At 72.7% G+C, this 54,698-nt stretch carries 56 protein-coding genes and 2 pseudogenes (1 of these 58 running past the window's edge); 31 read left to right on the top strand and 27 right to left on the bottom strand.

The window, feature by feature from the left end:
- From purH to htpX, 4 genes are all read right to left on the bottom strand, one after another.
- Positions 1-1,375 carry the 5' portion of a bifunctional phosphoribosylaminoimidazolecarboxamide formyltransferase/IMP cyclohydrolase gene (gene purH, locus GE300_RS17445; protein ID WP_154448427.1) on the bottom strand. The gene continues 239 nt to the left of window position 1, outside the view, so the window shows 1,375 of its 1,614 coding nt (coding positions 1-1,375); its start codon is at positions 1,373-1,375; its stop codon lies beyond the left edge, outside the window.
- A gap of 215 nt (positions 1,376-1,590) precedes the next feature.
- Entirely contained in the window at positions 1,591-3,333 is a 1,743-nt protein-coding gene (locus GE300_RS23615) for a heparinase II/III family protein (protein WP_154448425.1), read from the bottom strand.
- Between the two features lie 64 nt (positions 3,334-3,397).
- Positions 3,398-4,750: an RsmB/NOP family class I SAM-dependent RNA methyltransferase gene (locus GE300_RS17435; RefSeq protein ID WP_325063297.1), complete on the bottom strand. Its 1,353-nt coding sequence runs from the start codon at positions 4,748-4,750 to the stop codon at positions 3,398-3,400.
- Positions 4,747-5,664 (bottom strand): zinc metalloprotease HtpX, encoded by a 918-nt coding sequence (gene htpX / locus GE300_RS17430; RefSeq protein WP_233417140.1) that lies wholly within the window; start codon positions 5,662-5,664, stop codon positions 4,747-4,749. Before htpX ends, GE300_RS17435 begins: the two co-directional genes overlap by 4 nt.
- Positions 5,665-5,808: 144 nt before the next feature.
- Between htpX and GE300_RS23215 the strand changes: the two genes are divergently transcribed.
- The 3 genes from GE300_RS23215 to GE300_RS17415 are packed head-to-tail and all read left to right on the top strand — an operon-like array spanning position 5,809 to position 7,190.
- A complete protein-coding gene (locus GE300_RS23215; RefSeq protein WP_325063301.1) occupies positions 5,809-5,964 on the top strand; it encodes a DUF1674 domain-containing protein in 156 nt (51 codons plus the stop codon).
- Between the two features lie 36 nt (positions 5,965-6,000).
- The gene (locus GE300_RS17420; protein WP_154448417.1) at positions 6,001-6,705 is read left to right on the top strand and encodes a TetR/AcrR family transcriptional regulator; all 705 of its coding nucleotides are present in this window, start codon (positions 6,001-6,003) and stop codon (positions 6,703-6,705) included.
- A gap of 47 nt (positions 6,706-6,752) precedes the next feature.
- Positions 6,753-7,190, top strand: coding sequence for a PAS domain-containing protein (locus GE300_RS17415; RefSeq protein ID WP_154448415.1), 438 nt, complete (start codon positions 6,753-6,755; stop codon positions 7,188-7,190).
- A gap of 108 nt (positions 7,191-7,298) precedes the next feature.
- Here GE300_RS17415 and GE300_RS23210 read toward each other — a convergent pair whose 3' ends face one another.
- The 4 genes and pseudogenes from GE300_RS23210 to GE300_RS17400 form a co-directional block, all read right to left on the bottom strand.
- Positions 7,299-7,589 (bottom strand): RNA-dependent RNA polymerase family protein, encoded by a 291-nt coding sequence (locus GE300_RS23210; protein WP_233417139.1) that lies wholly within the window; start codon positions 7,587-7,589, stop codon positions 7,299-7,301.
- Positions 7,590-7,791: 202 nt separating this feature from the next.
- Positions 7,792-8,295, bottom strand: a pseudogene (locus GE300_RS23925) (reverse transcriptase domain-containing protein); the annotation flags it as partial.
- 525 nt (positions 8,296-8,820) lie between these two features.
- On the bottom strand, positions 8,821-11,637 hold the full coding sequence (gene polA, locus GE300_RS17405; protein WP_154448410.1) for a DNA polymerase I: 2,817 nt from the start codon (positions 11,635-11,637) through the stop codon (positions 8,821-8,823).
- Positions 11,634-11,873, bottom strand: coding sequence for a zinc-finger domain-containing protein (locus GE300_RS17400; RefSeq protein ID WP_154448408.1), 240 nt, complete (start codon positions 11,871-11,873; stop codon positions 11,634-11,636). Before GE300_RS17400 ends, polA begins: the two co-directional genes overlap by 4 nt.
- A 117-nt stretch (positions 11,874-11,990) precedes the next feature.
- Between GE300_RS17400 and GE300_RS17395 the strand changes: the two genes are divergently transcribed.
- Together GE300_RS17395 and GE300_RS17390 are read left to right on the top strand one after the other, a co-directional pair.
- The gene (locus GE300_RS17395; RefSeq protein WP_154448406.1) at positions 11,991-12,935 is read left to right on the top strand and encodes an ABC transporter ATP-binding protein; all 945 of its coding nucleotides are present in this window, start codon (positions 11,991-11,993) and stop codon (positions 12,933-12,935) included.
- A gap of 131 nt (positions 12,936-13,066) precedes the next feature.
- Positions 13,067-13,918, top strand: a complete 852-nt coding sequence (locus GE300_RS17390) for a zinc metalloprotease (protein ID WP_233417137.1) — start codon at positions 13,067-13,069, stop codon at positions 13,916-13,918.
- A 233-nt stretch (positions 13,919-14,151) separates the two neighbouring features.
- Here the strand turns inward: GE300_RS17390 and GE300_RS17385 are convergent, their stop codons facing one another.
- From GE300_RS17385 to GE300_RS17370, 4 genes are all read right to left on the bottom strand, one after another.
- Positions 14,152-14,529, bottom strand: a complete 378-nt coding sequence (locus tag GE300_RS17385; protein ID WP_154448403.1) for an HIT domain-containing protein — start codon at positions 14,527-14,529, stop codon at positions 14,152-14,154.
- An 80-nt stretch (positions 14,530-14,609) separates the two neighbouring features.
- Positions 14,610-15,602, bottom strand: a complete 993-nt coding sequence (locus GE300_RS17380) for an adenosine kinase (protein WP_325063296.1) — start codon at positions 15,600-15,602, stop codon at positions 14,610-14,612.
- On the bottom strand, positions 15,599-16,243 hold the full coding sequence (gene nth / locus GE300_RS17375) for an endonuclease III (RefSeq protein WP_154448401.1): 645 nt from the start codon (positions 16,241-16,243) through the stop codon (positions 15,599-15,601). Before nth ends, GE300_RS17380 begins: the two co-directional genes overlap by 4 nt.
- Positions 16,244-16,281: 38 nt before the next feature.
- Positions 16,282-17,490 carry a type III PLP-dependent enzyme gene (locus tag GE300_RS17370; protein ID WP_154448399.1) on the bottom strand — a complete coding sequence of 403 codons (1,209 nt, stop codon included), beginning with the start codon at positions 17,488-17,490 and terminating at the stop codon, positions 16,282-16,284.
- A gap of 258 nt (positions 17,491-17,748) precedes the next feature.
- Between GE300_RS17370 and GE300_RS17365 the strand changes: the two genes are divergently transcribed.
- On the top strand, positions 17,749-18,678 hold the full coding sequence (locus GE300_RS17365) for a methylated-DNA--[protein]-cysteine S-methyltransferase (RefSeq protein ID WP_154448397.1): 930 nt from the start codon (positions 17,749-17,751) through the stop codon (positions 18,676-18,678).
- A gap of 157 nt (positions 18,679-18,835) precedes the next feature.
- Positions 18,836-19,474 (top strand): OmpA family protein, encoded by a 639-nt coding sequence (locus tag GE300_RS17360; RefSeq protein ID WP_154448395.1) that lies wholly within the window; start codon positions 18,836-18,838, stop codon positions 19,472-19,474.
- 306 nt (positions 19,475-19,780) lie between these two features.
- Here the strand turns inward: GE300_RS17360 and GE300_RS17355 are convergent, their stop codons facing one another.
- From GE300_RS17355 to GE300_RS17335, 5 genes are all read right to left on the bottom strand, one after another.
- A complete protein-coding gene (locus GE300_RS17355; RefSeq protein ID WP_154448393.1) occupies positions 19,781-20,305 on the bottom strand; it encodes a F0F1 ATP synthase subunit B family protein in 525 nt (174 codons plus the stop codon).
- A 4-nt stretch (positions 20,306-20,309) separates the two neighbouring features.
- Positions 20,310-20,846 carry a F0F1 ATP synthase subunit B' gene (locus GE300_RS17350; RefSeq protein ID WP_154448391.1) on the bottom strand — a complete coding sequence of 179 codons (537 nt, stop codon included), beginning with the start codon at positions 20,844-20,846 and terminating at the stop codon, positions 20,310-20,312.
- 89 nt (positions 20,847-20,935) lie between these two features.
- On the bottom strand, positions 20,936-21,172 hold the full coding sequence (locus tag GE300_RS17345) for a F0F1 ATP synthase subunit C (RefSeq protein ID WP_154448389.1): 237 nt from the start codon (positions 21,170-21,172) through the stop codon (positions 20,936-20,938).
- 43 nt (positions 21,173-21,215) lie between these two features.
- Positions 21,216-21,974: a F0F1 ATP synthase subunit A gene (locus tag GE300_RS17340; RefSeq protein WP_154448387.1), complete on the bottom strand. Its 759-nt coding sequence runs from the start codon at positions 21,972-21,974 to the stop codon at positions 21,216-21,218.
- Positions 21,975-21,977: 3 nt separating this feature from the next.
- A complete protein-coding gene (locus GE300_RS17335; protein ID WP_154448385.1) occupies positions 21,978-22,319 on the bottom strand; it encodes an AtpZ/AtpI family protein in 342 nt (113 codons plus the stop codon).
- A gap of 272 nt (positions 22,320-22,591) precedes the next feature.
- Between GE300_RS17335 and GE300_RS17330 the strand changes: the two genes are divergently transcribed.
- A complete protein-coding gene (locus GE300_RS17330; protein ID WP_154448383.1) occupies positions 22,592-23,035 on the top strand; it encodes an ArsR/SmtB family transcription factor in 444 nt (147 codons plus the stop codon).
- Positions 23,036-23,059: 24 nt separating this feature from the next.
- Here GE300_RS17330 and GE300_RS17325 read toward each other — a convergent pair whose 3' ends face one another.
- On the bottom strand, positions 23,060-24,088 hold the full coding sequence (locus GE300_RS17325; protein ID WP_154448475.1) for a sodium:calcium antiporter: 1,029 nt from the start codon (positions 24,086-24,088) through the stop codon (positions 23,060-23,062).
- 204 nt (positions 24,089-24,292) lie between these two features.
- On the opposite strand from GE300_RS17325, the gene GE300_RS17320 reads away from it, so the two are divergent.
- From GE300_RS17320 to GE300_RS17300, 5 genes are all read left to right on the top strand, one after another.
- Complete coding sequence (locus GE300_RS17320; protein ID WP_154448380.1) at positions 24,293-24,481, top strand: hypothetical protein; 189 nt, start codon at positions 24,293-24,295, stop codon at positions 24,479-24,481.
- A gap of 270 nt (positions 24,482-24,751) precedes the next feature.
- Entirely contained in the window at positions 24,752-25,663 is a 912-nt protein-coding gene (locus GE300_RS17315) for a formate/nitrite transporter family protein (RefSeq protein ID WP_154448378.1), read from the top strand.
- Between the two features lie 58 nt (positions 25,664-25,721).
- Positions 25,722-26,573 carry an SDR family oxidoreductase gene (locus tag GE300_RS17310; RefSeq protein WP_154448376.1) on the top strand — a complete coding sequence of 284 codons (852 nt, stop codon included), beginning with the start codon at positions 25,722-25,724 and terminating at the stop codon, positions 26,571-26,573.
- Between the two features lie 133 nt (positions 26,574-26,706).
- Positions 26,707-28,023: a DUF3422 family protein gene (locus GE300_RS17305; protein WP_154448374.1), complete on the top strand. Its 1,317-nt coding sequence runs from the start codon at positions 26,707-26,709 to the stop codon at positions 28,021-28,023.
- Between the two features lie 732 nt (positions 28,024-28,755).
- Positions 28,756-28,911: a hypothetical protein gene (locus GE300_RS17300; protein WP_154448372.1), complete on the top strand. Its 156-nt coding sequence runs from the start codon at positions 28,756-28,758 to the stop codon at positions 28,909-28,911.
- Positions 28,912-28,989: 78 nt separating this feature from the next.
- Here GE300_RS17300 and GE300_RS17295 read toward each other — a convergent pair whose 3' ends face one another.
- Positions 28,990-29,928, bottom strand: coding sequence for a pirin family protein (locus tag GE300_RS17295; RefSeq protein ID WP_154448370.1), 939 nt, complete (start codon positions 29,926-29,928; stop codon positions 28,990-28,992).
- Positions 29,929-30,100: 172 nt separating this feature from the next.
- Between GE300_RS17295 and GE300_RS17290 the strand changes: the two genes are divergently transcribed.
- The 5 genes and pseudogenes from GE300_RS17290 to uvrC all read left to right on the top strand — a co-directional run bounded on the left by GE300_RS17290 (position 30,101) and on the right by uvrC (position 35,119).
- On the top strand, positions 30,101-30,892 hold the full coding sequence (locus tag GE300_RS17290; RefSeq protein ID WP_154448368.1) for a S49 family peptidase: 792 nt from the start codon (positions 30,101-30,103) through the stop codon (positions 30,890-30,892).
- A gap of 3 nt (positions 30,893-30,895) precedes the next feature.
- Positions 30,896-31,081, top strand: coding sequence for a hypothetical protein (locus GE300_RS17285; RefSeq protein ID WP_154448366.1), 186 nt, complete (start codon positions 30,896-30,898; stop codon positions 31,079-31,081).
- Positions 31,082-31,129: 48 nt separating this feature from the next.
- Entirely contained in the window at positions 31,130-32,059 is a 930-nt protein-coding gene (locus GE300_RS17280; RefSeq protein ID WP_154448363.1) for a calcium/sodium antiporter, read from the top strand.
- 13 nt (positions 32,060-32,072) lie between these two features.
- A pseudogene (locus tag GE300_RS17275) lies at positions 32,073-32,861 on the top strand (SDR family oxidoreductase); the annotation flags it as partial.
- 347 nt (positions 32,862-33,208) lie between these two features.
- Positions 33,209-35,119, top strand: a complete 1,911-nt coding sequence (gene uvrC / locus GE300_RS17270) for an excinuclease ABC subunit UvrC (RefSeq protein ID WP_154448359.1) — start codon at positions 33,209-33,211, stop codon at positions 35,117-35,119.
- Here the strand turns inward: uvrC and GE300_RS17265 are convergent.
- Entirely contained in the window at positions 35,116-35,292 is a 177-nt protein-coding gene (locus GE300_RS17265; protein ID WP_154448357.1) for a hypothetical protein, read from the bottom strand. The two genes, uvrC and GE300_RS17265, sit on opposite strands and share 4 nt — an antisense overlap.
- A 104-nt stretch (positions 35,293-35,396) precedes the next feature.
- Here GE300_RS17265 and pgsA point away from each other — a divergent pair, with 104 nt between their 5' ends.
- From pgsA to GE300_RS17250, 3 genes are read left to right on the top strand one after another with little or no spacing between them, the layout of a single operon-like run.
- Entirely contained in the window at positions 35,397-36,065 is a 669-nt protein-coding gene (gene pgsA / locus GE300_RS17260) for a CDP-diacylglycerol--glycerol-3-phosphate 3-phosphatidyltransferase (protein ID WP_154448355.1), read from the top strand.
- Between the two features lies 1 nt (position 36,066).
- Complete coding sequence (gene moaD, locus GE300_RS17255) at positions 36,067-36,312, top strand: molybdopterin converting factor subunit 1 (RefSeq protein ID WP_154448353.1); 246 nt, start codon at positions 36,067-36,069, stop codon at positions 36,310-36,312.
- A gap of 2 nt (positions 36,313-36,314) precedes the next feature.
- Positions 36,315-36,761 (top strand): molybdenum cofactor biosynthesis protein MoaE, encoded by a 447-nt coding sequence (locus GE300_RS17250; RefSeq protein ID WP_154448351.1) that lies wholly within the window; start codon positions 36,315-36,317, stop codon positions 36,759-36,761.
- A gap of 27 nt (positions 36,762-36,788) precedes the next feature.
- On the opposite strand, the gene GE300_RS17245 is transcribed toward GE300_RS17250, so the two are convergent.
- Genes GE300_RS17245 through ubiA form a run of 3 tightly spaced genes read right to left on the bottom strand, consistent with a single transcriptional unit; the run spans position 36,789 to position 40,539 of the window.
- Complete coding sequence (locus tag GE300_RS17245) at positions 36,789-37,178, bottom strand: hypothetical protein (protein WP_154448349.1); 390 nt, start codon at positions 37,176-37,178, stop codon at positions 36,789-36,791.
- A 9-nt stretch (positions 37,179-37,187) separates the two neighbouring features.
- A complete protein-coding gene (locus tag GE300_RS17240; protein ID WP_154448347.1) occupies positions 37,188-39,494 on the bottom strand; it encodes an OmpA family protein in 2,307 nt (768 codons plus the stop codon).
- A 58-nt stretch (positions 39,495-39,552) separates the two neighbouring features.
- On the bottom strand, positions 39,553-40,539 hold the full coding sequence (ubiA, locus tag GE300_RS17235; protein WP_233417136.1) for a 4-hydroxybenzoate octaprenyltransferase: 987 nt from the start codon (positions 40,537-40,539) through the stop codon (positions 39,553-39,555).
- Between the two features lie 9 nt (positions 40,540-40,548).
- Here ubiA and GE300_RS17230 point away from each other — a divergent pair, with 9 nt between their 5' ends.
- The 4 genes from GE300_RS17230 to GE300_RS17215 are packed head-to-tail and all read left to right on the top strand — an operon-like array spanning position 40,549 to position 43,945.
- Positions 40,549-41,283, top strand: a complete 735-nt coding sequence (locus tag GE300_RS17230; protein ID WP_154448343.1) for a 16S rRNA (uracil(1498)-N(3))-methyltransferase — start codon at positions 40,549-40,551, stop codon at positions 41,281-41,283.
- Positions 41,280-41,984 (top strand): hypothetical protein, encoded by a 705-nt coding sequence (locus GE300_RS17225; RefSeq protein WP_154448341.1) that lies wholly within the window; start codon positions 41,280-41,282, stop codon positions 41,982-41,984. Before GE300_RS17230 ends, GE300_RS17225 begins: the two co-directional genes overlap by 4 nt.
- Positions 41,981-42,538 carry a hypothetical protein gene (locus GE300_RS17220; RefSeq protein ID WP_154448339.1) on the top strand — a complete coding sequence of 186 codons (558 nt, stop codon included), beginning with the start codon at positions 41,981-41,983 and terminating at the stop codon, positions 42,536-42,538. The genes GE300_RS17225 and GE300_RS17220 overlap by 4 nt, the downstream gene beginning before the upstream one ends.
- 36 nt (positions 42,539-42,574) lie before the next feature.
- Entirely contained in the window at positions 42,575-43,945 is a 1,371-nt protein-coding gene (locus tag GE300_RS17215) for a glutamate--cysteine ligase (RefSeq protein WP_154448337.1), read from the top strand.
- Between the two features lies 1 nt (position 43,946).
- Here GE300_RS17215 and GE300_RS17210 read toward each other — a convergent pair whose 3' ends face one another.
- From GE300_RS17210 to GE300_RS17195, 4 genes are all read right to left on the bottom strand, one after another.
- Complete coding sequence (locus tag GE300_RS17210; protein WP_233417135.1) at positions 43,947-44,357, bottom strand: DUF805 domain-containing protein; 411 nt, start codon at positions 44,355-44,357, stop codon at positions 43,947-43,949.
- A gap of 83 nt (positions 44,358-44,440) precedes the next feature.
- A complete protein-coding gene (gene plsY, locus GE300_RS17205; protein ID WP_154448333.1) occupies positions 44,441-45,031 on the bottom strand; it encodes a glycerol-3-phosphate 1-O-acyltransferase PlsY in 591 nt (196 codons plus the stop codon).
- Positions 45,028-46,305, bottom strand: a complete 1,278-nt coding sequence (gene pyrC / locus GE300_RS17200) for a dihydroorotase (protein WP_154448331.1) — start codon at positions 46,303-46,305, stop codon at positions 45,028-45,030. Before pyrC ends, plsY begins: the two co-directional genes overlap by 4 nt.
- Positions 46,298-47,236: an aspartate carbamoyltransferase catalytic subunit gene (locus GE300_RS17195; RefSeq protein ID WP_154448329.1), complete on the bottom strand. Its 939-nt coding sequence runs from the start codon at positions 47,234-47,236 to the stop codon at positions 46,298-46,300. The genes pyrC and GE300_RS17195 overlap by 8 nt, the downstream gene beginning before the upstream one ends.
- Before the next feature lie 252 nt (positions 47,237-47,488).
- On the opposite strand from GE300_RS17195, the gene GE300_RS17190 reads away from it, so the two are divergent.
- The 6 genes from GE300_RS17190 to GE300_RS17165 form a co-directional block, all read left to right on the top strand.
- Positions 47,489-48,289 carry a uracil-DNA glycosylase gene (locus tag GE300_RS17190; protein ID WP_154448327.1) on the top strand — a complete coding sequence of 267 codons (801 nt, stop codon included), beginning with the start codon at positions 47,489-47,491 and terminating at the stop codon, positions 48,287-48,289.
- Positions 48,286-48,879 carry a metallophosphoesterase family protein gene (locus GE300_RS17185; protein WP_154448325.1) on the top strand — a complete coding sequence of 198 codons (594 nt, stop codon included), beginning with the start codon at positions 48,286-48,288 and terminating at the stop codon, positions 48,877-48,879. The genes GE300_RS17190 and GE300_RS17185 overlap by 4 nt, the downstream gene beginning before the upstream one ends.
- 2 nt (positions 48,880-48,881) lie before the next feature.
- A complete protein-coding gene (gene moaB / locus GE300_RS17180) occupies positions 48,882-49,424 on the top strand; it encodes a molybdenum cofactor biosynthesis protein B (protein ID WP_325063295.1) in 543 nt (180 codons plus the stop codon).
- Positions 49,421-49,870: an NUDIX hydrolase gene (locus GE300_RS17175; protein WP_154448321.1), complete on the top strand. Its 450-nt coding sequence runs from the start codon at positions 49,421-49,423 to the stop codon at positions 49,868-49,870. The genes moaB and GE300_RS17175 overlap by 4 nt, the downstream gene beginning before the upstream one ends.
- Before the next feature lie 109 nt (positions 49,871-49,979).
- Positions 49,980-51,455: an efflux RND transporter periplasmic adaptor subunit gene (locus GE300_RS17170; RefSeq protein WP_154448319.1), complete on the top strand. Its 1,476-nt coding sequence runs from the start codon at positions 49,980-49,982 to the stop codon at positions 51,453-51,455.
- Between the two features lie 3 nt (positions 51,456-51,458).
- Positions 51,459-54,698 (top strand): efflux RND transporter permease subunit (locus tag GE300_RS17165; RefSeq protein ID WP_325063294.1); only part of this gene is annotated, 3,240 nt, incomplete at its 3' end.

The following is a 54,698-nucleotide window of genomic DNA, read 5'->3' as shown; positions in this document are numbered from 1 at the left end:
CGGCGATCCGGGCGCTGTCGACGCGGCTCATCTGGCCGGCGCCGATGCCCACGGTCCTGCCGTCGCGGGCATAGACGATGGCGTTCGACTTGACGTGCTTGGCAACCCGCCAGGCGAACAGCATGTCGGCCAGTTCCGAGGCGGTGGGCGCGCGCTCGGTCACCACCTTCAGCCCGTCGCGGCCGACCCGGCCGCTGTCGCGGTCCTGCACCAGGAAGCCGCCGGCGACCTGGCGCCAGGCCAGCCCCGGCGCCACCGGGTCGGGCAGCGCGCCGGCGGCGAGCAGGCGCAGGTTCTTCTTGGCCTCGAACACCCGCGCCGCCTCGGCGCTGACCGCGGGGGCGATCACCACCTCGGTGAAGATCTGGGTGATCGCCTCGGCGGTCTCGGCGTCCAGCTCCTGGTTCAGCGCGACGATGCCGCCGAAGGCCGAGGTGCGGTCGCAGTCGAACGCGGCCTCGTAGGCCTCGGCCAGCGAGCCGCCGCGGGCCACGCCGCAGGGGTTGGCGTGCTTGATGATGGCGACCGCCGGGCCGGCCTCGGGCTCGAACTCGGACACCAGCTCGTAGGCGGCGTCGGTGTCGTTGATGTTGTTGTAGCTCAGCGCCTTGCCCTGGATCTGCCGGGCGGTGGCGACGCCGGGGCGCGGATCGCCCGACAGGAAGAAGCCGGCCTGCTGGTGCGGGTTCTCGCCGTAGCGCAGCGCGCCGGCGCTGCGGCCGGCCGCGACCCGGCGCAGCGGCTGCGCGTCGCCGGCGTGCGCGGTCATCCAGGCCGACACCGCGGCGTCGTAGGCGCCGGTGCGGGCGTAGGCGCGGGCCGCCATCCGGGTGCGGAACGCCCGGCCGGTGGCGCCGTCCCCGGCGTCCAGCTCGGCGATCAGCGCGGCGTAGTCCTCGGGCTCGGTGATCACCGCGACATGGGCATGGTTCTTGGCCGCCGCGCGCAGCATCGCCGGGCCGCCGATGTCGATGTTCTCGATCACCTCGGCGGCGGCGGCGCCCTTCGCCACGGTCTCCTCGAACGGGTAGAGGTTGACCACCAGGATGTCGATCGGCGCGATGCCGTGCCGTTCCATCGCCGCGACGTGCCCGGCGTCGTCGCGCAGCGCCAGCAGGCCGCCGTGCACCATCGGGTGCAGCGTCTTGACGCGGCCGTCCATCATTTCCGGAAAACCGGTCAGGTCGGCCACGTCCGAGACCGTCAGCCCGGCCTCGCGCAGCGCCGTCGCGGTGCCGCCGGTCGAGACCAGTTCCACCCCGCGCGCGGCCAGCGCCCGGCCGAGCGCCACCAGCCCGGTCTTGTCGGATACCGAGAGCAGGGCGCGGGCGGGCGTCACCCGGTCGGGGGTCACGCGGTCGGGGCTGGCGGTCATCGGGCGTCTCCGGGCTGTGGACCGGCGCGGGCCGGGGCTTGGGGCCCTATGTGCCGCCCCGCCCGGTGGTCGTCAATGGGGCGGCGGCCGGAACGGAGGCGTGGGCCGGAATGGGGGCGAGGGCCAGAGGGCGGCGGCCGGAACGGAGGCGTGGGCCGGAAAGGGGGCGGGGCCGGAATGGGGGTGCGGCCGGAATGGGGCCGCGGCCGAGCGCGCTAGCGCGGCCGGCCGGGAGCCGGGCGCGGCGCGGCGACCTGGCGCACCAGGCTCCAGCTGATCTCGGCGGCGGCGCTGGTGGCGCGGCCGCGCACCACGATCTGCCGCGCGGCGCGCGGCTCGGGCAGGTCGGCGTCCAGGTAGGCGCCGGTCTCGACGTCCATCAGCCCGCCCTGGTGGCGGAACAGCCAGACCTCGCCGTTGGGCAGGTGCAGCCGCACGCTGTCGGTCGAGCGCATCAGCTCGGCCTCGACGTCGGGGTGCAGGTGGAAATGCACCGACAGGCCGACGCCCAGCTGGGCGGCGCCCTTGATCCGCGCCAGGAACCGGCGCCGCGCCTTCTGGTCCGGCGACAGCAGCACGTCCTCGCCGTGTACCTGCTCGCCCAGCGCGCCGACGAACAGTCGGCGCTCGTGCAGCAGGCCGTAATCCTCGAGATAGCCGTCGTGGCGCGCCTGGATCCACATCCCGGTGATGTCCTGCGCCTGCGCCAGCGACACCATCGACGGCCGCGCCTGCAGCGCGTCCAACTCGGGCCGGCCGGCGGCGCGCGGCGGCGCGAATCGCGACGACGAGGTCTTGTCCAGCGCCAGCGTGTTGTGCGCGGCGGTGGTGCGCGGCGCGCGCGCCCAGTCCGCCAGGTGCGGCAGCGCCGGGCCGACGTTGACCACGATCCGCTGCCGCCCCGAGGACATCTCGAAGCCCAGCGTGCTGGCGTGCGCGCGCGGCTCGTGCCCCGGCGGGCGGGCGCAGTCCACCGTCACCTGGGTGCGCCCGCCATGCAGGCGCACGAATCCCATCGCCGGGCGGGCGCGCGGCCGGGCGCGGCTGCCGGCATCGGCCAGGGCGCGGTCCAGCGCGCCCTCTGGGCCGGGGCCGCCGCCGTGAAACCGCGGCAGCGTGCCGTCGCCCAGCCGCAGCGCGCGCAGGCTGGGGGCGATGCGCGCGATCGCCGCCTCGAGCTCGGGCAGCGGCGGCTGCGCCGCGGCGGCGAACAGCGCCCGCAGGTGCAGCAGCTCGCGGAACAGCCGCAGCAGCGCGCTGGGCCGGCGGCAGGCAATGCCGCCCTTGTCCGACACCACGTCCTGCGCGAAGCGGCGCAGCGCGTCGCGCGCCGCCGGCAGCGCATCGTCGAGACCGGTCAGGCAGACCGCGCCGAACGCCAGCCCCGACAGCGCCTTCAGCCGCGCCAGATCGTCGCTTTCCTCGGCCCAGGTGCCGGCCAGGAAGGCGGCGTGCTGCGGCAGCGTGGTCTGCAGCCGCGCCAGCGGCTCGGCGTCGAGGCCCTTTTCCAGGAACGGCAGGTGCACCAGCAGCCGGCGCAGCCGCTGCCCGGCGCAGGCCGGCGCCCAGCCCGGGCCGGTGCCGTCGCCGAAGCGGTCGATCCAACCCAGCGCCCAGGCCTGGGCGCGGGCCCGCGCCGCCTTGCCGCTGAGCCCGGCCATGTCGTCGAGCCAGCCGAAGCCGTGCAGCCGCCGGGTCAGCGGCTCCGAGGGCAGCTCCAGCTCCCACGGGGTCAGCCCGCGCAGCGGCCGCCGGATCCCGCCCAGCACCAGGGTGCCGTCCAGCGCCGCGCGGGCGGCGGCGAAGTCGCCGAAGTCGCGCGGCTCGGGGGCGTGCGCGAGGCCCAGGAACACCCGGCCCTCGGTCAGCTCGCGCATCCGCTGGCGGGTGCGCGCCTCGGCGCGGCGGGCCTGCAGCCGGTGCAGGCCGGCGGTCAGCGAGGAAAGCGGTCCGGACACGCGGGCGGGGCCCCTTTGTTGCAGTCGCGGCCGCAGCTTACGCGGCGGGCGGGGCGCTGTCACCTCAGCCCTCCGTCTTTGCCAGCACGGTGGCGAAGAAACCGTCGAGATGGCCGCGCCCGGGCCAGAAATCCGGCCGCAGCCGCAGGTGGCCCTCGGGCGTCCACCAGCCGTCTTCGGTGCCGTCCGGGCGCTGCACGGCGACGCTCAGCCCGGGGTGGCGCTGCAACGCGGCGTCGGCCTGCGCCTCGCCCTCGCGCGGCAGCAGCGAGCAGGTGCAGTACAGCAGTCGCCCGCCCGGTTTCAGCCAGCCCAGCGCGCGGTCGATCAGCGCCGCCTGCAGCGCGAACAGCGGGCCGAGATCCGGCGCCGGGCGCGCGTAGGGCAGGTCCGGGTGCCGGCGCAGCGTGCCGGTGGCCGAGCAGGGCGCGTCCAGCACCACCGCGTCCACCGGCGCCTCGGGCGCCCAGTGCAGCGCGTCGGCCACCACCACCTCGGCCTGCAACGCGGTGCGGGCGAGGTTCTCGCGCAGCCGCTGCAGCCGGGCGTCGGACAGGTCCACCGCCGTCACCCGCGCGCCGGCGGCGGCCAGCTGCATGGTCTTGCCGCCCGGCGCGGCGCACAGGTCCAGCACCCGCAGCCCGGCGACATCGCCCAGCAGCCGCACCGGCAGCGCGGCGGCGGCGTCCTGCACCCACCAGCGGCCCTGCGCGTACCCCGGCAGGGCACTGACCTGCCCCGGCTCGGCCAGCCGCAGGCTGCCGGTGGGCAGCGCCTCGGCGCCCAGCTCGGCCGCAAGCGCCGCGTCCTCGGCCGGCGCGCGCGGCGTCAGGTCCAGCGGCGCCGGCGCTTCGTGGGCGCGGGCGATCGCGGCGGCGGCGTCGGCGCCCCAGGCGCGGGCGACGGGCTTGTGCAGCCAGCCGGGCAGCGCCGGCTCCGGCCGCGCCGCCCAGGCCGCCGGGCCGTCGCGCGACAGCCGCCGGGCGACGGCGTTGGTCAGCCCGGCCAGGTGGCCGTGCCGGCCCGAGGCGCGCACCTGCCGCACCGCGCCGTCCACGGCGGCGTAGCCGGCGACGCCGTCGACCAGCATCTCCCACGCGGCGATGCGCAGCGCGTCGCGCACCGCGGCGGGCGGGGCCTTGCGCAGCATCGGCGCCAGCACCGCGTCGAGCGCCGGCAGCCGGCGCAGCACGCCGGCGGCGATGGCGGTGGCGCGGGCGCGCTCGGCGGGCGGCAGCGGGTCCAGCGGGCCGCCGGCGGCGGTCAGCTCGGCCAGCGTGCGGCGCTGCTCGGTGACGCCGGCCAGCAGCCGCGCCGCGGCGCGGCGCGCGGCCAGGCCGGGGGCGCCGGAGCCCGCGCCGGAGCCCGCGCCGGAGCCCGTGCCAGCGCCCGCGGAAGAGCGTGCCGCGGCGCTCACCGGCGGCGGACCACGGGAACCGGGCTGCGCCGGTCGGTGCTGCGCCGCGGCGGCGGGCCGGGGCGGCGGTAGGTCCCGTCCGAGGCCATCGCCTCGAGCGCGGCGATGCGCCGCTCGACCGGCGGGTGGGTCGAGAACATCCGGTCCAGCCGCATGCCGATCAGCGGGTTGACCACGAACATGTGCGCCGAGTTCGGGTGCGTCTCGGCCGAGGGCATCTGCACCCATTTCGCCTGCTCCGAGATCTTCGCCAGTGCCGAGGCCAGCGCCAGCGGATTGCGGCTGATCTCGGCGCCGCCGGCGTCGGCGGCGTATTCGCGGGTGCGGCTGACGGTCATCTGGATCAGCGCCGCCGCCAGCGGCGCCAGGAACACCGCGATCAGCACCCCGATCACGCCGAACTGGCCGCGGTCGCGGTTGCCGCCCATGAAGAAGCCGATGTTGGCCAGCATCGAGACCGCGCCGGCGACGGTCGCGGCGATGGTCATGATCAGCGTGTCGCGGTTGCGGACGTGCGCCAGCTCGTGCGCGATCACGCCCTCGACCTCGGGGGCCGACAGGTTGTGCAGCAGACCGGCGGTCACCGCCACCGCGGCGTTGTCGGGGTTGCGGCCGGTGGCGAAGGCGTTCGCCTGCCGCGCGTCGATCAGGTAGACCTTGGGCATCGGCAGCTGCGCCTGCTGCGCCAGCCGCGCGACCGTATCCCACAGCGCCGGGTGGGACATGCGGGTGACCGGCTGCGCGCGGTGCATGCGCAGCGCCAGCCGGTCCGAGTTCCAGTACGCGAAGGCGTTGGTCGCCACGGCGAAGGCCAGCGCCAGCACCATGCCCGACGTGCCGCCGATCAGATAGCCGGTGCCCATGAACAGCGCCGTCAGCGCCGCCAGCAGCAGACCGGTCCGCATGATGTTCATCGCGTGCCTCCTTGGCTTGCCCCGGGGGGCCTTGCGCCTCATATAGGCAAAGCACAGCCGAAGGAGAAGCGATTGCCCGAGCCGCAGGACACCGAACCGCAGGCCGGCCGCCAGAGCGGTCCGCAGGACACCCGCCGCGCCCGGCTGCGCGCCGCCGCCGCCCGCGCCCTGGCCGAGGCCGAGGCGCGCCGCGCCGCCGCCGCCGCCCCGGCGATGCCGCCCGAGCTGGGCGGCCGCGACGGCCCCGAGCCGGTGCGCTACGGCGACTACGAGCTGAACGGGCTGGCGGTCGATTTCTGAGCGCCGCGGTTTGACCGGCAGGTGAACGCTGCTTACATGACAGCCATGAGCGACCTTGCCGAGACCCGCCCTTCGACCATGCCCCAACCGCTGAAGCGCGGCGATCTGCGCGACGCGCTGGTCGGTTATGCGCGCGCCGAGACCGACGCCGGGCGCATCGCCTGCATGAGCCTGCGCGCCGCGGCGCGCGATCTGGGCGTGTCCTCGGGCGCGGTCTACCGGCATTTCGACGACAAGGACGCGCTGCTGAAGGCGGTCGCCCACCAGGGCTTCCAGGAGATGCGGGCCGAGTTCATCGCCATCCGCCCCGAGGGCTGCGCCGCCAGCAGCGCCGCGCTGGCGGCGGCGCGCGCCTTCAGCATGGGCCGCGCCTTCGTCCGCTTCGCGCACGGCAACCCGGCACTGTGGCGGATGATGTTCGGCCGCATCGGCCTGCTGTGCCAGGCCGACCACCGCGCCGAGGTCGGCGACATGCGCTACACCATCCTCGACTGCACCCAGGAGAACATCCGCGACCTGTACCGGCTGGGCGCGATCCCCGAGCCGCCCACCGTCGAGGATACCCGGTTCATGTGGGCGGCGATCCACGGCGCGGCCGATCTGACCCAGTGCCGGCTGCAGGCCGGCGACTGCTGCCTGCACGAGATCGCCGACCAGACCACCGACCGCTCGCTGCGGGCGCTGGGCTGCGACCGGGCGGTGATCGGCGATGGCCGGGCGCTGGCGGATACCGTATCTTAACCCTCGCCGTGCCAGACCGGGGGCGATCAGCAAAACCCCGGGATGCCATGCCGCCGATACGCCTTACCCTGCAGCCGCCCAACCGCGCCGAATACCGCGGGCTGATGGCGGCACTCGACGCGGCGCAGTGCCTGATCTGGTTCGCCCCCTCGGGCCGGATCGAGGCGGCGAACGCCAACGCGCAGGGTCTGCTGGACATGCCGCTGGAGGATCTGCGCACGCTGTCGCTGACCGATCTGGCCAACGACGGCGACAAGCCCGGCCAGGCCGCCTATTTCCGCCGGCACTGGGCGCGCGTCGTCGCCGGCCAGCTGCGCTGCGAGGAGCGGGCGCTGATCGACCGCCACGGCGACGAGATCTGGTGCTCGCTGACCTACGCGCCGCTGCGCGACGACGACGGCGAGGTCCGGCTGGTCTGTGCCCTGATCATCAACATGTCGCGCTGGTCCTGGCGCCCGCCCGAGGCGGTGGGCCGGGTGTACTGACGCGCCGCGCGGCCCGCCTGCGGCGGGCGCGGGCCTGCGGCGGGGATGTGCTGCGGAAACCGCAAGGCGGGGGCCGGTCGGCGGCGGGTGCGCACCCGTGCGCCGGGGTCAGGTCCGCGCCAGCGCCCGCGCCAGCGGCCGCCGCGGTTTCGCGCCGCGCGCCGGGTTGAGCGTCTCGACCCAGGCGATCTCGCCGTCCAGCGCGGCGACCGCGGCCGGATCGGGCGGCTGTGCGCCGCAGGCGTGGATCGCAGCCTTGAGCCGGTCGAACTGCGGGCGGCTCACGTTCAGGTGCCGGTTCACCACCACACCGGTCACCACCTGCCGCGCGCTTTGCGACATGATCCGGGTCCTGGCCGGGTGCGGCACGAAGCCCTCGTCGCGGATGATCTCGGGCACCAGGCGCCGCAGCGGCGCGGCGATGTCGCGGTCGCCCGAGAACGCCAGGTCGTCGGCATAGCGGCCGTACTGCGCGCCCAGCCGCCGCGCCAGCGCCGACAGCCGCCGGTCCAGCCCGAATGCCGCCAGGTTGGCCAGCGCCGGCGCCGGGCGCGCCCTGCGGCAGATGCGCGCGGCGGTACAGCGGGCGGTCCGCGGCCGGCAGCCGCGCCGTCACCCGCGCCGGGGTCGCGGTGGTGCACAGGCCGGTCAGATGCCGCGCTGCCGCCTCGGGGTAGCGCAGGCAGCGGAACAGGCCGAACACCCGGCCGGCGCCGATCGAGGGGAAGAAATCCTTCAGATCGAAACACAGCACCATCTGTTCGCCCGCGTGCCGCCGCGCGCCGTCGCGGCAGCTGCGGCCGCGCACGAAGCCGAAGGCGTCGCCATGCGGTGGCACCTTGTCCAGGATCCGGCGCAGCACCTGCCGCTGCAGCGCTTTCAGCGTGGGCTTCGGCGCCTCGACCAGCCGCAGCCCGCCGCCGGTCTTGCGGTGCAGCACACAGCTGTAGTGGTTGACCGCGAAATCGCCGTGCCGTTCGTGCCGCGACGCCCGGTCCGACAGGTAGTCCAGCCGGCCCGGCGGTAGCAACAGCCAGTCGGCCAGCGCGTCCGGCGTCGCCAGCTGCGGCAGGTCGAGGCCCGCGAACGCGGCGATCGGCGCCATCTGCGGCGCGGCGGGGCCGGGCCAGGCGTCGGGCCAGACCTCGTGCCGACGGCACCAGCGGAACAGTCGCTCGAAGTTCCACGAGCGTTGCAGCGCGATGGCAGCGGCGCGGGCGGTCGAGGCAGGCGGGCGGGGCGCAGGCGCCGGGGGCGGCGGCGCACCAGCTCTGCGGCCAACGGCGGCCCAGCCGGCGCACCGGGCCGGGCAGGCGGCGGGCCAGCGCGGCGCCAAGCTCGGGCGCGGACCAGCCGCCGGCGCACAGATCGGGCGCCAGGTGACGCGCCAGCGCGGCCCTATCCATTGCGGCGTGCGGGGTGCAACGGGCGGTCCCTGCTTGTCCGGGTCCTGCCGTGGCCTTCCGGGCGCAGCCCGGCGCCGCCATGGCCCTGTATGCGATGCTCACCATCGCAGGCGGGGATGCCCCGCCCGATCCTGCGCGTCGCCGTGCAGCGCCCTCCGGGGGACCGCGGTCGCGCCGGGATCATGCCGCGGGCGGGACAGGCTGGCGACCGCCGGGCGCCGCGGCTAGTGCGCGGCGGCCCAGTTCGGCCCGCTGCCGGCGTCCACGGTCAGCGGCACCGACAGCTTCACCGCCGGGTCGGCGGCGCCCTCCATCACCTCGCGGACGCGGGCGGTCACCGCGTCGACGGCGTCCTCGGCGACCTCGAACAGCAGCTCGTCGTGAACCTGCAGCAGCATCTTCGCCGGCAGCCCGTCGATCGCGCCCGGCACCCGGATCATCGCCCGGCGGATCACGTCGGCCGCGGTGCCCTGGATCGGCGCGTTGATCGCCGCGCGCTGGGCGAAGCCGGCCTTCGGGCCGCGCGCGCCGATCTCCGGCGTGTGGATGCGGCGGCCGAACAGGGTCTGGACATAACCGGTTTCCTTGGCGAAGGCGACGGTGTCGGCCATGTACTCGCGGATGCCGGGGAAGCGTTCGAAATAGCGGTCGATGAAGTCCCTGGCCTGATCGCGCGGGATGCGCAGATTGTTCGCCAGGCCGAACGCCGAGATGCCGTAGATCACGCCGAAGTTGATCGCCTTGGCCTGCCGGCGCACCATCGGGTCCATGCCCTCGATCGGCACGCCGAACATCTCGGACGCGGTCATCGCGTGGATGTCGAGCCCGTCCTGGAACGCCTGCCGCAGGCTGTCGATGCCGGCGATGTGCGCCAGGATGCGCAGCTCGATCTGGCTGTAGTCGAGGCTGAGCAGCACGTTGCCCGGCTCGGCCACGAACGCCTCGCGGATGCGGCGGCCCTCTTCGGTGCGCACCGGGATGTTCTGCAGGTTCGGGTCGGTCGAGGCCAGCCGCCCGGTGTTCGCCCCGGCGATGGAATAGCTGGTGTGCACGCGGCCGGTATCCGGGTGGATATGCTCCTGCAGCGCGTCGGTATAGGTCGATTTCAGCTTCGACAGCTGCCGCCAGTCCAGCACCCGCGCGGGCAGATCGTGGCCCAGTGCGGCCAGCGTCTCCAGCACGTCGGCGCCGGTGGCGTAGGCGCCGGTCTTGCCCTTCTTGCCGCCGTCCAGGCTCATCTCGTCGAACAGGATCTCGCCCAGCTGCTTGGGGCTGCCGACGTTGAACCTGCGGCCGGCAAGCTCGTGGATCTCGGCCTCGAGCCCTGCCATCTTCTGTGCGAAGGCGTTGGACATGCGGCTGAGATGGTCGCGGTTCACCTTGATCCCGTGCCGCTCCATCTGCGCCAGCACCGGCACCAGCGGCCGCTCCATCGTCTCGTAGACGGTGGTGACGCGGCTGGCGGGCAGTTTCGGCGCGAACAGCCGCCACAGCCGCAGGGTGATGTCGGCGTCCTCGGCGGCGTAGCAGATCGCATCGTCGATCGGCACCCGGTCGAAGGTGATCTGCGACTTGCGGGTGCCCAGCAGCGACTTGATCGGCACCGGCGTGTGGCCGAGGTATTTTTCCGACAGGTAGTCCATGCCGTGCCCGTGCAGCCCGCCGTGCGCGGCATAGGACATCAGCATGGTGTCGGCGATCGGCGCGACCGTCACCCCGAGCCGGGCGAAGATCTTCATGTCGTATTTCATGTTCTGGCCGATCTTCAGGATCGCGTCGTCCTCGAGCACCGGGCGCAGCAGGTCCAGCGCCCGCTCGAGCGGGATCTGTCCGTCGGCGCGCTCCAGATTGCCCAGCAGATCGCCCGAGCCGTTGACATGCGCCAGCGGCACATAGGCGGCGTGGCCGGGATCGACGCACAGGCAGATGCCGACCAGATCGGCGCGCATCTCGTCGAGGCCGGTGGTCTCGGTGTCGACGGCGACGTAGCCGCGGGCGCGGATGCGGTCGATCCAGGGCAGCAGCGCGGCCTCGTCGCGGACGCACTCGTAATTCTCGAAGGGCAGCGACAGCGCGGGGTCGGGGGCCTCGGTGCCGGGTTCGGCGGCGGCGGGCTCGGGCAGCGCGGGGGCCTCGGCGCCCAGCTTCTCGGCCACGCGTCTGGTCAGCGTGCGGAACTCCATCAGCGTCAGGAACGCCAGCAGATCGTCCGCCACCGGCTCGCGCACCTCCAGCGCCTCCAGCGGCTCCAGCCCGGGGGTGTTCTGGTCCAGCAGCACCAGCCGGCGGGACAGGCGGATCTGCTCGGCGTTGTCGATCAGCGTCTGCCGGCGCTTGGGTTGACTGATCTCGCCAGCGCGCTCGAGCAGCGAGTCGAGATCGCCGTATTCGTTGATCAGCAGCGCCGCGGTCTTGATGCCGATGCCGGGCGCGCCGGGGATGTTGTCGACCGAATCGCCGGCCAGCGCCTGCACGTCGACCACGCGGTCGGGGCCGACGCCGAACTTGGCCTCGACCTCCTCGACGCCGATGCGGCAGTTCTTCATCGCGTCGAACATCTCGACGCCGCCGCCGACCAGCTGCATCAGGTCCTTGTCCGAGCTGACGATGGTCACCCGGCCGCCGGCCTCGCGCGCCATGCGGGCATAGGTGGCGATGATGTCGTCGGCCTCGAAGCCCTCCTTCTCGATGCAGGCGATGTTGAACGCGCGGGTGGCGTCGCGGGTCAGCGGGATCTGCGGGCGCAGGTCCTCGGGCATCTCGTCGCGGTTCGCCTTGTACCGGTCGAACATCTCGTTGCGGAAGGTGTGGCTGCCCTTGTCGAAGATCACCGCCACATGCGTCGGCGCGTCCGGCCCGGCGTTGTCCTCGACCATCTTGAAGATCATGTTGCAGAACCCCGCGACCGCGCCGATCGGCAGGCCGTCGGACTTGCGCGACAGCGGCGGCAGCGCGTGGAAGGCGCGGAATATGAACGCCGAGCCGTCGATCAGGTGCAGGTGGCAGCCGGTGCCGAACCGCGCGGGGGCGTCCGCGCTCATTTCAGCGCTTCGGTGTCGGCCGGGCCGCCCTTCAGGATGAAGCGCTTGTCGCAGTAGCCGCATTCGACGAAGCCTAGCACCGGGTCGATCGCGAGCCAGACCCGCGGGTGGCCCAGCCCCGGCCCGCCGTCGCAGGCGACGCGGGTGGCGGTCACGGTCTCGACCTCGAGCGGATCGAACTTGACGCCCTCGGAAGGCGCGTCCTGGGAGGGGTTCTCGACGGGAAGGGTCTTCATGGCTGGGTCCTGATCGCAGCTGGGGCCTGGCGCAGGGGGTGCGCTCGCTTCGGCGGCATGATAACGGACGGTCTGGCAGCGGCAAGGCCCGCCGGACCGATCCCCCGCGAGGACCCAATGCAACAGACCGCGATCGAACTCAATGGCCTGCGCAAGACCTACGGCGGCAGCGGGAAATCCGCGCCGAAGGAGGCGCTGAAGGGCATCGACCTGGCGATTCCCGCCGGCTCGATCTTCGGGCTGCTGGGGCCGAACGGCGCCGGCAAGTCGACGACCATCAACATCATGGCCGGTCTGGTCACCAAGACTTCGGGGCAGGTGCGGATCTGGGGCTTTGACCAGGACGTGAACCCGCGGCAGAGCCGCGCCAGCATCGGCGTGGTCCCGCAGGAACTGAACATGGACCCGTTCTTCACCCCGCGCGCGGCGCTGGAGGTGCAGGCCGGGCTGTACGGCGTGCCCAGGTCCGAGCGGCGCACCGACGAGATCCTCGCCCGGGTCGGCCTGCTGGACAAGGCCGAGGCCTATGCCCGAACCCTGTCGGGCGGCATGCGGCGGCGGCTGCTGATCGCCAAGGCGCTGGTGCACCGCCCGCCGGTGCTGGTGCTGGACGAGCCGACCGCGGGGGTCGACATCGCCCTGCGGCAGATGCTGTGGACCTATGTGCGCGAGCTGAACGCCGCCGGCACCACGATCATCCTGACCACCCACTACCTGGAAGAGGCGCAGCAGATGTGCGACCGCATCGCCATCATCGACGCGGGCCAGGTGGTGGCCTGCGACGCGACGGTGAACCTGCTGGCGCGGCTGGACGCGAAGTCGCTGGTGATCACCCCCGAGCACGAGCTGGGCGCGATGCCCGCGGTGCCCGCCGGCGTCGAGGCGCTGCGCCGCGGCGACGGCGCGCTGGTGCTGACCTACCGCCGCTCGACGACCGGCGCCGAGGCGCTGCTGGACGCGGTGCGCGCGGCCGGCATCCGCATCCGCGACGTCGCCACCGAGGAGCCGGACCTGGAGGACGTGTTCGTGTCGCTGACCGGCGGCGACGGCAAGGCCGCCTGAGCGGCGGCGGCCCCGTCCGCGCTGCCGCCGGGCGGCGATCTGCGCCGAAGCGTGACGATCGGCAACGACAGCGCCCCGCGCCGGCGGTACAGTGGGTGATTGACGATGAATTCGGCTATCGGGGGGTAGACATGGATAAGTCCGTCAACAAGTCCGACCAGAAGAATGGCGCGAACCGGCCGAAGGCGCCGGATCCGCTGCGATTCCGCTACAAGAAGGACCTGCAGGCGCACGAGGAGCCGCTGCTGCACATCTATCACAACGGCGCGGTGTGCGAGACCGAGACCCGCGGCTATGCCGAGCCGGGCAACCGCTCGCCGCTGGAACTGGCGGTCGACGCCACCGACGGGTTCATCCCGCTGTGGGGGCCGGGGGCGACGCTGCGCTGGCGGTTCCGGCCGACCTCGCTGGCGCTGTTCCGCGACCCGGCGGCGGCGGCGGCGGTGCTGCGCACCTGGTTCGCCGAGGGGCTGCTGCTGTGGGGCGACGCGGTGCCGGTGCGCTTTCAGGAGGTGCAGGATCCGTGGGACTTCGAGCTTGCGGTCAGTCCGCAGGCGAACTGCAGTCCCTCGGGCTGCTCGCTGGCGCGGGCGTTCTTTCCCGACGCCGGACAGCATGACATCGTGCTCTATCCGACGCTGTTCCAGCAGACCCGCGCCGAGGTGATCGAGACGCTGGCGCACGAGCTGGGGCATGTGTTCGGCCTGCGGCACTTCTTCGCCCAGATCACCGAGGCGCGCTGGCGCAGCGAGATCTTCGGCGACCACACGCCGTTCTCGATCATGAACTACGGCCCCGACAGCCGCATGACCGACACCGACCGCGCCGATCTGCGGACGCTCTACCATCTGGTGTGGTCGGGCCAGCTGACCGAGATCAACGGCACGCCGGTGCGGCAGATGCGGCCCTACAGCGAGACCGGGCGCTGCGATCCGGTGCCGGCGCTGGTGGCGGCGGCGCGACCGCTGCCGACCACGGGCTGAGAGGCGCCGACGGACCGGGAAAGTGCAGCAGGCGTGACGGGGGACGTGCCGGGGGACGTGACGGGGGACGTGACGGGGGACGTGCCGGGCGGTGGGCCCGGCGCCCGCGCGGCCGGAACATGCCCGAACACGCGCGGCGCGGCGGATTTCGCTTTTTCCTCGAAGATCCTCCTGTCCCGGTCCGGCGAACCGTGCGCCGGACCGCGAACGAGACTCGCAAGGCGCGCGCCGCGTCAGCCGGCGGCGGGCTCCAGCATCCGGCCCAGCGGGCGGCCGCCCAGCAGGTGCACGTGCATGTGCGGCACCTCCTGCACGCCGTGCGCGCCGGCGTTCGAGATCATCCGGAAGCCGGCGGCCTCGCCCGAGACGCCGGTCTGCGCGCAGACCCGCGCCAGCACCCGGTTGAAGTCCAGGATCTCGGCGTCCGAGGCCTCGGCGGCGAACTGGTCGTAGGCGACATAGGCGCCCTTGGGGATCACCAGCAGGTGCACCGGCGCCTGCGGGCGGATGTCCTCGAACACCAGCGTGTGCTCGGTCTCCAGCACGGTCTTGCTGGGGATCTCTCCGCGCAGGATCCGGGCGAAGATGTTCTGGTCGTCGTAGTCGTACATGGCTGCGCTCCTTCTCAGGTCGGGCTCAGGTCGGGCTCAGGTCGGGCTCAGGTCGGGCTCAGGTCGGGCTCAGATCGTGCTCAGATCAGGCCGTGCCCGGCGAACAGTGCCTTCAGGTCGGCCTCGGGGCGGGCGCCCATGTGGCCGATCACCTCGGCGGCGGCGGCGACGCCCATCCGGCCGCACCGCTCCAGCGGCGCGCCGGTGACGTAGCCGTAGAGGAACCCGGCGGCGAACTGGTCGCCGGCGCCGGTGGCGTCCACCGGCACCACCTTGCGCACCGGCACCGCGACCCGCTCGTCGCCGCGGATCAGGACGACCGGATCGCCCGAGCGGGTGCAGACCACCATCTCGCAGTCGGCGCGGGCGTGGGCCAGCGCGTTCTCCAGGTCGGCGGTCTGGTACAGCGACATCCATTCTTGCTGGTTGCCGATGACGTAGTCCATCTCGTCGCGCACCAGCGCGCGGAAGTCGTCGCGGTGCCGGTCGACGCAGAACGGATCGCTCAGCGCGATGCCGGCCCTGCCGCCGGCGGCGTGGCAGGCCCGCGTCGCGGCCTGGAACGCGCGCTTGCCCTGCGGCTTGTCGTAGAGATAGCCCTCGAGGAACAGCACCCGCGCGGCCGCGACGTCGCCCTGCGGCACGTCGGCCTCGCCGACCTCGGCGCTGATCCCGAGATAGGTGTTCATCGACCGCTCGCCGTCCGGGGTCACGAAGATCATCGAGCGCGAGGTCGGCAGCGGATCGCCCGCCACAGGGGGGTTCAGGAACCGGGTGCCGTCCGCCTCCATCTCGGCGGCGTAGAACCGGCCCAGCGCGTCGTCGCGCACGCGGCCGACGAAACCGGTGTCCAGGCCCAGGTTGCCCAGCCCCGCAAGGGTGTTGGCGACCGAGCCGCCGGCGATCTGCGCGCGCGCCTCCATCGCCGCGTACAACGTCTCGGCGCGGGTCTTCTCGACCAGCTGCATGATCCCCTTCTCGATCCCCATGTGATCGAGGAAGCTGTCGTCGGCATGGGCGAGGACGTCGACGATGGCGTTGCCGATGCCGACCACATGGTAGGACTTGGTCACAGGTTCTTCTCCTCGTAGCGGCAGTACTCGCGGATCAGGCAGGCGGCGCAGGCCGGCTTGCGCGCCTTGCAGACATAGCGCCCGTGCAGGATCAGCCAGTGGTGGGCGTGCTGCTGGTAGGGGGCGGGAACCTGGTCCTCGATCGCGCGCTCGACGGCGATGACGTCGCGGCCGGGGGCGATGCCGGTGCGGTTGGCGACGCGGAACACATGGGTGTCGACCGCCTGCGCGGGAATGCGGAACCACATGTTCAGCACCACGTTCGCGGTCTTGCGCCCGACCCCCGGCAGCGACTGCAGCGCCGCGCGCGACGCGGGCACCTCGCCGCCGAACGCGTCGATCAGCCGCTGGCTGAGCGCGATGACGTTCTTCGCCTTGTTGCGGAACAGGCCGATGGTCCGGATGTGCTCGGTGACGCCCTCGACCCCCAGCGCCAGCATCCTTTCCGGCGTGTCGGCGACGGCGAACAGCTTGCGGGTGGCAAGGTTCACGCCCTTGTCGGTGGCCTGCGCCGACAGCGCCACGGCGACCAGCAGGGTGAAGGCGCTGCTATGCTCCAGCTCGCCCTTCGGCTCGGGCTCGGCCGCGCGGAAGCGGGCGAAGATCTGCGCGATCTCGGGATAGGGAAGTTGCGCGGCCATGGCCAAAGCCTTTGGCACAGCCGCGCGGGCGCTTCAACTCAGATGCACACCACGTCCAGCGGCGGGAAGCCGTTGAAGCCGATGCTGGCGTAAGTCGTGGTGTAGGCGCCCGCGCACAGGATGCGGACGCGGTCGCCCGCGGCCAGCGCCTCGGGCAGCTGGATCGGGCGCTGCTCGTACAGCACGTCGGCGCTGTCGCAGCTCGGGCCGGCCAGCACGCAGGGGCCGGTGTCGCCGCCGTCGGCCTCGGTCTCGATCTGGTAGCGGATCGCCTCGTCCATGGTCTCGGCCAGGCCCGAGAACTTGCCGATGTCCAGGTACACCCAGCGGGCGATGTCGTCGGGCCGCTTGCGCGACACCAGCAGCACCTCGGCGGCGATCACGCCGGCGTCGGCGGCGATGCTGCGGCCGGGCTCGGCCATCAGGTAGGGCACCGGGCCGAACAGCGCGTCGACCAGCGCGCGCACGCCCGCGCCATAGGGCGTGGGGGCGTCGATCGCCTCGCCGTAGTAGGCCGGGAAGCCGCCGCCGACGTTCAGCACCTGCATGTCGAAGCCGTCCGCGACCAGCCCGTGCCACAGCTCGGCGGCCTGCTCCAGCACCGGCCGCCACATCGCCGCGCGGCGGGTCTGCGAGCCGACGTGGAAGCTGAGCCCGACCGGGCGCAGGCCCAGCGCGCGGGCATAGTGGAACAGCGCCGGGATCTGCGCGCCGGGGGCGCCGAACTTGCGGCTCAGCGGCCAGTCGGCCTCGCTGCTCTCGACCAGCAGGCGCAGGTAGACGCGCGCGCCGGGGGCGCCGGCGGCGATCTTTTCCAGCTCGGCCTCGGCGTCGGCGGCGAACAGCTGCACGCCCCGGGCGTGCGCCCAGGCGATGTCGGCGGCCCGCTTCACGGTGTTGCCGAACGAGACGTGCTCGGGGCGCGCGCCCTGCTGCAGGCACAGCGCGATCTCGGCGCGCGAGGCGGCGTCGAAGCGGCAGCCCTCCTCGACCAGCCGGGCGATCAGCGCCGGCTCGGGGTTGGCCTTGACGGCATAGTGGATGTGCGCGCGGCTTTGCGCGGTGGCAAGGCCGACTTCCAGGTCGAGGAAGTTCTGCACCGCACGCTCGATGTCCAGCACCAGCGTCGGGCGCTCGAAGACATGCGTGTCCAGGTACGCGGCGATGCGCGCCGGCGCCGACGAGCGGCGGAACGAGGGTGCAGCGGTGAGGGCGGCGTCGAAGGACGCGCGGTCTGCAGCGATCATGGCTTCCCCATAAAATCCCGGATTTTCAGGCCCGGACGGATCCCACAAGGACGCGGATGACACTGCGTGACCCTGTCGTCCGGGCAGCGAGCGCACTTTGCGTCTGAACGCCCACATGCACGCTGCGGCGCGCGATTTCAATTGCGTTTGCTGCATATCAGCCATGCGTTTTCCGCGTGGCTGCGGATGCCGCAGGAAACGGGTGGGCAGCGCCGGCCGGGCGCGGTTAACTGGCGGCACGTCAGAGAGAGCCGCACCATGACCCTGCCCAGCCCTTCCAGCCCCGCCAGCCCCGCCCGCGACGCCGATCCCTACCACTACGCGGTGATCGGCCGCGCCATCGAATATATCGGCGACACCGTCTCCGCGCAGCCGTCGCTGGACGAGGTCGCGCGCGCCGTCGGCCTGTCGCCGGCGCATTTCCAGCGCGTGTTCAGCCAGTGGGCCGGGGTCAGCCCGAAACGCTACCAGCAGTACCTGACGCTGGACCACGCCAAGCGCCTGCTGGCCGAGCATCACAGCGTGCTCGACGCCGCGCATGGCGCCGGGCTGTCGGGCGGCGGCCGGCTGCACGACCTGTTCCTGCGCTGGGAGGCGATGACGCCGGGCGATTTCGCCCGCGCCGGCGCCGGGCTGACGATCCGCTGGGCCTGGTGCCCCAGCCCGTTCGGCGAGGCGCTGGTGCTTGCCACCGACCGCGGCATCTGCGGGCTGGCCTTCGCCGCCGAGGCGGGGCGCTTTGAGGCGATGCGCGACATGCGCGCGCGCTGGCCGGCGGCGGCGTTCGCCGAGGACGAGGCGGCGCTCGCGCCGCTGGCCCGGGCGGTGTTCGGCGGCGGCGGCACGGCGCGGCTGCACCTGATCGGCGCGCCGTTCCAGATCAAGGTGTGGGAGGCGCTGCTGCAGGTGCCGATGGGGCAGGTGACGACCTATTCCGACCTTGCCCGCGCGGTCGGCGCGCCGCGGGCGCAGCGCGCGGTCGGCACCGCCGTCGGCCGCAACCCGATCAGCTTCCTGATCCCGTGCCACCGGGCGCTGCGCAAGTCCGGCGGGCTGGGCGGCTATCACTGGGGGCTGGGCGTCAAGCGCGCGCTGCTGGCGTGGGAGGGCGCCCGCGCCGACGCGGCGGCTGGGGACGTCGGGGGCGATTCGGGTCCGGCCGCGGGGGCCGGCGCCGCCGCCGGGTGACGGCGGCGACGCCGAAACCTGAAAGGATCGGTAAGATTTCGCCGATGCGGACACGTCCGCGTGACGCGCGACGCTCGACCCTTGCGCGCGATGTGATATGTCGCTCAATCACAATGTCCCGGCTGCGCCGGTCCTTCGAGCAAACGAGGTAACGCCCATGACCACCCTACGCCTTCCCGCCGCCCTGACCGCCACTGCGCTGGGTCTGGCCGCCTGCACCAACCCCGACGGCACCACCAACAACACCAACAGCGGCGTGCTGGTCGGCGCGGGCCTGGGGGCGCTGGCCGGCGGCCTGATCGGCGACGACGCCAAGAGCGCGGTGATCGGCGGCATCGCCGGCGCCGCCGTCGGCGGCGGCGTGGGCGCGCTGCTCGACCGTCAGCAGAAGGAGCTGCAGCGCGACCTGGCCGGCTCGGGCGCGCGGATCATCAACACCGGCAGCCAGCTGATCGTGTCGCTGCCCGAGGCAATCACCTTCGACGTCGACAGCACCGTGGTGAAGCCGAACTCGGTCAGCAACATCGCCGCCATCGCCCGCAACCTGCAGAGCTATCCGAACTCGACCGTGCAGGTGATCGGCCACACCGACAGCACCGGCTCGGCGGCCTACAACCGGAACCTGTCGGTGCGCCGCGCCTCGGCGGTGTCGAACGTGCTGTTCGCCAACGGCGTCAGCCGCAACCGCGTGCGGATCATCGGCCAGGGCGAGACCCAGCCGATCGCCTCGAACGGCACCGCCGCCGGCCGCCAGCAGAACCGCCGCGTCGAGATCGTGATCACGCCGACCGGCTGACCGCATCCGGGCCGGTCGCAAGGCCGCGATCACCAGGACCGATCACCAGATCCGAATCCGGAGCCCCGGTGCCGCTGGCGCCGGGGCTTCTTCATGTCCGGGCGGCAGTGCCCGCGGCCGGCGGTTGAGGCCTCCGGCGGGGATATTTGGGGACGGTGGAAGGCGGGCGCCCCCCCCCGGATCGCCGCGCGCGGCGATCCGGGGGGGCTGAGAGCGGCTGGTGGCGGCCGAGGGCATCAGAGAGCGGCAGGGCGGCATGAAAAAGGGGGCCGCGCGGGCCCCCGATTTCCGGTCCGGTCGGCAGCGTCAGTGCAGCTTGCCGCGGATGTCCTCGATCGCCCTGTCGACCAGCGCATCGGCGCGGGCCGGATCCATCTTGTCGGCGATCACCCGGGCGGCGGCGGCGGTGGCGACGTTCACCGCCCGGTCGCGCACCTGGCGCACGGCGGCCTCCTCGGCCGAGGCGATCTGCTCGGTCGCGGCCTGCAGCCGGCGCGCGATCGACGCCTCGAGATCCTTGTGCGCCTCCCTGGCAGCGGCCTCGGCCTCGGTCCGGGCGGACGAGACGATGCCGGCGGCCTGGGTCGCGACCTCCTTCTTGCGCTTCTCGAACTCGGCCAGCACCTGCTGCGCCTCCTCGCGCAGGGTGCGGGCGTCGTCCAGTTCCTTGCGGATGGTGGCGGCGCGCTTGTCCAGCGCCGAGGTCAGCATCGCCGGCACCTTGAACCACAGCAGGATGGCGACGAACAGCAGGAAGCCCAGCAGCATCACGAAGTCGGTGTTGTTCAGGCTGAAGAACGGGCCGGTGGCCCCGGGCAGCAGCATCAGCATCGGCTTAGCCTTTCATCTGGGCGTCGACGGCGGCCTTGACGGCGGCCTCGTCGGCGGCATCGGGCATGATCGCGGCGACGATCGCCGCACCGACGTCGGCCGCGACCTGCTCGACGCTCTGGCTCGCGCTTTCGCGAATCTCGTCGATGCGCTTTTCCGACTCGGCGGTGCGCGCCGCGATCTCGGCGTTGGCCTTGGCGCTGGCGGCATCGAGTTCGGTCTGGATCTCGGCGCGGGTCTCGGCGGCGATGCGCTGCGCCTCGGCACGGGCCTCGGCCAGGGCCTTGTTGTAGGCGTCCTCGGCCGCGGCGGCCTGGGCGCGCAACTCGGCCGCGGATTCGAGATCCGAGGACACTACCTGGTCGCGATCCTCGATCGCGCCGCGGATCTGCGGGATCGCGACCCGGTTGACGATGAAGTACAGCGCGACCAGCGCCACCACCAGCCAGAAGATCTGGTTCGGGAAGGTCGAGAAGTCGAGTTGCGGCATGCCGGCGGAGGATTCGGCCGCGCCGTTTGCCGCGTCAGTGTGTTCTGCCATGTTCGGGCTCCTGGGCTGCGCCGCGCCCCGGGGTCAGGGCGCGCAAGGCGCGGGCGGGCGCGCTGCGCCCCCGCCCGGTTCGTCCGTGCTCAGACGGCGAACATCAGCAGCAGCGCGACCAGGAACGAGAAGATGCCCAGCGCCTCGGCGAACGCGATGCCGATGAACAGCGTGGCGGTCTGCTCGCCGGCGGCGGCCGGGTTGCGCAGCGCGCCGGCCAGGAAGTTGCCGGCCACGTGGCCCACACCGATGGCAGCGGTACCGGAACCGATGGCGGCCAGACCGGCGCCGATTGCGGTGCCCATTTCAGCGATGTTGCCTTCCATGACGTTTCTCCTTTGGTATGGAATGACGGGATGTCGGTAGGTGTCAGTGCGACGGGTGCAGCGCGTCCCGCAGGTACACGCAGGTCAGGATCGTGAACACGTAGGCCTGGATCACCGCCACCAGCAGCTCCAGCCCGTAGATCGCGGTGATCGCGAAGATCGGCAGCACCGCGCCCAGGCCCAGCGCGCCGGCGAAGCCGGCGAACACCTTCAGCACCGCGTGCCCGGCCATCAGGTTGCCGGCAAGACGGATCGAGTGGCTGACCGGCCGCACGAAATAGGAGATCAGCTCGATCACCGCCAGCACCGGGCGCAGCGCCAGCGGCGCGCTGGCGACCCAGAACAGGCCCAGGAAGCCGGCGCCGTGCTTGATGAAGCCGATCGCGGTGACGCTGATGAACACCGCCAGAGCCAGCACCGCGGTGACCGCGAATTGCGCGGTGACCGAGAAGCTCATCGGGATCAGCGCCAGCAGGTTGGCGAACAGGATGAAGGTGAACAGCGTCAGGATGTAGGGGAAGTACTGCACGCCGTCCTTGCCGGCGACGTCCTCGACCATCTTGCGGGTGAAGCCGTAGGTCAGTTCGGCCATGCTCTGGCCGCGGGTCGGGATCAGCGCGCGACCGCGGGCGCCCACCACCAGCAGCAGGGTGATGGCGGCCAGGGTCAGGGCCATCCACAGCGTGACGTTGCTGATGCTGTACCAGCGCAGCGCGTCGCCGAACAGCGGCACCACCTCGAACTGCTCCATCGGCTTGATGTTGAGGCCGCTCACGCTTTTTTCTGCCGCCGTTTCCGCCATCTCTCACTCCGTCTCGTCGGGCGACGTGCCCGGGTCATTTCTGCCGGGGCCGCGGCCCCGGTTCACCTCTTCCGCCGAGCGCATCATCGTGCGCACCCCGGCGGCAAATCCCAGCAGGGCGAAAATCATCAGGAAGATCGGCAGCGTGCCGAACAGAACGTCCAGCCCGTAGCCGATCAGGCAGCCCAGCCCCATGCCGATCACCAGTTCGAGCACCATCCGCCAAGCCAGGCTGGTGGCCTGGTACTTGCCGTGCCGGGACGGCGCCGGTTCGCGGGCCTTGCGGGCCTTGGCGATCCGGTCGTCCAGCTGCGTCAGCCGGTCCCGGGGTGTCTGATCGGCCATGGAGTTGGACCTGGATCCTGCGTGTTTCCGCCCGCCGGGGCGCGCGAAACGCCCCCCGTCGAACCTGGGCGGACCCTAGAAAGGGGGGGCGGGGCTGTCAAGCGAACTCGTGCGCCGGGGCGTTCGGTTTAAAATGCTGGAAACGAAGGATATTCTCGGGGTGCGACCGGCGGGCGCAGGCGTGCCGTCCGGCCCGGCGCTGCCGCCGGCGCGCGCGGCAGTTCATTCAACCTGACGGTTGACGATTCACCGTTTCGCGGTAAACCGGGGTCATGCGCCCGCCCGCCGCCGACATCGACGCCGTCCCCGACGCCCATCTCGACGCCGTGTTTGCGGCGCTCGCCGATCCGACGCGGCGGGCGATCGTCACCCGGCTGCTGGCGGGCGACCGCACCGTCTCGGAACTGGCGGCGCCGTTCGAGATGAGCCTCGCCGCGGTGTCCAAGCATCTGGGCATCCTGACCCGCGCCGGGCTGGTCGCGCAGCGCCGCGAGGGCCGCACCAAGTTCTGCCGGCTGGAGATCGACAGCCTGCGTCCGGCGGCGGTCTGGATGGAGGCGTTCGGCAGCTTCGACGCCGCCGACCTGGACACGCTGGAGGCGCTGTTCGCGCTGGCCGAGCGGCTGCCCGACCCCGACGCCGCGGCACCGGGCGCCGACGCCGGTCTTGACGCCGACCTCGATCCCGACGCCGATCCAGACGCCGCGCCGGCATAGGCCGCCGGCCCGAGGCATCCGGCCCTAGGCCAGAACCTGCAGCAGGATCGCACCGCCGTAGATCAGCAGCAGCGCCACGCTCTCGACGCCGATGTTCGCCGGCCCCTGCTTCTCGCGGTACAGCATGCCCAGCGTCAGCACCGCGGTCATCACCAGCCCGACGGCCAGCCAGAACCAGTCGCCCATGCCGACCGCGTGATAGATCGAGCCCTCGCGGTAGCCGATGTCGGCCAGCGTCAGGAACAGCACGTCGAAGGTGTTGCCGCCGATGATGCCGCCCAGCGCCAGCTGCAGCGCGCCGCGGCGCACGGCGGCGATCGTCGTCACCAGCTCGGGCAGCGAGGTGGCGACGGCGGTCATCAGCGCGCCGACCAGCGAGGCGCGCAGCGCATAGCGGTCGATCAGCGCCGCGGCGACCTGGCTCAGCAGCCATCCGGCGGCGCCCAGCAGCAGCAGCAGCAGCGCGAAGCGGCCGAACAGCACCAGCGTGGCGCGGCGGTCGGTGCCGTCCTCGTCGGGCACGTCGGGCTCGGTCTCAGGGGTGCGCACCGGGCGCCACATCGGCGTCTCGCGCACCCGCCGCACCGCCACCAGCCCGCCGCCGTAGACCACCACCAGCAGCACCGACACCGGGTGCACCCCCAGCAGCGTCGCCTCGGGTCCGGTCAGCGCCAGCAGCGGCAGCGCCAGCAGCAGCATCAGCAGCGCGCCCTGGAAGACGTTGGCCAGCTCGGCCGCCGCGTGCTCCAGGTTGGCGCGGCGGTGGACGATGTCGGCGACCGCCAGAAACGCGGTCTGCGCGGCGATGCCGCCGATGCCGTTCGAGAACGCCAGCGAGGCGCGCCCGTCCAGCGCCGCCGTGAGCGAGACCAGCGTGCCGGACATCGAGGTCGCGGCCCCCAGCAGCACGCCGCCGACCAGCGCCTCGCCCAGGCCGGTGCGGTCGGCCAGCCGGTCGGCCAGCCCGGTCATCCACAGCCCGGACAAAAAGATCACCGCCGCGGCGAGCGCGAACAGCGCGATCAGCGCGGGCAGGGGCAGTGCGGCCAACATGATCCCGAACGCGTCGCGGCGGATTTCGTTGCGCAAACAGGACGCCGGCGGCCGCCGCGGTGCGGGTCCGGAACCTGCGGCTGCACCGGTGCGTTGTCCTGTCGCAACCGCAGCCGACCGAGAACCCGCCGAGACCCCGCCGAGATCCCGCCGAGACCACGCCGAGACCACGCCGAGAAACCCGCAGCAGAAGAAATGCCCGCCATGGACCGTGTCACCCTGATCGCCCTCCTCGCCGCCCCGGTCATCGCCGTGGGCGGATGGCTGATCCAGGTGCAGGCGCAGGACATGGGGGCGTCGCAGATGCTTGCCGCCGATCCGGCGCACGTCGAGGCGCGGCTGGTCTGGCGCAGCGACGCGGCCGGAAGTCTCCGCGACACGGCATTGCATTAACCGTTCCAAGGAAGGAAACCCGCATGTCCTGGCTCGATACCCTCTGCCCGCCGATCCCGCGCCCGCAGCCGCTGCCGATGCCGCTGCCGGTCCAGCAGCAGCCGCGCCCGCCGCGTCCGCGCTGAGCGCCGCCGCGCCCGCCCCCCCCCCGGCGCCCGGCCGGGCGGCGACCGGGGCCGGGACCCGGGCCACGCCGCGGGCGCCGGCCCGCCCTCGTCTGAAGGGGTCGGCCCCTGGCCGCAAGGCCCGCCCTCGCCTGAAAGGATGGTCATGAACAGCGACGCCGGCGCCGGCGACACCGACGCCAAGGCCGAGGCCGACAGCTCCGACGACCGCCGCCGGCGGCGCGAGGAGGTCGAGCACCGCTCCGAGGACAACGAACGCTCGCTGACCGACTCCGAGCGGGAACGCGCACACGACGCGCGGCGGTTGTCGGCGCGCACCGTCTACGCCGTGGTGATGGCCGAGGGCGAGGAAGAGCTGTCGCGGCCGCTGACCTCGCTGCTGTGGTCGGGGGTCGCCGCCGGGATCGCGATCTCGACCTCGGTGCTGGCCGAGGGCATCCTGCAGTACCACCTGGCCGATCACGCCTATGCCGAGGTCCTGGTCAGCATGGGCTACACCGTCGGCTTCATCCTGGTGATCCTGTCGCGGCTGCAGCTGTTCACCGAGAACACCCTGTCGGTCGTGCTGCCGGTGCTGTTCCGCCCCAGCCGCGAGAACTTCGGCTGCACCGCGCGGCTGTGGACCGCGGTGTTTCTGGCGAACATGGTCGGCACCGCGCTCGCCGCCGGGTTTCTGCTGATCCCGGGCCTGTTGCCGCCCGGCACGCTCCAGGGCGTCGCCGAGGTGGCCCGCTCCTATGCCGAAGTCGCGGGCTGGGAAGCGCTGTTCCGCGGTGTCCCGGCGGGGTTCCTGATCGCCGGCGTGGTGTGGATGCTGCCCTCGGCGCGCGGCTCCGAGATCTGGGTGATCTTCCTGTTCACCTATCTGATCGCGCTGGGCGGCTTCACCCACGTCGTCGCCGGCGCGACCGAGGTCTACCTGCTGGTGTTCCTGGGCGAGCTGTCGATCTGGGCCGCCGTCGGCCTGTACATCCTGCCGACGCTGCTGGGCAACATCATCGGCGGCACCGTGCTGTTCGCGATGCTGGCGCATGCGCAGGTGTCCGAGGAGTTGTGACGGGAACAGGCGCGCGCGTTCGCGGTTTAGGTCCCGGAGCCAACCACAGGAGGCCGAGATGACCCCGGACAACCCGCCGCCGATCGACCCCGACAGGATGCCCGCGCCCGAGCGCGGCATGGAGCCGGCGCCGGACTACCACCCGCGCCACCCCGGCGTCGGCAAGCTGAAGGACCAGGTGGCGCTGGTCACCGGCGGCGACAGCGGCATCGGCCGCGCCGTCGCGGTGCTGTTCGCCCGCGAGGGCGCCGACGTCGCCATCGCCTACTACGACGAGGACCGGGACGCCGAGGACACCGCCGCGGCGATCCGCGACGAGGGCCGCGAGGCGCTGCTGATCGCGGGCGACCTGGGCGAGCGCGAGCACGCGTTCGAGGCGGTGCGCGCCACCGTCGAGCGCTTCGGCAAGCTCGACATCCTGGTCAACAACGCCGCCATGCAGTTCCTCGACGCGCCGTTCGAGGAGATGGACGCCACGCTGCTGCGCCGGATGCTCGAGAGCAACATCCTGTCGGCGATGTACTGCACCCAGGCGGCGCTGCCGCATCTCGAGAACGGCGGCCGGATCGTCAACACCACCTCGGTGACGGCGTTCAAGGGGTCGGGCGGGCTGGTCGGCTATTCCACCACCCGCGGCGCGACCCTGGCGTTCACCCGCTCGCTGTCCAAGCAGGCGGCGGACCGCGGCATCCGCATCAACGCGGTGGCGCCGGGGCCGATCTGGACGCCGTTCATCCCCGGCTCGTTCCCGCCCGACGCGATCGAGGACTTCGGCAAGGACACCGCGCTCGGCCGCCCCGGCCAGCCGTGGGAGGTGGCCACCAGCTACCTGTTCCTGGCGTCCTCGGACGGCAGCTACTTCCACGGCCAGACGCTGCACCCGAACGGCGGCACGGTGGTGAACGCCTGAGCCGCCGCTCGGGGCGCGGGCAGGGTGCGGATCCGGGGGACGGACCCGGCGCTGCCCGAGGGGCTGACGGCCTGCCGCATGGGCGGGCCGCGCGCGACATGCTATGGCGGGGAAAACCGCTTGGGATCCTGCCATGGCCTCGCTGCCGCTCGACGATTATCCCGACCGCTTCGCGCTGGCGAACGAGCTGCACGCGCGCCCGTTCCCCGAACTGCGCGCGCCCTGCCGCGCCGCGCACATCGCGATCATGCCCGAGCGCGACGCCGCCGAGCGCGACCGGGCGCGCGACCTCGACCACCTGTGCGCGCTGCTCGACCGGCACGGCGCGCCGCGTCCGGCGCCGGGCGCCAACCACCACAGCGCGCGGCTCGGCCGCGCTTTCCTGAAATGGGAGCAGCACACCGAGTTCGTGACCTACACGCTGTTCGTGCCCGGCCTCGGCGACACGCCGTTCGACGGCAGCGCGCACGCGCTGTTCCCGGACGACTGGCTGGGCTCGGCGCCGGGGCGGGTGCTGACCTCGTGCCTGGTGCGGGTCGAGGACGACCGCGGCCAGGCCGACGACGACACGCTGGCGGCGCTGTTCGTCCCCGAAAGCCTGGCGATCAGCCGGGTGATCGACGGCGCCGCGACCATCGCCGGCGACTTCCGCATCGACCAGAACGGCCACGTCCGTTTCGCCGTGCTGGCCGCGCCCGGCACCGGCGAGCGGCGGCTGGGCCGGATCGTGCAGCGCGCGCTGGAGATCGAGACCTACAAGGCGGCGGCGATGCTGACCCTGCCGCACGCGCGCATGGTCGCCGGGCGGGTGGCCGAACTGGACCGCGACCTGGCGCAGGTGGTGGCGCGGATGGCCGCCTCGAACGGCGGCGACGAGGGCGCCGACGCCGCCACCCTGGACCGGCTGCTGCACATCGCCGCCGAAGTCGAGCGGCTGTCGGCCGAGACCGCGTTCCGCTTCGGCGCCGCCGGCGCCTATGCCGCGATCGTGGCGCAGCGCATCGAGGTGCTGCGCGAGGAACGCTCGGCCTCGCGCCAGACCCTGGCCGAGTTCATGATGCGCCGCTTCGACCCGGCGATGCGCACCTGCCGCTCGGCCGAAATCCGGCTGACCGGGCTGGGCCAGCGCGCGCAGCGCGCCGCCAACCTGCTGCGCACCCGGGTCGATGTCGGCAATTCGCGCCAGAACGTCGAGGTGCTGCGGCGGATGGACGAGCGCGCGGCGCTGCAGCTGCGCCTGCAGGAGACCGTCGAGGGCCTGTCGGTGGTGGCGATCAGCTACTACGCGGTCAGCCTGGCGGCGAACCTGCTCAAGCCCGCCGGCAAGGCCGCCGGCCTGTCCGAGGCCGGGGTCTACGCGCTGCTGACCCCGCCGGTGGTGCTGGCGGTCTGGGCCATGGTCCGCCGGCTCCGCGCCCGCGTCGCCGCGCGCGAGCGCGGGCAGCGGTGAACCCGCCGGCCGAGATCGGCCGGCTCCGGGCGCCGATCGACGCCGACCCGGCGGGGCCGGCGTGCATGACCGCCACGCGCCTGCGCCGGACGCCGCGGACGCCGGTGGTGATGACCGTGCCGATATGCTTCGACACGCCCGACCGGGTGCCGGCGACCTGGTATCGGGGGCGGACCTGCGCGAATTCCTGGCGCCGGGCGGCTTCTTCGCGCTCGCCGGCCGACATGTCCCTGTTCGCGGCGCCAATCGCCGCGCCGGGCCCGGTGCGGAACAGGCGGTAAAGGCGGTCGCGCCATGCCATGCCGGTCCGGTGTCCGGTTCTGCCGATGGGGGCGGTGAAATGGATTCCGGAGCATGGCCTGCACTCAAGCGCGTCAGCGCCCGCGGCGAGGATGATGGCGGGGCTGATGGCGGGGCTGACCCTGTCGGCCGGTGTCGCCGCCGCGCGGGACGCGTGGACCTTCAAGACCGACGCCCACGCCTGGTTCGGCCGGGCACAGGCGACGCCGGCCGGGGCGGCGCCGGTGGCGCTGCGCTGCATGGCCGGCGGCGTCTTCCCGAACGACGATCCGGATGATCCGTCGCGGGTGTCTCTGTTCCCCGAGGACGGCACCAGCCTGACCCTGCTGGCGACGCCCCGGCTGCATCCGGGATCGCCCGCGCCAGGCGCCGCCGCCGCCCGATCCCCGCAGCGTCGTCCACGACGCCCGCGACGCCGGCGCGCAGGCGCCGGTGCTGGTGCTGGCGGGGGTGCCGACGTCCGCCGGGCTGGTGCTGTCCGGCGAGCGCATGCCGCACAGCACGGCCGAACTGCCCGCCGCTGACCCGGTGCTGACGAGGCTGTTCGCGCCGGACGACATTGGCGGCGGGCCGTTGATGATCGGGTAAGTTGATGTTCATGAATAAATCAAGGGTATAATGGCTTTTCACGGTGAAACCCCGGATTTTCACGGTGACATCCCGGGATCAGCGCTGGGGCAGCGGGATGAACTCGGCGGCGTCGTCCGGCGGCAGCTGAAAGCGGCCGTGCTGCCAGTCGCCGGCGCGCCAGGCCTCCTTGGCGGCCTCGATCCTTTCCTTCGACGAGGCGACGAAGTTCCACCAGATGTGGCGCGGCCCGCCCAGGGTCTCGCCGCCCAGCAGGATCAGCCGTGCGCCCTGCGCGCCGGCCCTCACCGTGATCCGGTCGCCGGGGCGGAACACCATCATCTGCCCCGGCGGGTGCTCCTCGCCGGCGACGATGGCCGAGCCGGCGACGACATAGGCGCCGCGGTCCTCGTGATCGTCGGGCAGCGGCAGCGCACCGCCTGCGGGCAGCCGCGCGTCGGCGTAGAACATGTCGTTGAACACCGGCACCGGCGCGGTCTCGCCCCAGGCGCGGCCCATGATCAGCCGCACCTGCTTGCCGGCGTCCTCGAACAGCGGCAGCGCGTCCGCGCCCCTGTGGTGGAAGGCCGGGTCGGCGTCCTCGTGCGCGTCGGGCAGCGCCACCCAGGTCTGGATGCCGAACAGCCTGCCGCCGCTGGCGCGATGCGCCGCCGGGGTCCGCTCGGAATGGGTGATGCCGCGCCCGGCGACCATCCAGTTCACCGCCCCCGGCGCGATCTCCAGCTGCGTGCCCAGGCTGTCGCGGTGCATGATGCCGCCGTCGAACAGGTAGGTGACGGTGCCCAGCCCGATGTGCGGGTGCGGGCGCACGTCGATGCCCTGCTCGGTCAGGAACTCGGCCGGGCCCATCTGGTCGAAGAAGATGAACGGGCCGACCATCTGCCGCTTCGGCGCGGGCAGGGCGCGGCGCACCTCGAAGCCGCCGATGTCGCGGGCGCGGGGGATGATCAGCGTCTCGATCGCGTCGACCGCGTCGCCGGTGGGGCAGGACGGATCGAGGGCGGGGTTCCAGCTCATGATGGTCTCCTTCGGCTGCGCCGTGCGCCAGCATATGCGCCCGCGGGCGGGCCCGGCCAACCGAAGATGCGTGCGGAAACCGTTTCCCAGCGCGCGCCAATCGCCCCCGGTGCGGCCCGCGGCCCCGACAAGCGGCTTGCGGGGCCGCGCGGCAGGCCCTACATCCCCTGCAATGGTCAGGAACCCCTTTTCCAAACGTCCGCTGGTGCCGGTGATCCGGCTCGAGGGCGTGATCGGCGCCTCCGCCCGGCCGGGCGGCAGCGCGATCAACGATTCCGTCGTCGCCAGCGCGATCGAGCGCGCGTTCCGGGGCAAGCCCCCGGCGGTGGCGCTGCAGATCAACTCGCCCGGCGGCTCGCCGGTGCAGTCGGCGCTGATCGCCGCCCGGATCCGCCGGCTGGCGGACGAGAAGGGCGTCAGGGTCTACGCCTTCTGCGAGGACGTCGCCGCCTCGGGCGGCTACTGGCTGGCGACCGCGGCGGACGAGATCTACGTCGACGCGGGCTCGATCGTCGGCTCGATCGGGGTGATCACCGCCACCTTCGGCCTGCACGAATTCATCGCCCGCCACGGCATCGAGCGGCGCGTCTACACCGCCGGCGAGGACAAGAGCATCCTCGACCCGTTCCGCCCCGAGCGCGAGCGCGACATCGTCCGCCTGAAGCAATTGCAGCAGGACCTGCACGGCATCTTCATCGACCACGTCAAGACCCGCCGCGGCGCCCGCCTGGCCGACGCCGACCTGTTCACCGGCGACATCTTCATCGGCGGCCGCGCGGTCGAGCTGGGGCTGGCCGACGGCATCGCCCACCTGGTGCCGAAGATGAAGGCGCTTTTTGGCGACAAGACCCGGTTCAAGGTGAGCAAGCCGAAGCGCGGCCTGCTCAGTCGCCTGGGGGTCGCGGCGCCGGACCTGATCGGCGCGGTCGAGGACCGCGCCGCCTGGGCCCGGTTCGGGGTCTGAGCGATGATCGTCCGCGCCGTCCTGCTGTTCCTGATCGCCATGGCGGTGCTGGCGATGTTCGGCAAGCTGCGGCTGCCGCGGCTGCCCGGCCGGCGCCGCGGCGGCAAGCTGGCAGCGGCGCGCAAGTGCCCCGAGTGCGGCGCCTACACGCCGGGCAAGGGGCCGTGCCCGTGCCAGACGAAGCGATGACCGCCCGCGCCCGGCCGACGGGCGGGGCCCGCCAACGGAAGTAGACCCATGGACCTGGTTCTGGCCGTCGCCGGCCTGGTGATCCTGATCGTCGCGGGCGACGTGCTGGTGCGCGGCGCGGTCGCCGCCAGCCTGCACCTGGGCGTGCCGCCGCTGCTGGTCAGCCTGACCATCGTCGCCTTCGGCACCTCGGCGCCCGAGCTGCTGATCGCGATCAAGGCCGCGCTCGAGGATGCGCCGGGGCTGGCGCTGGGCAACGTGATCGGCTCGAACATCGCCAACGTGTTCCTGGTGCTGGGGGTGCCGGCGCTGATCAGCCGGCTCTATACCAGCGACCTGGACACGCGCGACAGCTTCTACCAGATGGTGGCGGTGACGCTGGTGTTCATGGCGCTGCTGTACCTCGGGCCGCTGTCGGTCTGGCACGGCGCGCTGCTGCTGGTGCTGCTGGTGGCGGTGCTGGTGCGGATGGCGCGCTCGGCGCGGAAGTCGCGCGGGCTGCCCGAGGATCTGGACCCGGCCAGGGCGGCGGCGATGTCGAACGCCCGCGCCGCTGCCTACATCGTGGCGGGCATCGTCGCGCTGCCGATCGGCGCCGACATCCTGGTCGACGCGGCGCGGGCGCTGGCGATCGACATGGGCGTCTCCGAGGAGGTGATCGGCCTGACGCTGGTCGCGGTCGGCACCTCGCTGCCCGAACTGGCGACCACGGTGATGGCGGCGATACGGCGCCAGGCCGATGTCGCGCTGGGCAACGTGATCGGCTCGAACCTGCTGAACATCCTGGCGATCATGGGCATCGCCAGCCTGTTCGGCCCGCTGGCGGTGCCGGACAGCATGCTGCGGCTGGACATCTGGGTGATGCTGGCGGCGGCGCTGGCGCTGGCGCCGTTCGCGATCTCGGGGGTCAAGCTGGGCCGCCGCGTCGGCGTGGGCTTTCTTGTGGCGTACGGCGCCTACATAGTGGTGCTGTTCTGAAGCGGAACGGAGAAAGCCGATGACCGGAGCAGCCCTTGTCACCGGCGCGGCGCGGCGGCTGGGCCGCGCCATGGCGCTGGAGCTGGCGCGCCGCGGCCACGACGTGGCGATCCACTACGCCACCAGCGCCGCCGAGGCCGAGGACACCGCCGCCGCGGCGCGGGCGCTGGGGGTGCGCGCCGAGCCGTTGCAGGCCGATCTGCTGGACGATGCGGCGGTCGCCGCGCTGGTGCCGCGCGCCGCCGCCGCCCTGGGTGCGCCGCTGACAGTGCTGGTCAACAACGCCTCGATCTTCGAGCACGACACCGTCAAGAGCGCCTCGCTGGACAGCTGGGACCGGCACCTGGGGTCGAACCTGAAGGCGCCGTTGTTCCTGACCCAGGCGTTCGCCGCGCAATGCCCGAAAGCGGCGCGGGACGCGAACGGCGAGCCGGTGGCCAGCGGCGCGGTGGTCAACATGATCGACCAGCGGGTGCGCAAGCTGACGCCGCATTTCGCCACCTACACCCTGGCCAAGGCCGGGCTGTGGACGCTGACCCGGACCGCGGCGCAGGGTCTGGCGCCGGACATCCGGGTGAACGGCATCGGCCCCGGGCCGACGCTGCAGGGCGCCCGGCAGAGCGACGCGCATTTCCGCGGCCAGCGCGGCGCGACGATCCTCGGCCGCGGCTCGGACCCGGACGAGATCTGCCGCGCGCTGGGGTTCATCCTCGACTCGCCCGGGCTGACCGGGCAATTGCTGTGTCTGGACGGAGGGCAACACCTGGGATGGCGCACTGCCGATGTTCTGGGCGTGGAGTGACCGCAAAGCCACGCTTCGGCCGGGGCCGGGGAAGCCGGCCCCTAGCCGGCGCGGCGCGGCGTCGAGCGTTCGTTTTCCACCGGTCTCAGAATTCTCACATAAGTGTTATATATCCTTGAACAATTTCCCGGAACGACCCGAGAACGAAAATTATTCCATTTGTTTTCAATATCTTGCGAGAGTGCCTATTTTTTGGGCAAACCGTCTGAGCCCCTTATATCTCGGCGAATTCCGACGTTGCCCGGCAGTTGTTCCCAGCGTTATCCACAGGTTTGGTGGAAAGCTTTTGTCTTGAAATCGAGAACCCGAAATAGCAGCCGGTGACAGAATCACGACGGTACGAACAAATGCAAGATGAACCGCAGCGCCCCGAGTTCAAGGACGACAGCGCCGACGCCCCTGCAATCAAGGGGAGAGTCGGCCACAGGGTGATCGCAGAGTACGTGCGCAACCTGGGCCACGGGCCGGGCGTCTACCGGATGCTCGATGCGCAGGGTGCGGTGCTGTACGTCGGCAAGGCGCGGAACCTGAAGAAGCGGGTGGCGAGCTATGCCAAGCCGACCGGGCACTCGGCCCGGATCGGACGGATGATCGCGGCCACCGCGTCGATGATGTTCCTGTCGACCGAGACCGAGACCGAGGCGCTGCTGCTGGAGCAGAACCTGATCAAGCAGCTCAAGCCGCGCTACAACGTGCTGCTGCGCGACGACAAGAGCTTTCCGAACATCCTGATCCCCGGCGACCACCCGTTCCCGCCGATCAAGAAGCACCGCGGAATGAAGCGCGACAGGGGCAGCTATTACGGCCCGTTCGCCAGCGCCGGCGCGGTGAACCGGACGCTGAACCAGCTGCAGAAGGCGTTCCTGCTGCGCAACTGCTCGGACTCGATGTTCGAAAGCCGCACCCGGCCCTGCCTGCTGCACCAGATCAAGCGCTGCTCGGCGCCCTGCGTGGGGCGGATCAGCGAAGCGGACTACGCCAGGGACCTGGCGGACGCACGGCGCTTTCTGGAGGGGCGCACCACCACCGTGCAGGCCAAGCTGGCGGCCGAGATGCAGGCCGCCTCGGACGCGATGGAGTTCGAGCGCGCCGCCGCGCTGCGCGACCGGATCCGTGCGCTGACCCAGGTGCAGTCGACCCAGGGCGTGAACCCCGCCGGCGTCGCCGAGGCCGACGTCGTCGCCCTGCACCAGGACGGCGGCCAGGCCTGCGTCGAGGTGTTCTTCATCCGCGCCAACCAGAACTGGGGCAACCGCTCCTACTTTCCGCGGCTCGCCGCCGGCACCGGGCCGGGCGAGGTGCTGGAGGCGTTCCTGACCCAGTTCTACGACGGCAAGACCCCGCCGCGGCTGGTGCTGCTCAGCCACCCGGTCGACAACGCCGACCTGGTGGCGCAGGCGCTGGGCGCGGCTGCCGGGCGCAAGGTGACGATCGGCGTGCCACAGCGCGGCGAGAAGGCGCAGCTGGTCGACTCGGCGCTGCGCAACGCGCGCGAGGCGCTGGCCCGCAAGATGGCCGAAAGCGCCAGCCAGGCGCGGCTGCTGGACGGGCTGGCCGCGGCGTTCGATCTGGACGGCCCGCCGCAGCGGATCGAGGTCTACGACAACTCGCACATCCAGGGCACCAACGCCGTCGGCGCGATGATCGTCGCCGGACCCGAAGGGTTCCTGAAGTCGCAGTACCGCAAGTTCAACATCCGCTCGAAGGATCTGACCCCGGGCGACGACTTCGGCATGATGCGCGAGGTGCTGGAGCGGCGGCTGGCGCGGCTGATGAAGGAGGACCCGGACCGCGAGACCGACGCCTGGCCCGACCTGCTGCTGATCGACGGCGGGCCCGGGCAGGTCGCCGCCGTCGACAAGGTGATGCACGAGATGGGCATCGAGGACATCGCCGTGATCGGCGTCGCCAAGGGCGTGGACCGCGACGCCGGCAAGGAGGAGTTCTACCGCCCCGGCCAGCGGCCCAGGGCGCTGCCCTACCGTGACCCGGTACTGTACTTCATCCAGCGCCTGCGCGACGAGGCGCACCGCTTCGCCATCGGCGCGCATCGCGCCAGGCGCGCCAAGGCGATCAGCGCCACGCCGCTGGACGACGTGCCGGGGGTGGGCGCGACCCGCAAGCGCGCGCTGCTGGCGCATTTCGGCTCGGCCAAGGCGGTCTCACGCGCCGGGCTGGCGGACCTGAAGGTGGTCGACGGCATCTCGGACGCGCTGGCCGAGACGATCTATGCCCATTTCCACGACAAGGGCGGCTAGAGCGCGCGGACCAGCACCCCCGCCAGCAGGATGCCGTAGGCGATCAGCGCCAGCTTCGCGCCGCCCAGTCCCGCGACGTAGACCGGCAGCAGGCCAAAGATCGTCAGCGCGGCGGCGAGGGCGGCGATCAACGAGACATAGAGGACGAAACGTCCGGGGGCGGTGGGGCGCAAGACTGGCTCCTTCGGTTGGCTCGGGGTTCTCGCTACACCAGGCCGCGGGCGCAGGGGAAGGGGGGCGCTTGGCATTTGCCCGCGTCCGCGCGATAAGCCGGGGTATGCTGAATACAATTCCCAACGTGCTGACCGTCCTGCGCCTGCTGGCGGCCCCCGCCTTCGCGCTGGTGTTCGTGGTCCTGCCCAGCCCGGTGGCGGACTGGGTGGCGCTGGCGCTGTTCGTCGGCGCGGCGCTGACCGACTATTTCGACGGCTGGCTGGCGCGCCGCTGGGGCCAGGTCAGCGCCTTCGGCCGGATGCTGGACCCGATCGCCGACAAGGCGATGGTCGTCATCGCGCTGGCGGTGCTGATGGGGCTGAGCGGGCTGAACCCCTGGGTGCTGATCCCGGCGGCGATGATCCTGTTTCGCGAGGTGTTCGTCTCGGGCCTGCGCGAGTACCTGGGCGCGGACGCCGGCAAGCTGGCGGTGACCAGGCTGGCGAAGTGGAAGACCACGGTGCAGATGGTGGCGATTCCGCTGCTGATGCTGGCCGAGATCTTCGAATATGATTACCTGGCGATCTACAACCAGATCGGCCCCGAGGGCGAAGCCGCGGTGCTGGCCGGGGCCGCCGACGACGAGTTCGGCCTGCGCCGCGCGCTCTGGATATCGCAGGCGGCGTCGGCCGCGGGGGTGGCGACGATCTGGATCGCGGGGGTGCTGACGCTGATCACCGGCATCGACTACTTCCGCAAGGCGCTGCCGTTCCTGACCCCGAAGGAGGGCTGAGATGGACGTACTCTATTTCGCCTGGGTGCGCGAGCGCATCGGCCTGCCGAAGGAGCGCATCGACACCGACGCCGCCACCGTGGCCGAGCTGGTCGAGGAGCTGAAGGCCCGCGAGGAGCGCTATGCCGTCGCTTTCGCCGACATGAGCGCGATCCGCGTGGCGCTGGACCAGGAGCTGTCGCCGCTGGATGCCCCGCTGAAGGGCGTGCGCGAGGTCGCGTTCTTCCCGCCGATGACCGGGGGCTGAGCATGGCGGTCCGGGTCCAGCGCGAGGATTTCGACATCGGCGCCGAGCTGGCCGCGCTGCGCGCCGGGCGCGACGACATCGGCGCGCTGGTCAGCTTTTCGGGTCTGGTGCGCGGCACCGCCAAGGGCCAGCCGATCGCCGGCATGGAGCTGGAGCACTACCCCGGCATGACCGAGAAAGCGCTGGCCGGGATCGAGGCGCAGGCGGTGGAACGCTGGTCGCTGCAGGCCAGCTTGATCGTCCACCGCTACGGGCTGCTGCATCCGGGCGAGCAGATCATGATGGTCGCGACCGCCGCCCCGCACCGCGGCGACGCCTTCGCCGCGGCCGAGTTCCTGATGGACTACCTGAAAAGCCGGGCACCGTTCTGGAAGAAGGAGGCGACGCCGGACGGCGGCCGCTGGGTCGACGCGCGCGACACCGACGAGGACGCGCTGCGCCGCTGGTAGCGCCGCCGCCTGCGTGCCGGTTCCCGCTCAGCCCGGCTCGCTGCGGCCCTCGCCGCCGGGATCCGCCTGCTTCGTCGCCTCGGCCCCGGGGGCGGGGCGGGGCTGCTCGGCCAGCCGCGCCTCCAGTTCCTGCACGTAGCGGCGGGAATCTCCCAGCCCATCCATCGCCGCGACCAGTTCGGCCTGCACCTGCACCAGCTTGTTGCCGAGATCGCGCTCCAGCTCGGCCAGGCGCTGTTCGGCCTCGACCTTCCCGGCCTCGCAGGCGCGGGCGTATTCGGCCCATTCGCTGTCGTCCTTCGGCTCGGGCGGCGGCGGCGGGTTCAGCAGATCGTAGCCCCAGCGCAGCAGCCAGCCGACGCCCATGGCGCAGAACAGCGCGAGGGTCACCATAAGGGTCAGCTGGATACGGTCCATGGCTTTGTCCTAGTCGACGGCGGGCAGGTCTTCGGGCCGGGCGCGGGGCCGGCCCGGTCCGACGTCGCCGGTGTCATGCGCCGCCTCGTCGGTATCGGTGGGCGCGTCCGCCTCGGTGCCGGTTTCGGCCTCAGCATCCGGTGTTTCATCCGGTGTTTCGTCCGTCGTCGCGTCCGGCCCGGCCGCTGCGTGAAACTCGGAATGGTCGCTGATCCCGTCGGGGTCCGTGTCGCCCGCTCCGGCAGCTTGCTCGTCGGCGTCCGCCTCGTCGCCGGAGCCGTCCAGCGTCTCGTCGGCGACCGACAGCGCGGTGCGCGCGACATCCCCGTCCGCGGTTTCGGCGGTGGTGGACTCGACGATCGGGGTCGGCCCCGCCGAGGCGCGGGTGGTCACCGTGTCGTCGCCGGGCGCCTGCGCGGCGCCCTCGGCCATCACGCTGCCGTCGCCGGCGTCCGAGACCGGAACGTCGGCGGCGTCGTCCTGCTCGGTCCGGAGGCTGAAGGCGATGCGGCGGTTCTGCGCACGGCCTTCCTCGGTGCCGTTGTCGGCGATCGGACGGGTCTCGCCATAGCCGGTGGCGTAGAGGAACACCATGTCGACGCCGCGCTCCAGCAACGCCGCCAGCACCGCCTCGGCCCGCGTCTGGCTGAGCGCCATGTTCGAGGATTCGCGGCCCTGGCTGTCGGTGTGGCCCTCGATCTCGAAGCGCGCGCCGGGGCACTTCTTCAGCACTTCGGCGATGCGGTCGATCGACGGCAGGCTCTCTTCCGAGATCCCGGTCTCGCCCGGCGGGAACAGGATCTGGTCGCCCTCCAGCATCAGAGAGATCTGCTCGGCGCACAGCTCGCCGGGCAGGGCGATGGAGTTGGCCACCGACAGGTCCTCGGAGACGAACAGCTCCAGCCGGGTCGCGGCGTCGTCGGGCAGGCGCGCGGCCAGCACCGCGCGGACCTCGTCCTCGACCTTTTCCGAGGCCGAGGTGCCGGTGACGAAGATCTCGTCCTCGGTGATCTCGAGCTGGCCGTGCTGCAGCCGGCCCAGCGCCTCGAGCCCGGCGACGACGCGGGCGGACCAGCCGGCGGGCAGGTCGGCGCGCGGCTCGGTCTCGTCGACGACGGTGTCGAAACCGAAATGCGCCTCGGCCAGCACCAGCGCCTGCTCCTGCAGCTTGTCCGCGAACAGATCGCCCCGCATCCGCACCGCGCCGTCCTCGGAGCGGACGGCAGAGAATTGCGGCGGCTGCACGTCGGCGGGGCCGCGCTCGCGGTCGGGCGGCGGCAGCGTCGCGGTCAGTGCGTAGGCCGGCGGCAGCGCCGCGGTCAGCGCCTCGGCGCGGTCGGCGAAGCGGGCCGGGGCCAGCCCGGCGGGGCCGGTCAGCCGCACGTCGCTGTCGGCCATCTCGAGGCTGCCGCCGCCCAGCCCGGACAGCGTGTCGAGCGCGGCGAGCACCGCCTCGGGCCAGGCCTCGGACGGGGCGCCCAGGCCGATCCGGCAGTCGATCTCGGTGCCCAGCTCGGCGGCACGGGCGCGGATCGCCGCGGCCGCCGCGTCGTCCGGCGCGGCGCAGTCCTCGACCAGCAGCGTGCCGTCGGCCTGCAGCCGCGCGGTGAACGGGAACGGCGCGATGACTTCGCGCGGGGCGCTCAGCCGGGCCAGCAGGCGGGTGCCGCGCGGGCGTTCGGCGGCCAGCCGCGCCAGCGCGTTGTCGCGGGCGCCGGGCTCGGCCACGGTGCCGTCGATCACCACCTCGCCCGGGCGGACCGAGACCTGGCCGCGGTGCAGCGCGCCGGCGGCGTCCAGCGCCAGCGCCAGCGCCGGCGCCCAGGCCTCCGGCACCCGGCCCTCGGCGGGCAGCGTCATGTCGGTGACGGCGGCGCCGCGGCGGCCGGTCAGCGGCGCCAGCGGGTCGTCGCCGGAGGGACGCGGAATTTCGCCGATCAGGGTGATCTCGTCGCCGTTCAGAAGGATGCGCAGCGCCACGTCGGCCAGCGGCGCGGGTTTCGTCGCATCCTGCGGCGCGGTGGCGCCGGTGCCGCTGCTGGTGGCATCGATCATCACCAGCCCGTTGCGCACCGCGCCCAGCCGGGTCAGGGCGGCGCGCCGCGCGGCGACGTCGGGGGCCTCGCCGGACAGGATCACGGTGGTGCCGTCGACCGCGATCGACAGCCAGGAATCGGCGGATTCCAGTGTGGATTCAAGATGCGCGCGGGTCTGCGCCTCGAACAGGGCGACGCCGCCGGTGGCGGCCAGGGCGCTGGCGCCAGCCGCACCGATGCCCGCCGCTATCGCGTAATAGATGGCTGCCCGTGTCGGCAACGCGGTGTCCTCCGGTGATCCGAGTGCGCGCGCACACTATTCGCTGCGGCGGGCCGGTTCAAGCGACCGCGGCCAGCAGCAGCGCGAAGCCGAAGCCCGCCACCGGCAGCAGCCCGGCCTCGCGGTTCGAGCGGAACAGCCGCAGGCAGGTCGGCCCGTCGTCGATGTCCAGCTGCCGCAGCTGCCAGGCCAGGTGCCAGCCGAACGCCCATGCGCCGCCGATCCCCGCCAGCAGCGCCAGCCCGCCGCGCGGCGCCAGCGCCAGCACCGCCGCCACCGCCAGCAGGCAGACCGCGGCGACCTGGAAGCCGAACAGCCAGCGCGGCGAGTTGCGCCCGAACAGCCGGGCGGTGGATTTCACCCCGATCAGCGCGTCGTCCTCGGCGTCCTGGTGCGCGTAGATCGTGTCGTAGAACAGCGTCCACGCGATGCCCGCAAGATAGAGCACCAGCGGCGGCCAGCCCAGGCTGCCGGTGTGCGCCGCCCAGCCCACCAGCGCGCCCCAGTTGAACGCCAGCCCGAGGAAGACCTGCGGCCACCAGGTGAAGCGCTTGGCGAACGGGTAGATCGCCACGAACACCAGCGCGGCGCAGGCCAGCACGATGGTGAAGGTGTTGAAGGTCAGCAGGATGCCGAACGCCAGCAGGCATTGCAGGCCCAGCCACAGGACCGCCGCGCGCGGCGTGACCGCCCCCGAGGGCAGCGGCCGCGAGCGGGTCCGCGCCACCGCCGCGTCGATGTCGCGGTCGGCCAGGTCGTTCCAGGTGCAGCCGGCGCCGCGCATCAGCACCGCGCCCAGCGCGAAGGCGACGACGAACCACAGATCGGCCGGCCGCGCGCCCGCCGGGTCGGCAGCGATCGCCAGCATCAGCCCCCACCAGCACGGCAGCAGCAGCAGCCAGGTGCCGATCGGGCGGTCGGCGCGCGACAGGCGCAGGAACGGCCGGCTCGCCGCGGGCGCGTGGCGGTCCACCCAGTTGCGGTCGGCGGCGTCGGCCACCCTTCCGTCCGGGGCGCTATCGGATATAGGGTCTCGGTCGATCATGAGGGCGTTATGACAGACCGGTCGCCGAAAATCAGGCTTTATGTGGACGCACCCCTCGGCGCCGGGGCCGAGCTGGAGCTGGCGGCGCAGGCGCATTACCTGACCGGGGTGATGCGCCGCGGCGCCGGCGACGAGGTGGCGCTGTTCAACGGTCGCGACGGCGAGTGGCGCGCGGTGATCGCGGCGGCGGCGAAGAAGCGCGTCAGCCTGCGCGTCGAGGCGCAGACCGCGCCGCAGCAGGACCCGCCCGACCTGTGGCTGCTGTTCGCGCCGATCAAGAAGGCGCGCACCGATTTCATCGTCGAGAAGGCAACCGAGCTGGGCGCGGCCCGGATCCGCCCGGTGCTGACCCGGTTCACCAATGCCGAGCGGGTGCGCACCGACCGGCTGCAGGCCCATGCCGTCGAGGCCGCCGAGCAGTGCGGCGGCACCTATGTCCCGGCGGTCGACGCGCCGGCGAAGCTGGCCGAGGTGCTGGCGGCTTGGCCCGGCGGCCGGCGGCTGATGTTCTGCGACGAGGCCCGCACCGCCCGGCCCGTGGCCGAGGCGCTGGCCGGGCAGGCGCGCGGCCCCTGGGCGATCCTGATCGGACCCGAGGGCGGCTTTTCCCCGGACGAGGCCGCGGCGCTGCGCGCGCATCCCGGCGTGCTGCCGGTGACGCTGGGCCCGCGCGTGCTGCGCGCCGACACCGCCGCCGCCGCCGCGATCACCGCCTGGCAGGTCGCGCTGGGGGACTGGCGATGAACACGCCGGCGCAATGCTCGCTGGGGCTTGTCCCGGCCGCCGTCAGCACCCGCACGGTGATCCTGCGGCGCGGCCCGTCCAGGCAGGTGCGCTGCATCCTGTGGGACCGCGCCGACGACAGCTTCGAGGACGGCCAGTGGCTGAAGGGGGTGATCCGCCCCGAGGACTGCTCGCTGTCGCCGGACGGGCGGCACATGATCTACCTGACCGGGCGCCACGACCGCCGCGGCGCCGACGTCGGCTACTGGTACACGGTGATCTGCCGGCCGCCCTGGCTGACGGCGCTGGCGCTTTATGGCGACGGCCTCGGCTACGGCCAGGGCGGGCGGTTCCTGGACGATACCCGCTACGTCGTCTACGGCGCGACCGGGAACCGCGACCGCCTGCGCCGCGCCGAGGGGCTGGAGCAGGTGTTCGAGGTGCCGCCTGCGGGCGACAACACGCTGGGCTTCGCCCATGCCGACGGGCGCCGGGTGAACTTCCGCCCCGCGGACCTGGCACGGCTGCGCGGCGAGGAGGGGGAGGAGGCGGCCCCGGACCCGCTGGCCGGCTATCGCACCGAGGGCGGGCGGCTCTATCAGGGCGAGCGGCTGATCCGCGATCTGACCGACATGGCGTTCGCGCCGCTCCGCGCGCCCTACGATCCGCGCCGGGACGGCGACGATCTGCCCTGGCACCCGCTGGACGGTGCCGGCCCATGAGCGGCATCCGCCCCGAGGTGCGCGCGCGGCTGCGGCGCTGGCTGGAGCCGGTGCTGTGGGCGGCCGCGGCGCTGCCGGGCCTGTGGCTGGCCTGGCGCGGCGCGGTCTCGGGCGGCTGGGTGGCGGTTCTGGCCGGCGCCGGCATCGCCGCCGTCGGCGCGATGGGGCTGCTGGCCTGGCTGCGGCGGGCGCGGTTTTCCGGCGCCGCGCTGGCGGTGGGGGTGGTCGACATCACCGAGGCGCGGATCGGCTATTACGCGCCCGAGGGCGGCCGGTTCGTCGATCTGGGCGCGCTGTCGCGGCTGGAGATGGTGCCGCGCCGCGACGGCACCCGCGCCTGGGTGCTGCACCATGACGACGGCCCGCCGGTGCAGGTGCCGCTGGGCGCGCGCGGCGCCGAGCGGCTGATCGACCTGTTCGCCGCGCTGCCCGGATTGCGGATCGACCTGGCGTCCGCCGCGCTCGACCGCGACGGATCGTTCACCGTCTGGAAACGCTCCGATCCGGGGAAGCTGACGGGGACGCGGGTTGCGCGCCCCATCGGGAAGCACTAGGCACTTCATCAAGTCAACCGCGGAAAGGCCGCAGGCATGTCGATACCCCAGTCCGGCGGCGGACCGATCGAGGATTATGCGCAGCTTGCGGCGTACCTGGAATCCGGCTGCAAGCCCGAAGCCGAGTTCCGCATCGGCACCGAGCACGAGAAGTTCGGCTATTGCCTGGAAAAGCACCTGCCGCTGCCCTACGAGGGGCCGTGCTCGATCCACGCCATGCTGTCGGGGCTGCGCGACCGCTTCGGCTGGAGCCCGGTCGAGGAGGCCGGCAAGCTGATCGGCCTGCAGAAGGACGGCGCCAACGTCAGCCTCGAGCCCGGCGGACAGCTTGAACTGTCGGGCGCGCCGCTGGAGACGATCCACGAGACCTGCGACGAGGTGAACCAGCACCTGCGCGAGGTGAAGCAGATCGGCGACGGGATCGGCGCCGCCTTCATCGGCCTGGGCGCGGCGCCGATCTGGACCCACGAGCAGATGCCGATGATGCCCAAGGGCCGCTACAAGCTGATGACCCGCTACATGGGGCAGGTCGGCAGCCTGGGCACGCAGATGATGTACCGGACCTGCACCGTGCAGGTGAACCTGGACTTCGGCTCCGAGGCCGACATGGTGCAGAAGTTCCGCGTCGCGCTGGCCTTGCAGCCGGTGGCGACGGCGCTGTTCGCGAACTCGCCGTTCCTCGAGGGCAGGCCCAATGGCTGGCAAAGCTGGCGCGGCCGGATCTGGCAGGATCTGGACGCCGACCGCACCGGCATGCTGCCGTTCGTGTTCGAGGACGGCATGGGGTTCGAGCGGTACGTCGACTACGCGCTGGATGTGCCGATGTACTTCGTCTACCGCGACGGCAGGTACATCGACGCGCTGGGCCAGAGCTTCCGCGATTTCCTGAAGGGCGAACTGCCGGCGCTGCCGGGCGAGAAGCCGACGCTGAGCGACTGGGCGGATCACCTGACCACGATCTTCCCCGAGGCCCGGATCAAGAAGTTCATGGAGATGCGCGGCGCCGACGGCGGCCCGTGGCGGCGGCTGTGCGCGCTGCCGGCGCTGTGGGTCGGGCTGCTCTACAGCCAGCCGTCGCTGGACGCGGCCTGGGACCTGGTCCGGGACTGGACCGCCGAGGAGCGCGACGCGCTGCGCCGCGACGCGGCGAAGCTGGGCCTGAAGGCGCAGATCCGCGGCCGGTCGATGCAGGATCTGGCGGCCGAGGTGCTGACGCTGGCGAAGGCCGGGCTGGTGGCGCGGGCGCGGCCCGGCGCCGGCGGGCTGATCCCCGACGAGACGCATTTCCTGAACGCGCTGCACGAGATCGTCGACACCGGCCGCACCCCCGCGGACGAGCTGCTGGAGATGTACCGCGGCGCCTGGGACGGCGATCTGGAGCGGATCTACGCCGAGTGCAGCTACTAGCTCAGAACGCGTCCAGATCCGGCGCCAGCTTCGGGTCCGGGCCGTAGCGGTTCGCGCCCCGCTGGCCGGGCATGCACAGCAGCAGCACCAACACCGCGATGCCGAACAGCAGCCCGGTGCCGAACGCCGCCGGGCCGACCGCGTAAAGCGGCAGCGCCAGGAACGGGATCGCCAGCAGCCAGCCCGGCCGCCCGGTGTCGTGCAGCCGGCGCGAGCCCGCCGCCAGCGTCGGCAGCAGGAACGCTACGCCGACGCCGGTGGTGATCATCTTGGTCTCGAGAAAGATCTCCAGCGGCACCGCCAGGACGCCGGCGATCACGGTGAACAGGTAGAACCACCAGAACTCGGCCCGCGTGGCGCGGCCGCCGAAGATCAGGAACTTCTCCAGACAGCTCATCACTGCCGTGCCCATGCCCATCGCGCTCTGCCCCCGAACTGCCGGTCTGCTTGTTATGTCCCGAAATTGGCACGAAACCTGCCGAATTTGCAATGTGTTCAGGACCGCTTGCCGGCGTTTCCGATGCGCGGCTCGGTGCCGGCGCGCAGCCGCGCCAGGTTGGCGCGGTGGGTCCACCAGATCAGCGCCGCCATCACCAGCGCCGCCGCCGCCTCGCGCGGGCTGCCGAGGATCAGCATCCAGACCGGGGCCAGCGTCGCCGCGACCAGCGCAGCCAGCGACGAGATCCGGAAGATCAGCGCGGTCAGCAGCCAGGTCGCGCAGGTCGCCAGCCCCGCCAGCGGCGCCAGCGCCAGCAGGATGCCGAGGTAGGTCGCGACGCCCTTGCCGCCCCTGAAGCCCAGCCAGACCGGGAACAGGTGGCCAAGAAAGGCACCAACGCCCGCCACCGACGCGGCCGCGGGCGCCAGCCACAGCGCCAGCAGCACCGCGGCGGCGCCCTTGCCGCTGTCCAGGACCAGCGTCGCCAGCGCCGCGCCCTTGTGACCGGTGCGCAGCACGTTGGTCGCGCCGATGTTGCCCGAGCCGATCCTGCGCAGATCGCCCAGCCCCAGCGCGCGGGTGATGACCAGGCCGAACGGCACCGCGCCCAGAAGATAGCCGCCGAGGGCCGCCAGCAGCCAGCTCATGCCGCGCTCCGGTCGAAGACCACGCGGCCGCCGGCCAGCGTCAGCAGCACCCGTCCCTGCATCCGCCGCCCGTCATAGGGGGTGTTCTTGGACTTCGAGCGCAGCGTGCCGCGGTCGAGGATGAACGGCGTGTCCGGATCGAACAGCACCAGGTCGGCGGGCGCGCCGACCGCCAGCCGCCCGACGGGCAGGCCCAGCCGCCGCGCCGGGTTCAGCGCCAGTGCGCGGAACAGGTGCGGCAGATCGATATGCCCGGCGTGGACCAGCTGCAGGCAGGCGGGCAGCAGCGTCTCCAGCCCGACCGCGCCCGAGGCGGCGGCCTCGAACGGCAGGCGCTTGCTTTCCTCGTCCTGCGGCGTGTGCATCGAGCTGACGATGTCGATCACCCCGTCGGCCAGCGCCTGCACGGTTTCCATCCGATCGGATTCGGAGCGCAGCGGCGGCTTGACCTTGAAGAAGGTGCGGTAGTCCCCGACGTCGAACTCGTTCAGCGTCAGGTGATGGACCGAGGTGCCGGCGGTCACGTCCAGCCCCTGCGCCTTGGCGCGGCGGATCGCCGCGATCCCCGGCGCGCAGGTCACCTGGTCGGCGTGGTAGCGCACGCCGGTCATCTCGACCAGCGCGAGGTCGCGCTCCAGCTGCATCCGCTCGGCCATCGGGCTGACCGAGGGCAGACCCTGCTTGGCCGCGAACGGCCCCGAGGTCATGCAGGCGCCGTGGCTCAGCCCCGGCTCCTGCGCGTGGGCGATGATCAGCGCGTCGAGGCCCCTGGCGTACTGCATCGCGCGCAGCAGCACCTTCGGGTCCCGCACCGGACGGTCGGCGTCGGTGAAGGCGACCGCGCCGGCATCGCGCAGGAAGCCGATCTCGGTCATCTCGCGCCCGTCGCGGCCCTTGGTCAGCGCCGCCATCGGCAGGACGCGCACCGGCGCGACCTCGGCGGCGCGGCGCGAGGCGAATTCCAGCAGTTCGGGCGTGTCGGTGACCGGGGTGGTGTCGGGGCGGGTGACGACGGTGGTGACGCCGCCCGCCGCCGCCGCCTGCCCGGCGGTGCGGTAGCTTTCCTTGTGCCGCTCGCCCGGCTCGCCGATCTTGACGCCGATATCGACGATGCCGGGGGCGAGGCACTTGCCCCGGCAGTCGATGGCGCCCTCGGGCGCGGCGTCGGTGAACCCGGCGATCAGCCCGTCCTCGAGGATGACGCCGCCGGGGCGGATCTCGCCGGCCTCGGGGTCGATCAGGCGGGCGTTCGAGAGGATCAGGCGGTCAGGCATCGCGCGCCTCCCTCAGGGTCCGGGCCAGCAGGTCCATCGCGGCCATGCGCACGGCGACGCCCATCTCGACCTGTTCCTGGATGACGCTGTGGTTGATGTCGTCGGCCAGCAGGCCGTCGATCTCGACCCCGCGGTTCATCGGGCCGGGGTGCATGACGATGGCGTCGGGCCTGGCATAGGCCAGCTTTTCCGCATCGAGGCCGAAGCGGTGATAGTACTCGCGCTCCGAGGGGATGAAGCCGCCGTCCATGCGCTCGCGCTGCAGGCGCAGCATCATCACCACGTCGGCGTCCTTCAGCCCCTCGCGCATGTCGTCGGTAGTCTCGGCCACCATCTGGTCGAGGCCCGAGGGCATCAGCGTCTTCGGGCCGACCAGGCGCACGCGGTTCTCCATCAGGCCCAGCAGGATCATGTTCGAACGGGCGACGCGGGAGTGGGCGATGTCGCCGCAGATCGCCACCGTCAGCCGGTGCAGCCGGCCCTTGCGGCGGCGGATCGTCAGCGCGTCGAGCAGCGCCTGGGTCGGGTGCTCGTGGCGGCCGTCGCCGGCGTTCAGCACCGCGCAATTGACCTTGGAGGCCAGCAGGTTCACCGCGCCGGACTGCGGGTGGCGAACGACGATCAGGTCGGGATGCATGGCGTTCAGGGTCAGCGCGGTGTCGATCAGCGTCTCGCCCTTGGACAGCGAACTGGCCTGCATCGCCATGTTCATCACGTCCGCGCCCAGCCGCTTGCCGGCCAGCTCGAAACTGGCCTGGGTGCGGGTCGAGGCCTCGAAGAACATGTTGATCTGGGTGAGGCCCTTGAGCACCGGCTCGGGCGCGGTGCTGCCGCGATTGGCGGTGGCATAGGTCTCGGCCAGGTCGAGAAGCGTGGTGATGTCGGCGGGGGAGAGGCCCTCGATCCCCAGCAGATGGCGGTGCGGAAACATCGGCGCGGCAGTCCTTTCCGGGCAGGTCGCGGCGGGTATAGCACGGCCGGCGGGGGCGACAACCTTTGCCATGCGCCACCGCCGCCGATCCGGCGGAGGCGACAACCTTTGCATGCGCCACCGCCGCCGATCCGGCGGAGGCGCTGGCGCGCCACGATCCTTCTCCCCGTCCCGCCGCCGGCGGGCCGGGGCCCGTGGCGCGCGGTGCGGGCGGCCTTCCAACTCCCGCTGCGCGCCGCTACGGTCGGGCGCATGAGCATTCCCGCCGAATCCCTGTCGCCCGAGGACGCGCTGGCCGCGCTGGCCTGGCAGATCGAGATCGGCGCCGACGAGGCGATCCTGGACGCGGCGGTGAACCGTTACGAGCCGCCCGCCGCTGCGCCGGGCCAGACCGCCGCCCCGGTCGCGGTGCCAGTCGCGGTGCCAGTCGCGGTGCCCGCGGCCGCGCGCCCGGACGCCGAGGCCGAGGCCGAGCGGCTGGCGCTGGCGGCGCCGGACCTGGATGCGCTGCGCGCCGCAATCGAAGGGTTCGACGGCTGCGCGCTGAAGCGCGGCGCGCGCAACACCGTGTTCGCCGACGGCGCGCCCGGAGCGCGGGTGATGATCGTCGGCGAGGCGCCGGACCGCGACGAGGACCTGCAGGGCAGGCCCTTCGTCGGTCGCTCCGGGCAGCTGCTGGACCGGATGTTCGCCGCCATCGGCCTGCGCCGCGGCGCCGGCGATCCGGCGCAGGGGCTGTACGTCACCAGCGCCGTGCCCTGGCGGCCGCCGCAGAACCGTGCGCCGACGGACGAGGAACTGGCCGCGGTGCTGCCGTTCCTGCGCCGCCACATCGCGCTGGCCGCGCCCGAGGTGCTGGTGGTCATGGGCGCGTTGCCCGCACGGGCCGTGCTGCAGACCGCGACCGGGCTCGCCCGGCTGCGCGGCCAGTGGCAGCAGGCGCTGGGCCTGCCGGTGCTGCCGATGATCCATCCCGAGAAGCTGCTGCGCGAGCCGTCGAGAAAGCGCCTTGCCTGGGCCGACCTGCTGACGCTGAAGGACAGACTGACATGAGAATTCTCGCCTTTTCGGACCTGCATCATTCCCGCGCCCGGGCCGAGGCGATCGTTGCCGCCAGCATCGACGCGGACCTGGTGATCGGCGCCGGCGACTTCTGCAACATGCGCGCGGGGCTGGCCGGCGCGATGTCGCTGCTGGCCGACATCCGCCGGCCGATGCTCTTCGTGCCCGGCAACGCCGAAAGCGCCGACGAGCTGCGCGCGGCGGCGCACGAGGGCATGGCGGTGCTGCACGGCGAGGCCATCGACATCGGCGGGGTGCGGATCTTCGGCCTCGGCTACGGCGTGCCGGTGACGCCGTTCGGCGCCTGGTCGTGCGACCTGACCGAGGACGAGGCCGCCGCCGCCCTGCAGGCCTGCCGCGGCGCCGACATCCTGGTGACGCACTCGCCGCCCAGGGGCATCGCCGACGCCACCTCGGCCGGCGCCTCGGTCGGCTCGACCGCGATCCGCGCGGCGATCGAGCGGATCGGCCCGCAGCTGGCGCTGTGCGGGCACGTCCATGACAGCTGGGGCCGGGTCGGCAGCATCGGCGGCACCCGGGTCTGCAACCTCGGCCCGACGCCGAACTGGTTCGAGGTCTGAGCGTGGCGCGGCGCAACCCGGAGCGGGCGTTCGTGCCGGTGCGGATCGCGGTGCTGACCGTGTCCGACAGCCGGACCGAGGCCGACGACCGCTCGGGGCAGGTGCTGGTCGAGCGGCTGACCGAAGCCGGGCACGTGCTGGCCGACCGCGCGATCCTGCCCGACGAGCGCGCGCGGATCGCCGGGCGGCTGCGCGCCTGGATCGCCGATCCGGCCGTCGACGTGGTGATCTCGACCGGCGGCACCGGTCTGACCGGCCGCGACGTGACGGTGGAGGCGCACCGCGACGTCTACGAGAAGGAGATCGACGCCTTCGGCACCGTCTTCACCCATGTCTCGATGGCCAAGATCGGCACCTCGGCGGTGCAGAGCCGGGCCACCGGCGGGGTCGCCGGCGGCACCTACCTGTTCGCGCTGCCGGGCAGCCCCGGCGCCTGCCGGGACGCCTGGGACGGGATCCTCGCCGACCAGCTGGACTACCGCCACATGCCCTGCAACTTCGTCGAGATCATGCCCCGGCTCGACGAGCACCGGCGCCGCAAATGACCGAGCAGGCGGCGTTTCCGCTGTACGGTGCGCTCGAGAACCCCGGCACCACGCGCGGCGCGCTGGTCGCGGTGCGCGACCGCCAGGGCCGCGAGCTGATGCAGCTGCGCGATCACCGGCCGGGCGTCGCCCACCCCGGCTGCTGGGGCTTTTTCGGCGGCGGCGTCGAGCCCGGCGAGACGCTGCTGGAGGCGGCGCTGCGCGAGCTGCAGGAGGAGACCGGGCTGACCCCGCCCGCCGCTGCGCTGCACCCGTTCGGGCAGGTGCAGTCCAGCTCGCGCCGGCGCACCCGGCTGTTCGTGTTCGCGGCCGAGCTCGACGTCGGCCCCGCCGACATCCGGCTGGGCGAGGGCGCCGGGTTCGCCTTCCTCGCCCCGGCGCAGTTGCGGGCGCTGCCGCTGGTACCGGCGCTGGTGCCGCTGATCGAGGCCTATCTGGCGGACTGACGAGATTTTTTCGACCGGATCCGCACCCTGTTGCGTAAGATGGGGTACCGGGGCTGGCCGGGGGTTTGCCATCCGCCCGCCCGTGTTTGAACCGGACCCGTGACGACCCATGCGATTTCTGACCCGAACCCTTGCCGGCGTGTTCCTGCTGTGCCTGACGCTCGGCCTGCTGGCGATGGCGGCGGGCACCGTGTTCCGCGCGCTGCAGCAGGCCGATGACAGCGACCCGCGCGGCGGCGCGCGCGAGCGCGAGTTCGCGGTCTATGTCGACACGCTGAGCCTGGGCACCGCGACGCCGGTGATCACCGCCTACGGCGAGGTCGCCAGCGGCCGCACGCTGGAGATCCGCTCGGGCGCGGCCGGCCGGGTGTCGAAGCTGTCCGAGGCCTACCGCGACGGCGGCCGCGTCGCCGCCGGCTCGCTGCTGGTGCAGATCGACCCGGTCGACGCCCGCGCCGCGCTGGACATCGCCCGCGCCGACCTGGACGAGGCCGAGGCGCAGCGCGTCGAGGCCGAGCAGACGCTGGAGCTGGCGCGCCAGGACCTGGCGGCGGCGCAGCAGAGCCGCGACCTGCGCGCCCGCGCGCTGGAGCGGCAGAGCGCGATCCGCGACCGCGGCGCCGGCACCGGCGCGGCGGTGGAGGAGTCCGAGATCGCGCTGGCCTCGGCCGATCAGGCGCTGGTCGGGCGGCGCCAGGCGCTGGCCCAGGCCGAGGCCCAGGCCGACCAGGCGCGGATCGCGGTCACCCGCCGCGGCATCGCCCTGCGCGAGGCCGAGCGGGCGCTGGACGACACCACGATCACCGCGCCCTTCGCCGGGCTGCTGACCGCGACCACGGCGGTGCCGGGCGGGCAGGTCTCGGCGAACGAGAAGCTGGGCAGCCTGATCGACACCGCGGCGCTGGAGATCGCGTTCCGGGTCTCGAACGCGGAATACGCGCGGCTGGTCGGCCGCGCCGGCGAGCTGGGCGAGATCCGCATCCGCGCCACGCTGCCGCTGGACGGCTTTCCGATCGAGGTCACCGGGCGCGTCGACCGCGTCGGCGCCGAGGTCGGCAGCGGCCAGACCGGGCGCGTGCTCTATGCCCGGCTCGACGGTCCCGGCGCGGCGGCGCTGCGGCCGGGCGATTTCGTCACCGTCGAGATCCCGGAGCCGCCGCTGCAGGGCGTCGCCGTGATCCCGGCGGCGGCGGTGGCGGCGGACGGCGAGGTGCTGCTGCTGGCCGACGACGGCCGGCTGGAGGCCGCGCGGCTGCGCATCCTGCGCCGCCAGGGCGACGACGTGATCGTCGCCGACGCGCCCGCCGGCCGCACCTATGTGCGCGAGCGGCAGCCGCAGCTGGGCCCGGGCGTGAAGGTGCGCCCGGTCGAGGGCGGCGCGGACGGCGCCGCCGCCGACGCCGCCGCGCAGGCGGCGCCGCCGACGCTGGTGCTCAGCGCCGACCGGCGCGCGCGGCTGATCGCCTTCGTCGAGGGCAACGCCCGCATGCCGGATGAAGTCAAGGCCCGGCTGCTGGCGCAGCTCAGCGCCGAGCAGGTGCCGGCCGAGGTGGTCGAGCGGCTGGAAAGCCGGATGGGGGGCTGAGCCGTGGTTCGCGCAACCGACGCCGGCCGCGGCATCCTGGGCTACTTCACCCGCCACCGCACCGCCGCAAACCTGGTGCTGGTGCTGATGGTGGCGCTGGGCGTCGCCGCCGCCACGCAGATCCGCAGCCAGTTCTTCCCCGACGTGGTGCTGGAGCGGATCCGGGTGCAGGTGCAGTGGGACGGCGCCGGACCCGAGGACGTCGACAACGCCATCGTCGGCGTGCTGGAGCCGGCGCTGCTGGTGGTCGACGGCGTCGCCGAGGCCGAATCGACCGCCCGTGAGGGCCGTGCCGAAATCGAGCTGGAGTTCGAGCCGGACTGGGACATGGCGACCGCGCTGGACGAGGTCACCGCCGCCGTCGAGGCGGTGCGCAACCTGCCCGAGGGCGCCGAGGATCCGACCATCCAGCGCGCCCGCTGGCGCGACCGGGTGACCGACGTGGTGATCTCGGGGCCGGTCTCGCCCGAGCAGCTGGGCCGCTATGCCGACGAGTTCGTGCAGCGCCTGTTCCGCGAGGGCATCACCCGCACCACGATCCGCGGCATCGCCGCGCCGGTGATCGAGGTCGACGTGCCCGAGGCGTCGCTGATCCGACACGATCTGTCCCTGCAGGAGGTCGCCGACGCCATCGGCGCGCAGGCGCAGGCCGATCCGGCGGGCGAGGTCTCGGGCGGCAACACCCGCGTGCGCACCGGCGTCGAGAAGCGCAGCGCCGCCGAGGTGGCGGCGGTCGAGGTGCGCTCGGACCCGGGCGGCGCGCGGCTGACCGTGGGCGACGTCGGCCGGGTGACGGCGGTGGGCGCGGACAGCGGCCGGGCCTATTTCAAGGGCCCGCACCCGGCGGTATCGGTGCGCATCGACCGCAACGACCAGGGCGACGCGATCGCCATGCAGGCCGCCGTCGCCCGCGTCGCCGAGGAGCTGCAGCCGCTGCTGCCGGACGGCGTGCAGGTCGAGCTGATCCGCACCCGCGCCGAGGCGATCACCGACCGGCTGGACATCCTGCTGGACAACGGGCTGGTCGGGCTGGGACTGGTGCTGGCGCTGCTGTTCCTGTTCCTGTCGGCGCGGATCGCGTTCTGGGTCGCCGCCGGCATCCCGGTGGCGATGCTGGCCGCGATCGCGCTGATGTTCGCCTTCGGGCTGACGATCAACATGATCTCGCTGTTCGCGCTGATCATCTGCCTGGGGATCGTGGTCGACGACGCCATCGTCGTCGGCGAGCACGCCGATTTCCGCCACCGCCGCCTGGGCGAGGCGCCGGCCGCGGCGTCCGAGAACGCGGCGCGGCGCATGTTCCAGCCGGTGTTCTCGGCGACCATCACCACCGTGCTGGCCTTCGTCGGGCTGACCACGATCTCGGGCCGGTTCGGCGAACTGGTCGCCGACATCCCGTTTACCGTGGTGATGGTGCTGCTCGCCTCGCTGGCGGAATGCTTCCTGATCCTGCCCAACCACATGGCGCACGCGATGGCGGCGCAGGACCGCGGCGCGGCCTGGTACGACTGGCCCAGCCGGACGGTCAACGCCGGCTTCCGCCGGGTGCGGCAGCACGCGTTCCGGCCGCTGATGGCGCTGGTGATCCGGCTGCGCTACCCGGTGCTGGCCGGTGCGCTGGTGGTGCTGGCGCTGGCGGCCGGTGCGTTCCTGCGCGGCGACGTCACCTGGCGCTTCTTCAACGCCCCCGAGCAGCCGTCGATCTCGGGCAACATCGCCATGCTGCCCGGCGCCTCGCGCGCCGACACGCTGGAGATGATCCGCGAGTTGCAGCGCGCCACCGACGCCGTCGCCGCCCGCTACGAGGCCGAGCACGGCGCCAACCCGGTCACCTTCGCGCTGGCCGAGGTCGGCGGCACCACCGGCCGCGGGCTGGCCGGCGCGGACACCAAGGACGAGGACCAGCTGGGTTCGATCGCGATCGAGCTGATCGACCCGGACTTCCGGCCGTATTCCTCGTTCGAGTTCCTCGGCGCGCTGCAGGACGAGGTGGTGCGCCACCCGATGCTGGAGACCCTCAGCTTCCGCGGCTGGCGCTCGGGGCCCGGCGGCGACGCGCTGGACGTGCAGCTGTTCGGCGCCGAGGCGCAGGTGCTCAAGCAGGCGGCGGAGGAGTTGAAGACCGCCGTCGCCCGCTTCCCCGAGGTCAGCGCGGTCGAGGACAACCTGGCCTACGACAAGACCGAGATGGTGCTGGAGCTGACCCCGCTGGGCACCGCGCTGGGCTTCACCACCGACGGCGTCGGGCGCGAGTTGCGCCAGCGGCTGAACGGCATCGAGGCGGCGCAGTTCCCGGTCGGCACCCGCACCGGCAAGATCGAGGTCGGCCTGCCCGAGGCCGAGCTGACCGCCGACTTCCTCGACCGCACCCGGCTGCGCGCCCCCGGCGGCGCCTGGGTGCAGCTGTCCGACATCGTCACCGTGACCGAGCGGCTGGGGTTCTCGACCGTGCGCCGCGAGAACGGGCTGCGGGTGCTGAACGTCTCCGGCGACGTCTCCGAGGACGACCCCGAGCGCGCCGCCGCGATCACCGACGAGCTGCGCGAGACGATCCTGCCCGGCATCGCCGCGCGCCACGGCGTCGAGTGGCGGCTGTCCGGGCTGGCCGAGCAGGAGCGCGAATTCCTGTCCGAGGCGGCGCTGGGCTTCGGGCTGTGCCTGCTGGGGATCTACCTGACCCTGGCCTGGATCTTCGCCAGCTGGTGGCGGCCGGTGGTGGTGATGTCGGTGATCCCGTTCGGCCTGATCGGGGTGATCTACGGCCACTGGCTGTGGGACGTGCCGCTGTCGATGTTCTCGGTCGTCGGGCTGATCGGCATGACCGGGATCATCATCAACGATTCGATCGTGCTGGTGACGACCATCGACGAATACGCCCGCGGCCGGGCGCTGGTGCCGGCGATCATCGACGCCGCCGCCGACCGCCTGCGGCCGATCCTGCTGACGACGCTGACCACGGTGCTGGGGCTGGCGCCGCTGCTCTACGAAAGCAGCCGGCAGGCGCAGTTCCTCAAGCCGACGGTGATCACGCTCAGCTACGGGCTGGGCGTGGGCATGGTGCTGGTGCTGCTGGTGGTGCCGGCGCTGGTGGCGATGCAGCAGGACCTGGGCCGGATCGTCCGCTCGGCCCGCCGCGCACGCCGCGGCCGCGGCCAGCCGGCGGCGACGCGGCTGCTGCTGGCGCTGGCGCTGGCGGCCAGCCTGGCCGTGGTGGCGGCGACCGCCGGCTACTGGGCGGCGACC

Source organism: Halovulum marinum (assembly GCF_009697225.1).
GTDB classification, from domain to species: domain Bacteria; phylum Pseudomonadota; class Alphaproteobacteria; order Rhodobacterales; family Rhodobacteraceae; genus Halovulum; species Halovulum marinum.
The sequence above is the reverse complement of the archived record's forward strand: the minus strand, read 5'-3'. Positions and strand labels throughout refer to the sequence as shown.

Excerpts from the sequence above, each read along its gene's own strand:
- htpX (WP_233417140.1), bottom strand. The coding sequence starts at position 5,664 with ATGAACATCATGCGGACCGGTCTGCTGCTGGCGGCGCTGACGGCGCTG.
- GE300_RS17420 (WP_154448417.1), top strand. The coding sequence starts at position 6,001 with ATGACAGCCATGAGCGACCTTGCCGAGACCCGCCCTTCGACCATGCCC.
- GE300_RS17415 (WP_154448415.1), top strand. The coding sequence starts at position 6,753 with ATGCCGCCGATACGCCTTACCCTGCAGCCGCCCAACCGCGCCGAATAC.
- polA (WP_154448410.1), bottom strand. The coding sequence starts at position 11,637 with ATGAGCGCGGACGCCCCCGCGCGGTTCGGCACCGGCTGCCACCTGCAC.
- GE300_RS17400 (WP_154448408.1), bottom strand. The coding sequence starts at position 11,873 with ATGAAGACCCTTCCCGTCGAGAACCCCTCCCAGGACGCGCCTTCCGAG.
- GE300_RS17395 (WP_154448406.1), top strand. The coding sequence starts at position 11,991 with ATGCAACAGACCGCGATCGAACTCAATGGCCTGCGCAAGACCTACGGC.
- GE300_RS17390 (WP_233417137.1), top strand. The coding sequence starts at position 13,067 with ATGGATAAGTCCGTCAACAAGTCCGACCAGAAGAATGGCGCGAACCGG.
- GE300_RS17385 (WP_154448403.1), bottom strand. The coding sequence starts at position 14,529 with ATGTACGACTACGACGACCAGAACATCTTCGCCCGGATCCTGCGCGGA.
- nth (WP_154448401.1), bottom strand. The coding sequence starts at position 16,243 with ATGGCCGCGCAACTTCCCTATCCCGAGATCGCGCAGATCTTCGCCCGC.
- GE300_RS17370 (WP_154448399.1), bottom strand. The coding sequence starts at position 17,490 with ATGATCGCTGCAGACCGCGCGTCCTTCGACGCCGCCCTCACCGCTGCA.
- GE300_RS17365 (WP_154448397.1), top strand. The coding sequence starts at position 17,749 with ATGACCCTGCCCAGCCCTTCCAGCCCCGCCAGCCCCGCCCGCGACGCC.
- GE300_RS17360 (WP_154448395.1), top strand. The coding sequence starts at position 18,836 with ATGACCACCCTACGCCTTCCCGCCGCCCTGACCGCCACTGCGCTGGGT.
- GE300_RS17355 (WP_154448393.1), bottom strand. The coding sequence starts at position 20,305 with ATGCTGATGCTGCTGCCCGGGGCCACCGGCCCGTTCTTCAGCCTGAAC.
- GE300_RS17350 (WP_154448391.1), bottom strand. The coding sequence starts at position 20,846 with ATGGCAGAACACACTGACGCGGCAAACGGCGCGGCCGAATCCTCCGCC.
- GE300_RS17345 (WP_154448389.1), bottom strand. The coding sequence starts at position 21,172 with ATGGAAGGCAACATCGCTGAAATGGGCACCGCAATCGGCGCCGGTCTG.
- GE300_RS17340 (WP_154448387.1), bottom strand. The coding sequence starts at position 21,974 with ATGGCGGAAACGGCGGCAGAAAAAAGCGTGAGCGGCCTCAACATCAAG.
- GE300_RS17335 (WP_154448385.1), bottom strand. The coding sequence starts at position 22,319 with ATGGCCGATCAGACACCCCGGGACCGGCTGACGCAGCTGGACGACCGG.
- GE300_RS17330 (WP_154448383.1), top strand. The coding sequence starts at position 22,592 with ATGCGCCCGCCCGCCGCCGACATCGACGCCGTCCCCGACGCCCATCTC.
- GE300_RS17325 (WP_154448475.1), bottom strand. The coding sequence starts at position 24,088 with ATGTTGGCCGCACTGCCCCTGCCCGCGCTGATCGCGCTGTTCGCGCTC.
- GE300_RS17320 (WP_154448380.1), top strand. The coding sequence starts at position 24,293 with ATGGACCGTGTCACCCTGATCGCCCTCCTCGCCGCCCCGGTCATCGCC.
- GE300_RS17315 (WP_154448378.1), top strand. The coding sequence starts at position 24,752 with ATGAACAGCGACGCCGGCGCCGGCGACACCGACGCCAAGGCCGAGGCC.
- GE300_RS17310 (WP_154448376.1), top strand. The coding sequence starts at position 25,722 with ATGACCCCGGACAACCCGCCGCCGATCGACCCCGACAGGATGCCCGCG.
- GE300_RS17305 (WP_154448374.1), top strand. The coding sequence starts at position 26,707 with ATGGCCTCGCTGCCGCTCGACGATTATCCCGACCGCTTCGCGCTGGCG.
- GE300_RS17295 (WP_154448370.1), bottom strand. The coding sequence starts at position 29,928 with ATGAGCTGGAACCCCGCCCTCGATCCGTCCTGCCCCACCGGCGACGCG.
- GE300_RS17290 (WP_154448368.1), top strand. The coding sequence starts at position 30,101 with ATGGTCAGGAACCCCTTTTCCAAACGTCCGCTGGTGCCGGTGATCCGG.
- GE300_RS17285 (WP_154448366.1), top strand. The coding sequence starts at position 30,896 with ATGATCGTCCGCGCCGTCCTGCTGTTCCTGATCGCCATGGCGGTGCTG.
- GE300_RS17280 (WP_154448363.1), top strand. The coding sequence starts at position 31,130 with ATGGACCTGGTTCTGGCCGTCGCCGGCCTGGTGATCCTGATCGTCGCG.
- uvrC (WP_154448359.1), top strand. The coding sequence starts at position 33,209 with ATGCAAGATGAACCGCAGCGCCCCGAGTTCAAGGACGACAGCGCCGAC.
- pgsA (WP_154448355.1), top strand. The coding sequence starts at position 35,397 with ATGCTGAATACAATTCCCAACGTGCTGACCGTCCTGCGCCTGCTGGCG.
- moaD (WP_154448353.1), top strand. The coding sequence starts at position 36,067 with ATGGACGTACTCTATTTCGCCTGGGTGCGCGAGCGCATCGGCCTGCCG.
- GE300_RS17250 (WP_154448351.1), top strand. The coding sequence starts at position 36,315 with ATGGCGGTCCGGGTCCAGCGCGAGGATTTCGACATCGGCGCCGAGCTG.
- GE300_RS17245 (WP_154448349.1), bottom strand. The coding sequence starts at position 37,178 with ATGGACCGTATCCAGCTGACCCTTATGGTGACCCTCGCGCTGTTCTGC.
- ubiA (WP_233417136.1), bottom strand. The coding sequence starts at position 40,539 with ATGATCGACCGAGACCCTATATCCGATAGCGCCCCGGACGGAAGGGTG.
- GE300_RS17230 (WP_154448343.1), top strand. The coding sequence starts at position 40,549 with ATGACAGACCGGTCGCCGAAAATCAGGCTTTATGTGGACGCACCCCTC.
- GE300_RS17225 (WP_154448341.1), top strand. The coding sequence starts at position 41,280 with ATGAACACGCCGGCGCAATGCTCGCTGGGGCTTGTCCCGGCCGCCGTC.
- GE300_RS17220 (WP_154448339.1), top strand. The coding sequence starts at position 41,981 with ATGAGCGGCATCCGCCCCGAGGTGCGCGCGCGGCTGCGGCGCTGGCTG.
- GE300_RS17215 (WP_154448337.1), top strand. The coding sequence starts at position 42,575 with ATGTCGATACCCCAGTCCGGCGGCGGACCGATCGAGGATTATGCGCAG.
- GE300_RS17210 (WP_233417135.1), bottom strand. The coding sequence starts at position 44,357 with ATGGGCACGGCAGTGATGAGCTGTCTGGAGAAGTTCCTGATCTTCGGC.
- plsY (WP_154448333.1), bottom strand. The coding sequence starts at position 45,031 with ATGAGCTGGCTGCTGGCGGCCCTCGGCGGCTATCTTCTGGGCGCGGTG.
- pyrC (WP_154448331.1), bottom strand. The coding sequence starts at position 46,305 with ATGCCTGACCGCCTGATCCTCTCGAACGCCCGCCTGATCGACCCCGAG.
- GE300_RS17195 (WP_154448329.1), bottom strand. The coding sequence starts at position 47,236 with ATGTTTCCGCACCGCCATCTGCTGGGGATCGAGGGCCTCTCCCCCGCC.
- GE300_RS17190 (WP_154448327.1), top strand. The coding sequence starts at position 47,489 with ATGAGCATTCCCGCCGAATCCCTGTCGCCCGAGGACGCGCTGGCCGCG.
- GE300_RS17185 (WP_154448325.1), top strand. The coding sequence starts at position 48,286 with ATGAGAATTCTCGCCTTTTCGGACCTGCATCATTCCCGCGCCCGGGCC.
- GE300_RS17175 (WP_154448321.1), top strand. The coding sequence starts at position 49,421 with ATGACCGAGCAGGCGGCGTTTCCGCTGTACGGTGCGCTCGAGAACCCC.
- GE300_RS17170 (WP_154448319.1), top strand. The coding sequence starts at position 49,980 with ATGCGATTTCTGACCCGAACCCTTGCCGGCGTGTTCCTGCTGTGCCTG.